The organism is Pseudomonas mandelii (genome assembly GCF_024138395.1).
Lineage (GTDB): Bacteria > Pseudomonadota > Gammaproteobacteria > Pseudomonadales > Pseudomonadaceae > Aquipseudomonas > Aquipseudomonas mandelii_E.
In genome coordinates this window covers 456,809-498,953 of sequence record NZ_JAMYDU010000003.1, presented here as the reverse complement: position 1 = coordinate 498,953, position 42,145 = coordinate 456,809, and the positions used below count along the sequence as shown (strand labels likewise).

The window sequence follows — 42,145 nt, the reverse complement described above, 5'->3', positions numbered from 1 at the left end:
CGAAGTGGCACTCAGCGAAACGGTGCTGGTGTCGAGGGTGTCGTTGACGGTGGTCACCGCCGGTGTATCACTGGCGACCAGATTCTCGAAATTACCGCCGGTCGCATCTTGGATGGTTGCTTCGACGGTGCCGGCGTCTTTGTAGACGTCGTCCTTCGGCGCATCGATGGTCACGGAACCGGTGGATTTACCCGCTTCGATGGTGATGACGGCGCCGTTCGACAAGGTCACGGTGACCGGAGTGCCGGCGGCGTTGGTCAGGGTCGCGGTGTAGGTGATCTGGCCACCCTCATCCACGGCACCGGTCGCAGTCAGCGATAGGTTGGTGGTGTCCGCAGTGTCAGTGATAGAGGTATCCGCTGACTTGCCGTCGACGTCCAGCTTCTCGTAGTTGCCGCCCTTCGCATCGTCGATCTTGACGCTCAGCGTGCTGCCACCGGCCAGTGCATCATTTGGCGCAACGAAGTCGACAGAACCGCTGCTCGATCCGACTGGAATGGTGATGGTCTGGCCATTGGACAGGGTCACAACCACGGGCGAACCGGTGACCGGTGCCGACACGGACGCGGTATAAACCACGGTGCCGCCTTCGGCGACGTTCGAAGTGGCACTCAGCGAAACGGTGCTGGTGTCGAGGGTGTCGTTGACGGTGGTCACCGCCGGTGTATCACTGGCGAACAGCTTCTCGAAATTACCGCCGGTCGCGTCTTGGATGGTCGCTTCAACGGTGCCGGCGTCTTTGTAGACATCGTCCTTCGGCGCATCGACGGTCACGGAACCGGTGGTTTTGCCTGCTTCGATGGTGATGACGGCGCCGTTCGACAAGGTCACGGTGACCGGCGTGCCGGCGGCGTTGGTCAGGGTCGCGGTGTAGGTGATCTGGCCACCCTCATCCACGGCACCGGTCGCAGTCAGCGACAGGTTGGTGGTGTCCGCAGTGTCAGTGATAGAGGTATCCGCCGACTTGCCGTCGACGTCCAGCTTCTCGTAGTTACCGCCCTTGGCATCGTCGATCTTCACGCTCAAGGAACCACCGCCCGCGAGGGCATCATTTGGCGCAACGAAGTTGACAGAACCGCTGCTTGAGCCGACCGGAATGGTGATGGTCTGGCCGTTCGACAGGGTCACAACCACCGGCGAACCGGTGACAGGCGAAGATACGGACGCGGTGTAAACCACAGTCCCGCCTTCAGCCACAGTGCTGCTCGCGGTGAGGTTGACCGTCGAAGTGTCGATGGTGTCGTTGACGGTGGTCACCGCCGGTGTATCGCTGGCGACCAGATTCTCGAAATTGCCGCCGGTCGCATCTTTGATGGTTGCTTCGACGGTGCCGGTGTCTTTGTAGACGTCGTCCTTTGGCGCGTCGACGGTCACGCTGCCCGTAGTCGCGCCAGCGGCGATGGTGATCACCGCACCGTTCGACAAGGTCACGGTGACCGGCGTGCCGGCGGCGTTGGTCAGGGTCGCGGTGTAGACGATGGAACCGCCTTCCGCGACCGAATCGGTAGCGCTCAGGCTGAGGGTGGTGGTTTCAGCGGTGTCGGTAACCGAGGTATCCGCCGACTTGCCGTCGATTTCCAATTTTTCGTAGTTACCGCCCTTCGCATCGTCGATCTTGACGCTCAGGGAGGTGCCACCGGTCAGGGCATCATTTGGCGCAACGAAGTTAACAGAACCGCTGCTTGAGCCAACCGGGATAGTGATGATCTGGCCATTCGACAGGGTCACAACGACTGGCGAACCGGTGACCGGTGCGCTGACAGACGCGGTGTAAACCACGGTGCCGCCTTCAGCCACAGTGCTGGTCGCGGTGAGGTTGACGGTCGAAGTATCGAGGGTATCGGTCACCTCGGTGACCGCTGCCGCCGGATTGGTGGCCAGGTTTTCGAAGTTGCCGCCCGCAGAGTCCTTGATCGTGACTTCAACCTGGCCGGCGTCTTTGTAGACGTCGTCTTTTGGTGCGTCGACGGTCACGGAGCCGGTAGTCGCACCGGCCGCGATGGTGATGATCGCGCCGTTGCTCAGCGTGACGGTGACCGGAGTCCCGGCGGTGTTGGTCAGGGTCGCGGTATAAACAATGGAACCACCTTCAGCGACTGAGTCAGTCGCCGAGAGGCTAAGGGTAGTGGTGTCCTGGGTATCGGTGATCGAGGTATCGGCCGACTTGCCGTCGACGTCCAGCTTCTCGTAATTACCACCTTTAGCATCGTCGATCTTGACGCTCAGCGAGCTGCCACCGGCCAGTGCATCATTTGGCGCAACGAAGTTGACAGAGCCGCTGCTCGATCCGACCGGAATGGTGATGGTCTGACCGTTCGACAGGGTGACAATCACCGGCGAGCCGGTCACTGGCGAAGTCACGGACGCGGTGTAAACCACGGTGCCGCCCTCGGCGACATTCGCGGTGGCACTCAGCGAAACGGTGCTGGTGTCGAGGGTGTCGTTAACGGTGGTCACCGCCGGTGTATTGCTGGCAACCAAATTCTCGAAATTGCCGCCGGTCGCGTCTTTGATCGTCGCTTCAACGGTGCCAGTGTCTTTATAGACGTCATCCTTCGGCGCATCGACAGTCACGGAGCCAGTGGTTTTGCCCTCTTCGATGGTGATTACGGCGCCGTTGCTCAGCGTCACGGTGACCGGAGTCCCGGCGGCATTGGTTAGGGTTGCGGTGTAGGTGATCTGGCCACCTTCATCCACCGAACCGCTGGCGGTCAGCGACAGGTTAGTGGTGTCCTGGGTATCAGTCACCGAGGTGTCGGCTGATTTGCCGTCAACTTCCAGCTTCTCGTAATTACCACCTTTTGCATCGTCGATCTTGACGCTCAACGAGCCGCCACCAGCCAACGCATCATTTGGTGCAACGAAGTTGACAGAACCGCTGCTCGAGCCAACCGGAATGGTGATGGTCTGGCCATTCGACAGGGTCACAAGCACCGGCGAACCGGTGACTGGCGCGGACACGGAAGCCGTGTAAACCACGGTGCCGCCCTCGACAACGTCTGCGGTAGCCGTCAGCGAAACGGTGCTGGTATCGAGGGTGTCAGTCACGTCAGTGACCGCTGGCGTCGGGTCCGTCACCAGGTTCTCAAAGTTGCCCCCAGCGGCGTCCGCGATGGTGACTTCAGCCTTGCCGGCATCTTTATAAACATCATCGGCAGGCGCATCGACGCTCACGCTGCCGGTGGTCGCGCCGGCAGCGATGGTGATCACCGCACCGTTCGACAAGGTCACGGTAACCGGTGTCCCGGCCGGATTGGTCAGGGTCGCGGTGTACAGAATCTGACCACCTTCGGCCACTTCGGTGGACGCCGACAGGCTCAGGCCGGTGTCGTCTTTCGAATCGGTAATGGTGGTGAGCGCCGGTTCGGTGCTCGGGGTCAGTTGCTCGAAATTGCCGCCGGTGGTACCGGTGATCGTCGTGCTGACGATGCTGCCATTGTTGTAGACGTCGTTGGTCGCGGTATCGACAGTCACGCTGCCGGTAGTCTTGCCCGCTTCGATGGTAATGACCGAGCCATTGCTCAAGGTCACGGTCATCGGCGTGCCGGCTGGGTTGGTCAGGGTGGCGGTGTAGGTGATCTGGCCGCCTTCGACGACGGTGCCGGTGGCACTGAGGCTCAGGCCGGTGTTGTCGATCGAGTCGGTGATGGTGGTGACTGCCGGCGTGGTGCTCGGTACGAGGTTCTCGAAGTTGCCGCCGGTAGCGCCGGTGATTGTGGTGCTGACGGTGCTGCCGTTGTTGTAGACGTCATTGGCCGAGGTGTCGACGTTCACGGAACCGGTGGTGTTGCCGGCTTCGATGGTGATGGTCGAACCGTTGGACAGGGTGACGGTGACCGGCGTTTGCGCCGGGTTGGTCAGCGTCGCGGTGTAGGTGATCTGGCCACCTTCAGTGACGCTGCCGGTGGCGGTCAGGCTCAGGCCAGTATCGTCGACCGAATCGGTGATGGTGGTAACCGCCGGAGTTGGGTTCGGCACCAGATTTTCGAAATTGCCGCTGGTAGTCCCGGTAATTGTGGTGCTGACGGTACTGCCGTTGTTGTAGACATCGTTCGTCGGTGTCGGAACGTTCACGCTGCCGGTGGTGTTCCCAGCGGCGATGGTGATGGTCGAGCCGTTGGACAGGGTGACGGTGACCGGCGTTTGCGCCGGGTTGGTCAGGGTCGCGGTGTAGGTGATCTGACCGCCTTCAGTGACGGTCGAGCCGGCCGTCAGTGTGACGGTAGTGGTGTCGGCGGAATCGGTAATGGTGGTGACCGCCGGAGTCGGGTTCGGCACCAGGTTCTCGAAGTTGCCACCGGTAGCGCCCGTGATCGTGGTGCTGACGGTATTGCCGTTGTTGTAGACGTCATTGGCAGGCGTCGGAACATTGACGCTGCCAGTGGTGTTGCCGGCGGCGATGGTGATGGTCGAACCGTTGGATAAGGTGACGGTGACCGGCGTCTGCGCCGGGTTGGTCAACGTCGCGGTGTAGGTGATCTGCCCGCCTTCGGTAACGGTCGAGCCCGCTGACAGCGTGACGGTGGAGGTGTCGACGGTGTCGGTGACCTGGGTCACGGCTGGAACGGTCGGCGGGGTGACCACGATACCGCTGCCGCCCGTGGTGCCGGTGACGGTCACGTTGACCTGGGTCGGATCGTTATAAACCGTGTCGTTCGGTGCCAGCGGGACGTTGACGGTTCCGGTGGTTTGGCCGGCTGCGATCACAATCACCGAGCCGTTGGACAGGGTGATGGTCAGGTCGGTCAGTGGCGCCTGGGTCAGGGTCGCGGTGTAAACCAGCACGCCCCCGGCCTCGGTGATGGTCGGCGTTGCACTCAGGCTCAGGGTCGATTCGCGCAGGGCATTGGTGCTGGTATCAGCAGTCTGGCCGCCGGTGGTGTCTTGTGTTGCCAACGCGGCCGTGGCGAGACCCTCAGTCGGGAAGCCGATAGTCGGGTCGACCCGGGCAGCGGTTGCCTCCAGGGCCACGAAGCTGTGGCCACCGCCGGTAGAGCCGCCCCCGCTCGCAGCCGTAGGGCCGGCGGCGGTGGCTTCAAGGGCGGTGGTCGGGTCGACACCGGCGGCGATGGCTTGCTGCAATTCGTCAACCGATGGCGCGGCTTGTGCAGTGGCTTGCGCAAGGTCGGCGCTGGAATCCGGATCGCTGCCGCTCCACTGAGTGTCGCGGCCCAGGTCCAGGGTGCGGCCATCAGCCAGTTCGAGCGTAATGGCACCGGCGGCACCAGTGTCTACCTGATCGCCGACCAACAACCGGTCGCCTTCAACGAGTACGCGGCGGATGCCTTCTGGCGACACCGCGAAAACCTGACCAACAATGCTTTTGACGATGGCAACAACACTGCTCATTGAAGACTCTCCGGGTGTCACGTTCAGTTGACTTCCATGAACCGGGCAGCGTATTCGCCGATCGGGGCTGGACGTACTTTCAAAATGTTTAGTTCATAACTTTGACGCGATAATCGTCAATAAATTGGCTATATTTTTTCGAAATTAACTTTATGCCAAACTATTGACCTTAGGAGAGCCATCCTAAACAATCGTCCTAGTAATGTCACATTGATATTTAAGCGGCGACCTGTCCTGCAGCGTGTGATCCAGTTCCGATTTTGAACTTTCCGACATACGGTCATTCCGGTTGCCATCATCCGATGCAGCGCCACGTTCTGCAGTGATTCAAGATAAGAAGTCCCGGGAAATTCCAACTATGCGTTTGCACCTGTTCAAGGTTCTACCCTTCGCCCTTGCCACCAGTTTTGTTCAGGCGCAAAGCCTTCCTCAGGCCATGCAGCAGGCGCTGGATGTCCATCCGGAAATTCAGGCAGGGGTCAACAGTCGATTGGCCGCGGATTATCAGTTAAAGGCAGCCAAAGGTGGATACCTGCCAAGGGTCGATCTGCTCGGTGGTTATGGTCGCGAAGGCACCGACAGCGTCACCACCCGTGCCGCCGGCAACAACAATCACTGGGAAACGCTGAACCGCAGCGAGTCAAGTTTACGTCTGTCGCAGATGGTATTTGACGGTTTTGCGACGTCCAGCGAAGTAGGGCGTCAACAAGCCACCGTTAATTCCCGCGCTTATTCCTTGCTGGGCACATCGGAACGTACCGGCCTGACCGTCGCTCAGGTCTATCTCGATGTATTGACTCGCCGCGAATTCGTGCGCCTGGCCGAAGACAATCTGAAGAACCACGAACGGATTCTTGACCAGATCAAATTGCGCACCCAGCGCGGCGTGGGCAGCGGCGCCGACCTTGATCAGGCAGACGCGCGCATGGCCCAGGCGCGCAACAACCTGATCACTGAACAGACCAACCTGGCGGATGCCGAAACCAACTTCCTCAGCGCCGTCGGCCAAATGCCCGATCAGCTGGAGCGGCCTGCCGATTTTATGGCACTGTTGCCGGCCAACCTGAATGAAGCGCGGGCGCAGATGCTGGAAAACAGCCCGATCCTGCGCTCCGCCGAATCCGATATCGCCGCCGCCGAGAAGCAGTACGAAGCCGCCAAGTCGAGCTTCTACCCGCGCTTCGATGCCGAATTGGGTCGCAGCGCCGATAACGATCTCGACGGTCAGAACGGTCACAGCAACGAATGGCAGGCCATGCTGCGCATGCGCTTCAATTTGTATGCCGGTGGTAGCAATAAGGCTGATCTGGAATCCAAGTCCTACCTGTCGAACCAGGCGCTGGACATTCGCAACAATGCCCTGCGCGTGTTGAACGAAGAACTGGGCCTGGCCTGGAATGCCCTGAATAACGCCAACGCCCAAGTGCCGATCGCCCAGCAATATGTCGATCGCAGCGCCAGCGTGCGCAGCGCGTATCAGAAGCAGTTCAGCCTCGGCGAACGGACATTGCTCGACTTGCTCGACAGTGAAAACGAGCTGTTCAGCGCTTCCCGTCGGTTGGCCGAGATCAAAAACATTCAGTTATTTACTCAGTACCGAATCAAGGCGACCATGGGCGAATTGCTCAAAAGTCAGGGCGTAGTCGCACCGTTGGCATCCGTTGTGCAAAACGACGTGAAGCCCAAGGTTCAGTTGCCCGGGATGAATTGAGTCCTGCCCCATTTCAATCGTTAGCCAAGAGTGTCGAGCGTGGAATCAGAAGTCAGTGGAGTTCAACTCATTCATGATCCGCGCGCGCTGCATGACGATCCGTTACTGGACGGCCTGCTAGCCCTTTGCACTTTGCACCAGAAACCGGCCAGCGCCGCGATGCTGACCACCGGCCTGCCGTTACCCAAGCAACGCCTGAGCGTCGAACTGCTGCCCCGAGCGGCCGCTCGCGCCGGGCTGCAAGGGCGGGTATTGCAGCGCAAGCTGGAACAGATTCCAGCGATTGCCATGCCGGCGCTGTTGCTGCTCAAGGACGGTCGCAGCGCGGTGCTGCTCGGCTGGCAAGGTGAAGACCAGGCCCGCCTGCTGCTTAGCGAAAGTGACGGTGGCGAGGTTTGCGTCAGCCGTGAACTGCTGGCCGACGATTACAGCGGCAAAGTCTTCTTCGCCCAACCCCAACATAAATTCGACGTCAACCACGGCACGCTGATCCCGCGCGCGCGTTCATGGTTTCGCGACACCCTCAAGCGTTCGCGCTGGCTGTACGCCGACGCCATCGCCGCCAGCTTTCTGATCAACATCATTGCCATGGCCGCGCCGCTGTTCGTGATGAACGTCTACGACCGCGTGGTGCCGAACCAGGCCGAGTCGACTCTTTGGGTGCTGGCCATCGGCATCACCGGCGCTTACGTGTTCGACCTGATCCTTAAGAGCCTGCGCAGCCTGTGCCTGGACCTGGCCGGCAAGAAAACCGACCTGATCATCTCCGCGACGCTGTTCGAGCGCATCGTCGGCATGGCCATGAAGTACCGCCCGGCCCGTGTCGGCAGCTTCGCCCAGAACATCCATGAATTTCAGAGCCTGCGCGACTTCCTTGCGTCGCTGACTCTTACCAGCCTGATCGACCTGCCGTTTACGCTGCTGATCTTCATGGTCATCGCGATCCTGGGCGGGCATCTGGTGTGGATTCCGGTGCTGGCGTTCCCGATTGCCTTGCTGATCGGTTATGCCTTGCAGAAGCCGCTGGTGGCGACCATGGAACGAACCATGGCCCTGGGCGCCGAGCGCCAGTCGAGCCTGATCGAAACCCTCGCCGGCCTCGATGCGGTGAAGGTCAACAACGCTGAAAGCGAACGCCAGTATCAGTGGGAGCAAACCATCGGCACCCTCAGCCGCCTTGAGCTGCGGGTGAAAATGCTGTCCGGTCTGGCGATGAACATCACCTTGCTGATTCAGCAACTGGCCGGGGTGATCATGATCGTCTTCGGTGTGTACCAGATCATCGACGGCCACCTGAGCATGGGCGGCTTGATCGCGTGCTACATGCTCAGCGGTCGTGCCCTCAGCCCACTGGCTTCGTTGTCCGGCCTGCTGACCCGCTACCAACAGGCCCGCGTGACCATGACCTCGGTCGATCAGATGATGGAGCTGCCGCAGGAGCGCAATTTCGACGAGCGCCCGCTGAGCCGCAAAGTGCTGCAAGGCGCCATTGAATGCCGTCAGCTGAGCTTCACTTACCCGGATCAGCAGAACCCCGCGCTGAAGAACATCAACCTGATCATCAAGCCCGGCGAGAAGATCGGCATCATCGGCCGCAGCGGCTCGGGTAAAAGCTCCCTTGCAAAACTGCTGGTGGGCCTCTATCAGCCGGACGACGGCGCGCTGCTCGTGGATGGTGTGGATATCCGTCAGATCGACGTCAGTGAATTGCGCCACAACATCGGCTACGTGCCCCAGGATATCCAATTGCTCGCTGGTACTCTGCGCGACAATCTGGTCTCGGGCGCGCGCTATGTCGAAGACGAATTGGTGCTGCAAGCCGCGGAACTGGCCGGCGTTCACGAATTCGCCCGTCTGCACCCGCAAGGTTATGAGCTGCAAGTCGGTGAGCGTGGGCAGAACCTATCCGGCGGTCAGCGCCAGAACGTCGCCCTGGCCCGAGCGCTGCTGCTCAACCCACCGATCCTGCTGCTGGACGAACCGACCAGTGCCATGGACAACACCGGTGAAGAACGCCTCAAGCAACGCCTCGCTGCGGTGGTTGAAAACAAGACTGTGGTGCTAGTGACGCACCGGGCTTCGCTGTTGTCGCTGGTTGATCGTTTGCTGGTGATCGACCGTGGGCAGATACTCGCCGATGGCCCGAAAGCCGCCGTGATGGAAGCGTTGAAGAAGGGGCAGATCAGTGTTGCTTAAGTCCGGGATCAAAGATTCCATCCGCCGCTACTTCAAAGGCTCTGCATCGCTGCAAGGCCAGCCCCTTCCCGAGGTCAACAAAGCGCTGATCGAAGACGCCCCGCGCGTGGTGCGATTGACGATCTGGGCGATCATCGGCTTCTTCGTGTTCCTGATGCTTTGGGCTAACTTCGCGGTGGTCGATGAAGTCACCAAGGGCGACGGCAAGGCGATTCCGTCGTCGAAGATTCAGAAGATCCAGAACCTTGAGGGCGGCATCGTCTCCGAGCTGTTCGTCACCGAAGGCCAGATCGTCGAGGCCGGCGCGCCGCTGATTCGTCTCGACGACACGCGGTTTGCCTCCAACGTCGGTGAAACCGAGGCCGATCGGCTGTCGATGTTGCTGCGTGTGGAGCGCTTGAGCGCCGAGGTCGACGACCGTGCGCTGAACTTCCCCGCCGATGTGCTCAAGGCTGTTCCCGTCCAGGCTGCCAGTGAAGAATCTCTGTACATCAGCCGTCGTCAGCAACTGCACGATGAAATCGGTGGCCTGAAGGAGCAGTTGATCCAGCGTCAGCAAGAGCTGCGCGAGTTCACCTCCAAACAGTCTCAGTATCGCAACGCGTTGTCGCTGCAACGTCAGGAAATCAACATGTCCGAGCCGTTGGTGGCTCAGGGCGCGGTGTCACCGGTGGAAGTTTTGCGACTCAAGCGCGCCGAGGTGGAAACTCGCGGGCAACTGGACGCCACGACCTTGGCGATTCCTCGCGCCGAATCGGCGATCAAGGAAGTGCAGCGCAAGATTGACGAGACTCGTGGCAAATTCCGCAGCGAAGCCCTGACCCAACTCAACGAAGCACGCACCGATCTGAACAAGGCCCAGGCCACCGGCAAGGCCCTGGAAGACCGGGTCAGCCGGACGCTGGTGACATCGCCGGTGCGCGGCATCGTCAATAAGTTGCTGGTGAACACCATCGGCGGCGTGATCCAGCCGGGCAGCGATCTGGTGGAGATTGTGCCACTGGATGACACCTTGCTGGTAGAAGCCAAAATTCGCCCGCAAGACATCGCGTTCCTGCATCCGGGGCAAGATGCCACGGTGAAATTCACAGCTTACGACTACACCATTTACGGTGGGCTGAAGGCCAAGCTGGAGCAGATCGGTGCCGACACCATCACCGACGAAGACAAGAAGACCACGTACTACATCATCAAACTGCGCACCGAGCGCAGCCACCTCGGGACGGATGAAAAGCCGTTGCTGATCATCCCCGGGATGGTGGCGTCGGTGGACATCATTACCGGCAAGAAGACCGTGCTCAGTTATTTGCTCAAGCCGATTATTCGGGCTCGGGCCGAGGCGTTGCACGAGCGGTAGTTTTTCGGTTGGGGCTGATGGCCTCTTCGCGGGCAAGCCTCGCTCCTACCGGGCGAGGCTTGCCCGCGAAGGCGGCCTCAAGAACACCACATCTCAAATGCCATATCGTTATTCATTAACGGTATTTAAATTTCAATTCTTATACCTATAAAGTCACTCCCCTGCGTACCTGCCGACCAATCGGCGCGCCGCACGACACGAACCAACACGGGACCTCCGTGAGTTTCTGATCGACGCGCGCCCTTGAGCGTGCCGTGCGTGGGAGTGATTTTTATGTCAGCCGTCTCTTTTTCTCCAAAACCTGCATCAACCAGCGCCGCCACCATCGCGTCGCAAGTCTTCGAAGTCCGTCCGTTCAGCGGTGCCGTCGGTGCCGAAATCATCGGCCTGGACCTGTCCCGCCCGATCAACGATCAAGACTTCGCCCGCATCCATCGTGCGCACCTGGATCATCACGTGGTGGTGTTCCGCGACCAGCGCATTACCCCCGAACAGCAGATCGCCTTCAGCCGCCGTTTCGGCGTGTTGCAGATCCACGTACTCAAGCAGTTCCTGCTGGCCGGGCATCCGGAAATCCTCATCGTTTCCAATATCATCGAAAACGGCCAGTCCATCGGCCTCGGTGACGCCGGCAAGTTCTGGCACTCGGACCTGTCCTATAAAGAACTGCCAAGCCTGGGCTCGATGCTGCATGCCCAAGAGCTGCCGTCCGAAGGCGGCGACACGCTGTTTGCCGACATGCACAAAGCCCGGGACAACTTGCCCGATGCGCTGCGTAAAGCCGTCGAAGGTCGCTCGGCCGCGCATTCCTACACGGCGCGCTACAGCGAGACAAAATTTGAAGGCAACTGGCGCCCGACCCTGACGCCGGAGCAGCTCGCTCAGGTCGCCGAAGTGGTTCACCCCATCGTCCGCACCCATCCGGAAAATGGCCGCAAGGCGTTGTTCGTCAGCGAGGGCTTCACCACCCGCATCGTCGGTTTGCCGGAAGACGAGAGCAAACAAGTGCTCGACGAGCTCTACGCCCACAGCGTGCTGCCGCAAAACATTTACCGCCATCAATGGCAGGCCCACGACCTGGTGTTCTGGGACAACCGTTCGCTGATTCACCTCGCCGTCGGATGCCCCAGCCATCTGCGCCGCAAGTTGTATCGCACCACCATCCAGGGCGACGCGCCTTTCTGATTTCGGAGAACTCCCATGTCCAAACGTCTTCCATTTGCACCGTTGGCTGCGGCCATTGGCCTGGGTTTCAGCCTGCTCGCCGGCAGCCTGGTGGCGCCGACCGTGGCTCACGCCGAAGGTGAAATCCGTATCGCCGAACAGTTCGGCATTGTTTATCTGCTGCTCAACGTGGTGCGTGATCAGAATTTGATCGAGAAGTATGGCAAGCAGGAAGGGATCGACATCAAGGTCGACTGGACCCAGCTCTCCGGCGGTTCGGCGGTCAATGATGCGTTGCTTTCCGGCTCCATCGACATTGCCGGTGCCGGCGTCGGTCCACTGCTGACCATCTGGGACCGCACCCACGGCAAGCAGAACGTCAAAGCCGTGGCTTCCCTGGGCAACTTCCCTTACTACTTGGTGAGCAATAATCCGAAGGTCAAAACCATCGCCGACTTCACCGAAAAGGACCGCATTGCGGTGCCGGCGGTCGGGGTCTCGGTGCAGTCGCGCTTCCTGCAATACGCAGCGGCCAAGCAATGGGGCGACAAGGAATTCAATCGACTCGACAAGTACACCATCGCCGTTCCGCACCCGGATGCCACCGCGGCACTGATCGCTGGCGGCACCGAGTTGAGTGGGCACTTCTCCAACCCGCCGTTCCAGAATCAAGCGCTGGAAAACCCCAGCGTGCATGTGGTGCTGAACACTTATGACTTGCTGGGTCCGAACTCGCCGACCGTGTTGTTCGCCACCGAGAAATTCCGCAACGACAACCCGAAAACCTACAAAGCCTTCATCGCCGCGCTGACTGAAGCGGCCGAGTTTGCGCAGAACGATAAAGGTGCGGCAGCCGACACTTACATCCGTGTCACCAAGGCCAAAATCGACCGCGCGGCGCTGCTGAAAATTATCGACAACCCGCAGTTCGAATTCAGCATCACACCGAAAAACACCTACCCGCTGGCCGAGTTCCTCTACCGCGTCGGCGCGATAAAAAACAAACCGGATTCGTGGAAGGATTACTTCTTCCAGGACGCCCAACCGCTGCAAGGGAGCTGACCGACATGAACGCCCCTTTGCAAGGCCACACGGTCAGCAAATCGATCGCGACAGCTCAAGCGCTGCTGTCGGTCGACCAGGTCAGCCTGGAATACCGCACGCCTGCGCGTGTGGTTCGAGCGACGCATCAGGTCAGTTTCGAGATCGATCCGGCGGATCGTTTTGTGCTGCTTGGTCCTTCCGGCTGCGGTAAATCGACATTGCTCAAAGCCGTTGCCGGGTTCATTCAGCCCTGTGAGGGTGAGATTCGCTTGCAAGGCCAGCGGGTCGATGCGCCGGGACCGGACCGGATCGTGGTGTTCCAGGAGTTCGATCAGCTGCCGCCGTGGAAAACCGTCAAACAGAACGTGATGTTTCCGCTGCTCGCTTCCAAAACCCTCAAACGCCGCGAGGCTGAAGAGCGGGCGCTGCACTATCTGGACAAGGTCGGTCTGGCTGCGTTTGCCGATGCCTATCCGCATACCTTGTCTGGCGGCATGAAAGCTCGCGTGGCCATTGCTCGTGCCTTGGCGATGCAGCCGAAGATCCTGTTGATGGACGAGCCCTTCGCCGCCCTCGACGCGCTGACCCGACGCAAGATGCAGGAAGAGTTGCTGCTGCTCTGGGAAGAGGTGCGATTCACGCTGCTGTTCGTCACTCACTCCATCGAAGAAGCGTTAGTGGTGGGCAATCGGATTTTGCTGCTGTCGCCGCATCCGGGTCGGGTGCGAGCGGAAGTCCATAGCCATCAATACGACTTGCACAGCTTGGGTGGCGTGTCGTTCCAGGAATCGGCGCGGCGCATTCATCGGCTGTTGTTCGACGAAGGTCAGTCGCCGGAAACCGAGCGTGAGCTGGATTTCGCCGATATTCGCATCGCTTATTGAGGTGCCCGATGAGCCATTCATCATCTGCGCGTAAAGAGTACGAAACTGTTTTGCAGCCGCTGACTAGCGTACCGCTGGAGCGTGAATTACCGCTCGGCCAGCGTCTCTGGCAGCAAGGCTGGCTGCGCAAAAGCCTGATCCTGATGTTGCTCGCGGTGCTATGGGAAGCCGTCGCCCGATATCAGAACAACGACCTGTTGCTGCCGAGTTTTTTGCAAACCGCCAATGCGCTGCAAGATGGCCTGCTCAGCGGCGAACTGCTGAGCAAGGTGTGGATTTCGCTGGTTGTTTTGCTCAAGGGTTACCTGATTGGCATCGTTCTGGCGTTTGTCCTGACGACGCTGGCGGTATCGACCCGGTTCGGTCGTGATCTGCTGAGTACGTTGACCTCGATGTTCAATCCATTGCCGGCCATTGCCCTGTTGCCACTGGCGCTGCTGTGGTTTGGCCTGGGGCAGAACAGCCTGATTTTTGTACTGGTGCATTCGGTGCTTTGGGCGTTGGCCTTGAACACCTATGCCGGGTTTCTTGGCGTTTCGGAAACCTTGCGCATGGCCGGACGCAATTACGGCCTCAAGGGCATGCGTTTCGTGCTGTTCATCCTGATCCCGGCAGCGTTGCCGTCGATTCTCGCTGGGCTGAAAATCGGCTGGGCCTTCGCCTGGCGTACGCTGATCGCTGCTGAATTGGTGTTTGGCGCTACCAGCGGCAAGGGCGGTTTGGGTTGGTACATCTTCCAGAATCGTAATGAGCTGTATACCGACAAGGTGTTTGCCGGGTTAGCGGTGGTGATCCTGATCGGCTTGCTGGTGGAGAATCTGGTGTTTGATACGTTGGAGCGGGTGACGGTGAAGCGGTGGGGGATGCAGCGCTGAGTTTTGCGGTGTCTGATCTGGCGCCATCGCGAGCAAGCCCGCTCCCACATGGGTTCTTTGTCGTACACAAAATCTGCAACCACGGAAGATCAACTGTGGGAGCGGGCTTGCTCGCGAAGGGGCCAGCCCTATCACCACCGCATCTAAAGATGTTTGCTAGCATTGCGTCTGAATCAATCCAGATCAGACATGAGTGCTCAGCATGCAACTCCCGGACATGAACCTGTTGGTCGCCCTCGATACCTTGCTCGACGAGGGCAGCGTAGTGGGCGCTGCGCGGCGGATGAATCTCAGCCCGGCGGCGATGAGCCGGACGCTGACGCGGATTCGCGAGGCTATTGGCGATCCGATTCTAGTGCGCGCCGGCCGTGGCCTGGTGCCGACGCCCAAGGCGCTGGAGTTACGCGAGCAGGTGCGGGACCTGGTGGAGCAGGCCGCTTTGCTGTTCCGCTCAGCCGATGATGTGGATCTGGGCAGTTTGCGCCGGCGGTTCAGCATTCGCGCCAATGATTTCTTTGTGGGCGTCTACGGCGGCAAGCTATTCGACACGATGGAACGTCAGGCCCCGCATTGTGAATTGCGCTTTGTCCCCGAGGGTGATGGGGACGACGAAGCGTTGCGCGAAGGGCGTATCGACTTAAGCGTCAGCAACAACCGACCACTGATGCCGGAAGTGAAGGTGCAGAACCTGTTTTCCACTCACTTTGTCGGGCTGGTGCGTGAAGACCACCCGTTGTTCGATGAAGAGATCACCGCCGAACGGTTTGCCGGTTTTTGCCATATCAGCATGTCGCGCCGGGGGATCTCCCGTGGGCCGATCGACACGGCGCTCAACGCCTTGGGGCTGGAGCGGCGGGTGGCGGTGATTGCGCCGAGTTTCCATGCGGCGATGTTCGCCTTGCCGGATTCCGATCTGATTCTGCCGGTGCCCAAGGAGGCATTGCTGAGCGTGCGACGCCTGGGGTTGAAATTGCGCTCGTTTACCCTGCCGATTCCATTGCCGACCATTATGCTGACCCAGGCTTGGCATCCGCGTTTCGACAAGGACCCGGCTCACCGCTGGATGCGCGAAACCCTCAAGACCTGTTGCGATGAGACGTGGCTGGCCGCACAGCCGGTTTAAAGATCAAAAGATCGCAGCCTTCGGCAGCTCCTACCGGGGATATGTGTTCGCCATGCTTTTGTAGGAGCTGCCGAAGGCTGCGATCTTTTGATTTAACGATTGCGTATGGCGCACTTATAAGCTGCCAATAAGTCAATTTTCGTAAGCTCCCACCCTCCCTAAAATGCTTCGGTATTCCCCTTCCGGAGCTTGCAGTACATGACTTCCCTCACGGTCACGGCGCCTCTCGCTGCGGCCAAACCAGCGACCGCCATCACGCCTCCGGTCTTCGGCCCGCGAATCATCATCGGCCTGGTAGGCGTGTTGCTGGCGGTGCTGGTGTCGGGCCTGAACGAGATGGTGACCAAAGTCGCGCTGGCCGATATCCGTGGCGCGTTGGCCATCGGTTACGACGAAGGCACCTGGCTGGTCGCCAGTTACACCGCGACCTCGGTGGCCGCCATGGCGTTTGCCCCTTGGTGTTCGGTGACGTTTTCGTTGCGACGCTTCACCCTGTACGCGATCAGTGCATTCACCTTGCTGGGTGTGTTGTGCCCGTTCGCCCCGAATTACGAAAGTCTGCTGGTCGTGCGCACCTTGCAAGGTCTTGCTGGCGGCGCGCTGCCGCCGATGCTGATGACCGTTGCCCTGCGGTTCTTGCCGGCCAACGTGAAACTCTATGGCCTGGCCGGTTATGCCCTGACAGCGACCTTCGGCCCCGGTCTCGGTACACCGCTGGCCGGGTTGTGGACCGAGTACGTCGGCTGGCAATGGACCTTCTGGCAAATCGTCGTGCCGTGCCTGATTGCCATGGCAGCGGTGGCTTATGGTTTGCCTCAGGATCCGCTGCGGCTGGAACGCTTCAAACAGTTCAATTGGCGTGGCTTGCTGCTGGGGTTTGCGGCGATCTGCATGTTGGTGATCGGCATTCTGCAAGGCAATCGGCTGGACTGGTTCGAGTCGAGCCTGATTTGCGGACTGCTCGGCGGCGGGTTGCTGTTGCTGGTGCTGTTTCTGATCAATGAGTGGTCGCAACCGATTCCGTTCTTCAAGTTACAGATGCTCGGTATCCGTAACCTGTCGTTCGCCCTGTTGACCCTGGCCGGCGTGCTGGTGGTGTTGCTCGCGGTGGTCCTCATTCCTTCCAGTTACCTGGCTCAGGTCCAGGGTTATCGCCCGGTGCAGACCGCGCCGATCATGCTGCTGGCGGCGCTGCCTCAGTTGATAGCGCTGCCGTTGGTGGCGGCGCTGTGCAACCTGCGTTGGGTCGATTGCCGCTGGGTGCTGGGGATCGGCCTGAGCATGCTGGCGCTGTCTTGCCTCGGTGGTTCGCAACTGACGTCGGTATGGATTCGCGATGGTTTCTACGTCCTGCAATGGCTGCAGATTTTCGGTCAGCCCATGGCCGTGCTGCCGCTGTTGATGCTTTCCACCGGCAGCATCACACCGATGGAAGGGCCGTACGCCTCGACCTGGTTCAACACCGTGAAAGGCTTGGCGGCGGTGATTGCCACGGGTGTGATCGAGACATTGACCACCGCAAGGCTGCATTTCCACTCGACCATGCTGGTGGACAACCTGGGTAATTCGCCTCTGGTTGACGGCACTAGCGTTGGTCTCGCTCACCGACTGCATCAACAGGCCTTAGTGCTGACCTCTTCCGATCTTTATCTGTGCATGGCCGGTGTCGCCGTGGCGCTGATCCTGCTGATTTTCTGGCTGCCAACGCGGATCTATCCACCGCGCGCGCCGACTTGAATGCTTCACTGAAACAGAAGGTTTTTATGACGACTCAATCAAAGCAAAAAGTCGCTGTCGGCATTGCCGCAGTGATGGCGGTCAGCGTGTTGATTTATCTGCTGGCGCCGGGCTTGTTCGGTAAGCGTACACAGCAGAGCACCAACGATGCCTTCGTCTCGGCGGACTTCACCTTGGTGGCACCGCGCGTGGCGGGGTTCATCAAGGACGTGTTGGTGGAAGACAACCAGCAGGTCAAGGCCGGGCAGCTACTGGCATTGATCGACGACCGCGATCTGCGCGCCGCCGCTGAGGCCGCCGATGCTGAAACCCTGGTGGCCAGGGCGCAGTTGCAGAACGCTCGGGCCACGCTGGAGCGCCAGACATCGGTGATCGCTCAGGCCCAGGCCACAGTGGTTTCGGCGAAGGCTGAAATGGCTTTCGCCGAGCATGAACTGAACCGCTACAACCACCTCGCCGGGGTCGGCGCCGGCACGGTGCAAAATGCTCAGCAAGCGCGTACGCGCATCGATCAGGCCTCTGCTCGCTTGGCCAATGCCACGGCAGTGCTCGCGGCGGAACGCAAGCAGGTAGAGATCCTGACCGCCCAGCGTGATGCGGCCGAAGGTGGGCTGAAACGTGCGCAAGCGGCGCTGGAAATGGCCAGCTATGAGCTGTCCTATACGCGCATCGTTGCGCCCCAGGACGGCATGGTCGGCGAGCGCGCCGTACGGGTCGGCGCCTATGTCACTCCGGGCAGCATGATTCTCGCTGTGGTGCCGTTGGAGCGGGCTTATGTGGTCGCCAATTTTCAGGAAACCCAACTGACTGACGTACAGCCGGGGCAGAGCGTGCAAGTACATGTCGACAGCCTCGGCGGCGAAGCCCTGCGCGGACGTGTCGAGAGCATCGCACCGGCTACGGGCGTGACCTTCGCCTCGGTCAAACCGGACAACGCCACCGGCAACTTCACCAAGGTTGTGCAACGGATTCCGGTGAAAATCATCCTCGATCCGGGGCAGCCATTGGCCGAGCGGTTGCGGGTGGGGATGTCGGTGGAGGCGAGGATTGATACTGCAAGCGCCAGCGAGCATGAGGTCGCGCAACGATGAAGATTTTTGTTGATAGGGCTGACGTCTTCGCTAGCAAGCCCGCTCCCACATTCGATCTGCTGGGTGCCCAAGCTTTATGCTCAAAAGGAGATCCAGTGTGGGAGCGGGCTTGCTCGCGAAGAGGCCAGTGGCCTTGCATTCCCCTTTATGCCTTGCTGGTCATGAGCCTTTCGGCTTGCACTGTCGGCCCGGACTTCCAGAAACCTCAGCCGCAACAAGTGGCCGAATGGTCCAAACCAATTAAAGCCGCCGCCAGTCAGATCATTCCCAGCGAAATGGACGAACGCTGGTGGGAAGTATTCCACGACCCGAAACTCTCTGCCCTGACTCAACGCGCCCTGACCGACAACCTCGACCTGAAGCTCGCCAGCAGCCGCTTGCAACAAAGCCGCGCCGCGCGCCAGGTGATCACCGCCAACCGCTATCCCAATACCGCCGCCAGCGGTAGCTACGGGCGCAAACGCAACAGCGGTGAAGGCCTGAGCGATCCGTCGGGCAACAACGGCGACTCGGCGTTCAATCTGTGGGACGCAGGCTTTTTCGCTTCTTGGGAGCTGGATTTCTGGGGTCGTGTGCGCCGCGAAACCGAAGCCGCCGATGCCACCCTGGAAGTGGCGGAAAACGATCGTCGCGGCGTGCTGCTGTCGGTGCTCGCCGAAGCCGCTCAGGACTACATTCAACTGCGCGGTGTGCAAAGCACGCGGGCCGTCACCGAGCAGAACCTCGACGTCGCCCGACATAGTTTGAAACTCTCGCAACTGCGCCTGGCTGATGGTGTGGCGACGGATCTGGACGTTGCCGAAGCCGCTGCGCAAGTCGCGGCCATTGAATCACGGTTACCGGCGCTGGAGCAGCGTCAGTCGCAACTGATCAACGCCCTGAGCCTGTTGATGGGCGAACCGCCGCAAGCGCTGTCCGCTGAGTTATCCACAGACGCCCCGGTGCTGCAAACCCCGCGTCAGGTCGCCATCGGCTTGCCCTCGCAATTGGCTGAGCGGCGCCCCGATATCCGTCAGGCCGAAGCCCGTCTGCACGCCGCTACCGCCAGCATCGGCGTAGCCAAGGGTGACTTTTATCCGCGGATCACCCTGTCGGGCAACATCGGTTCGCAAGCCATGCAATTAAGCGATTTCGGTTCCTGGGGCTCGCGCTCGTTCGGCATCGGTCCGCAGTTCAGCCTGCCGCTGTTCGACGGCGGTCGCCTGCGCGGCATGTTGCACCTGCGCGAAGCCCAGCAACAGGAAGCGGCGCTGGCCTACCAGCAAACCGTACTGCGGGCTTGGCATGAAATCGACGATCAACTCACCGCTTACAATGCCAGCCAACTGCGCCGCGACAGCCTTGCCGAAGCCGTGCGCCAAAACCAGATCGCCCTGCACACCGCGCAACAGCAATACGTCGAAGGTGTGGTGGATTTCGTCAACGTCCTCACCGTGCAAGGCGAATTGCTGGCGACCCAGCAGCAGTGGGTTGAAAGCTCGACCGGGGTGTCGTTGGCAATGGTTGGTTTGTACAAGGCGTTGGGTGGGGGATGGGAGTCGGTGTATCCGGTGGGAGAGATGGCGCAGCGCTGATCTGCTCGCAGAAAAACGAAAAAACCGGCCGGAGCCGGTTTCTTCACCCTGACTGCCAGCGAACTTAATCGCTGCGTACAAGGTTTAGTTCGGCCAGATTAAGGTGTCAGGTCTACGTCTGCAATCTGTGGCTGTCCGGCTATGGTGTAGGAACCTTCTGGATGATTTGTAAGGCAATTAATACTGATCGGCGAGCACGCCCTTTCAACCAATGATGGCCATCCGGCTTGACGCTCACCCCCGCTGTCATAGACTCCGCTCATCCGTCAGGGAGTTACGGTTATGCGGCGTGTTCGTGTTTGGGTTATTGGATTGACCTTTGTAACGTGCGTAGTACAGGCGCAAACGCCTGCGCCAGACGATCCGCTACTGGAAAACAGTGCGGTCGGTGGTAACGCGTCGGCCAGCAGTGAAGCCCGTGGTGTGCTGCGAGCCCGGGATCAGGCGGTGCTGGCCAGCGAGTTGTCGGGGCGGATTGTCGAGTTGCCATTCAGTGAGGGCGAGTCGTTCAAAAAGGGCGACACCCTGGCGCGATTTGACTGTTCGGCTTATCAGGCTCAGCTCAATGCAGCTCAGGCCGCCAGCCGTGGTGCCGGTGAAGAACTGGCGCACAACAAGCAACTGGCGGCGTTGAATTCAGTCGGGCGCTTTGAAGTGGCGCGGGCCGAGGCTAAGGTCAGCGAGATTCATGCGCAGTCTCAGGTCTATCAGGTTCAGGTCAAACGCTGCAGCGTGGTGGCGCCGTTCGATGGTCAGGTCGTCGAGCGCAAGGTCAAGCGCTACGAAAGCGTTGCCGCTGGCGCACCGTTGCTGGACGTGGTCGATAACCGCACCCTGGAAATTCACCTGTTGGTGCCGTCGCGCTGGATGGGCAAACTCAAGCCCGGCCAGACGTTCAGTTTTGTCCCCGATGAAACCGGTCAGCCGCTGGATGCCACGGTCAAGCGACTCGGTGCGCGGATCGACGAAGGCAGCCAGACCTTGCTGCTGGTGGCGGCGCTACCCAACGCCAATGGTCTGTTGGCCGGCATGAGCGGAACGGCGCATTTTGCGGAGTTCAAATGAACGCCCCGGTGACAGGTGGCGCCGAGCAGGTGTTCGCAAGGTTTCTCGACCTAGAACGCCAGACCCGCGCCGCGCGCACGCCTTCGCAACTGGCTTACAGCTTGGTCAATGACGGCCAGGCACTGTTCGGTTTTCGCCATGCTGCGCTGTTGATCGCCGGTAAGGTGCAGGCGGTCACCGGTGTCAGTGCCGTGGAACCGAATGCGCCGTTCGTGGCGTTTGTCGAGCAAGCAGTCGCGCAGCTGTTCAAGCTTGAGGTGTTGAAACAGGCGCGGGTGATCACACCCGATCTTCTCAGTGAATCGATTCTGGCCGATTGGCAAAGTCTGTCAGCCGCTCAGGTGTTCTGGCTGCCGCTGATCGATCATCAGGGTGAGGTGTTCGGCGGTCTGTGGCTGGCGAGGGATGTGCCGTGGAACCCTTCCGAACAAGTGCTGCTGTCGCAACTGGGCGACACCTACAGCCATGCCTGGCTGGCGCTGCAGCCGCGTAAACCCTGGCGATTGCGCTGGACGCGCAAGCGTCAGGTGGCGCTGGTCGCCGTGTTGTTGCTCGGGTTGCTGATCCCGGTGCGCCAATCGGTGCTGGCCCCGGCCGAAGTCGTCCCGTTGGGCGGTCGGGTGGTCGCGGCGCCGCTGGACGGGGTGATCGCCGACTTTCTGGTCAAACCCAACCAGACGGTGAAAACCGGCGACCTGCTGCTGCGCTTCGAAAGCACCACGCTCAAGGCTCAGGCCGATGTGGCAGAGCGCGCCCTGGGCGTTGCCGAAGCGGAACTCAAGGCCAATTCCCAACGCTCCTTCGCCGATGCCGAATCCAGTTCGAAAATCGATCTGCTGGCGGCTCGCGTCGAGCAGAAACGTGCCGAACGGGATTACGCCCGTGAACTGCTCAAACGCAGCGAAGTGCGCGCCGAGCGGGACGGTATCGCGGTGTTCGCCGACGCCGAGCGCTGGACCGGAAAACCGGTGCAGACCGGCGAGCGGCTGATGGAAATCGCCGACCCGAACCAGGCCGAGTTGCGCATCGAATTGGCCATGGGCGATGCGATCTCCCTGGAGCCGGGTGCGCAAGTTGCGCTGTTTCTCGACAGCGATCCGCTGCAGCGGCATCTGGCCAAACTCGAACGTTCGGCCTACGAGGCGCAACCTACCGCTGCCGGGCAACTGGCTTATCGACTGGATGCGACGTTCGACGCCGCGCCGCCGCGTATTGGCCTGCGCGGCACCGCGAAAGTCTTCGGCGACCGTGCGCCACTGGCGTTGTATCTGTTGCGTCGACCGCTCGCCGGTTTGCGTCAGAGCGTAGGCCTGTAGATGAGCCTGCCGAGCCTGCGGGCAGACCTGCAATTGTCGGCGGCGGCCCCGGCCCTTGACGGGTCGCCGCGCTGGACCCTGGCCGACCCGGTGCGTGGGCGTTATTTCAAACTCGGTGCGGCGGCGATGCGCCTGCTGCGCCATTGGTCTCTGGGTGATTCGGACCAAGTGCTGCGTGCCGCCAACCGCGAACCGGGGCTGCCACTGGATAGCGTGGCGCTTGAGCAATTGCTGGAGTTTTTGCGTGGCCACGACCTGATTAGCGCCCTCGACCCGTCGCAGCGCGCCAGTTACAGCCTGAAGGCCGCGGCTCAGCGCCAGAGCCTGTGGCAAATCCTGCTGCATCAATACCTGTTTTTCCGGATTCCGCTGTGGCGCCCGGACGCCTTTCTCAATCGAGCCTGGCCGTGGCTGGAGCGTTTCGGCCCGCGCGCATTGCGCTACGGATTACCCGCGACGCTGGGGCTCGGGGTGTTTCTGGTGTCGCGGGACTGGCAGCGGTTTATCGCGACCTTTCCGCACCTGTTCAGCCTCGGCGGTGCGCTGGCGTTTGCTGTGGCGCTGTTTTTCGCCAAGCTTTGCCACGAGTTCGGCCATGCCTTTATGGCCAAGCGCGCCGGTTGTCGGGTGCAGAGCATGGGCGTGGCGTTCATGGTGCTGCTGCCGATGTTTTACACGGACGTCAGCGATGCCTGGCGCGTCAATGATCGCCGGGCGCGGTTGCTGATCGGTGCCGGCGGGGTGCTGGCGGAACTGGTGTTGGCGTGTATCGCACTGCTCGCCTGGTCACTGCTGCCTGACGGCCCCGGGCGCACGGCGGCGTTCATGCTCGCCAGTGCGACCTGGATCACCACGCTGGTGATTAACCTCAACCCGTTCATGCGTTTCGATGGCTACTTCTTGCTCAGCGATTTCTGGGAAGTGGACAACCTTCAGGGGCGGGCCTTCGCCTTATGCCGCTGGCGACTGCGCGAGTTTTTATTCGGCTACGCAGCCCCGGCGCCAGAGCCATGGTCGCCGAAGATGCAGCGACGTTTGCTGATCTGGGGGTATGGCGCGTGGCTGTGGCGCGCAGCGTTGTTTTTCGGGATTGCGCTGGCGGTGTATCACCTGTTCTTCAAGGTGTTGGGGATTATCCTGATGCTGGTGGAACTGGTGTGGTTCATCTTTCTGCCGATCCTGAGCGAGTGGCGGCAATGGTGGAACCGTCGCGAACAGGCGCATGCGCCTCGAGTATTGCTCAGCGGCCTGGCGTTGCTTGGGCTGTTGCTGCTGCTGGCGTTGCCTTGGCGCAGCGCGGTGGAGTTGCCGACGATGCTAGAGGCCGGACGCGCCAGCGCCCTGCACGCGCCGGTGGCGGCGCGGGTCAAAACGGTGAATGTGCATGACGGCCAGATCGTCGCTCAAGGTGAGGTGCTGATTGAGCTGGAATCACCGGATCTGGACTCTCGCCAGGCCATCGTCCGCCGCGAAATCCAGATCCAGCAATTACAGATGCGTCGTCAGGCCGGCCGCAGCGAAACCGCCGCCGATGCCGGTATCGTCGAACAGCGCCTGGCCGAAGCCGTGGCCGAATATCGCGGCTTGGCCGCCCAGCGTGAGCGTCTACTGCTGCGCGCGCCCCACGGCGGCAAGGTGCGCGATCTGTTGCCGCAGCTCACGGTCGGCCGCTGGCTTTCCACCGAGGATCCTTTGGCACGGGTGGTCGAAGACGGCGCGCGGTTGCGTGGTTATCTGGCCGAAGCCGAACTCTGGCGTGTCGCCCCAGGTGCCAGCGGACGGTTCATCGCCGATGACCCCATGCACCCGGCAATTAAGGTGCAATTGAGCGAAATCGACACCAACGGCGTGGCTTATATCGATCAGGAAGCGCTGACCTCCGATCACCACGGGCCAATTGCCGTGCGACGCGATCAGCATCAGCGCGCCGAGCCGGTGCAGGCGCAGTACGGCGCGCGGTTGAGCATCCTCGAAAATACCCCGACACCGGTGCAGCCGTTGCGCGGCATTGTGGTGTTGCAAGGCCGAGGCGAGTCGTTGCTGGGCGTTGCCTGGCGGCGCTTGGCGGCTTTGGGGGTCAGGGAAAGCGGCTTCTAAGGGAGAACAGCTAAGGGAGAACAACGATGGCGAAAACCGATTCAGTGGCAGCGGACGGCTTGGTGGTCAGGCCTTCGCGGACCAGCGATGGACCTTTTCTGCACAGCCTTTACCAAGCGGCGCGGCCGGATCTGCAATGGATCGACGGTGAGCAGGAGGTGGTCGAGCAGGTGGTTGCCCAGCAGTTCAAGGTGCAGGAACAAGGGCTGGGGGAGAACTTCCCCAACGCCATGCATTACGTGATCGAGAAACTCGACACGGCCATTGGCGCGCTGACCACGGACTTCGGCCCCAATGAAATTCGCGTGCTGTATCTGGCGTTTATCCCACAGGCCCGCGGCAAGGGTTACGGTCGGACGGTGCTGCAAGGCGTGCAAAAAGCCGCACAACAAATCCGCTGCCCGGTGGCGACGGTGGTCTGGGCCAACAACCCCCATGCGCGCCAGCATTACCTGGCGCTGGGGTTTCAGGTTGAAGAGCGCAACCCGGCGGCGGAACGGTTGGTGTGGTATCCGCAGGGTTAAGAGCTATACAAAAAACTGTGGGAGCGGGCTTGCCCGCGATGACGGACAGACAGGCAACATCGATGTTTGATCAGCCGACCCCATCGCGGGCAAGCCCGCTCCCACAAAGTGATCTGCACCCCAAAATTAGGATTGGTGTCCAGCTTTTGGGGTGCAGATCAAAGTTTTCAGTTGAACGCGATGTAGAAGTACCCCAGTTGCGGATCACGCCCCATGGCTGGCACTCGGGAGACAAAGATATCTTCTACCTGGCCCAGCCCCGGCAACTCCAGCCCGCACAACCCATCGACAAAATCGGTGGGTTGCAGGCTGTTGAGCTCGACGCTGAACGGCATGCGTTCGCTGTTCGGCATTTGTGAGCGGGGCGTTTCTGCAAGGGTGTCGATATGGATCGGCAATTCACTGCCATCGGGCAGTCGCAGCGTCCCCGTCTTGCCCAGCAGTGCCTGAAAGTGTTGGCTTTGAACCTGTTGCAGCATGGCATCACTCCATCAAGCAAAAGTGGCCGGGGGATTTGAACCCCCGGCCAGACCCTCAGTTACGTGAAGGGAAAAGACCGTTCAGAGCGATGCTGAAGTTGAGCACCAGAAACGGGTTCATCACCTCCATGGGCAAGCCATTGCCGGTGGAAGAAATTTCCCCTGTCACCGTGCTGGTCACACCCTTGAGCGGCACAGCCGCGGCGCCTTGCTGATCGGAGTAAATGCTCGCCGAGCCGGGCCCGCCGCCAGAGGCGCCGATGTACGAGTTGGTCGCGGTCGGGTTGGTGACCGGGTTGCTCGCCGGGCTGGCCAGTTGCAGGGTGGTGCTGGCCGTGAGCCCGGACAAGGCGTGGGTGTGGTTGGGCAGGTTGGTGATAGTCGCGGTGACGTTCTCGGTCCCGGAGACTTCGCCAATGACGCGCGGGGTCAGGCCCAAGCCGTTGCCCATGGCAACCGGCATGCGACCTTGCAGGTTGGGTAGCATGAAACTGGTGGTGCCATTGCCTCCGAAGTTGACACCCAGCAGTGCGAAAACCGTGTTGTATTGCGAGATGCTCAGCGTCTGGCCGTTGCATAGGGCCCAGCCGTTGGGCGCGAAGTTAAAGGCGAAAGGCTGGATAGTGCCGATGAATACTTCCATGGTTCCTCATCCCTCAGGTTAGTGTCTGATACGTCACGTTGCAGACCCGGTTGTCCGGGTAGTTCGCGCTGATCAGCCGACTCCTTTCATCTCCGTGGCTGGGTCACGCCACGCCAAAGCGTAGACGCTGATCGGAATGATTGCCGGACGTCGTTCGTCGCAAGGCCAGCATCGACGTCGGGCTCGCGCCTGTCCTACAGTGCTTGGGAAGCTTCGGTCTTCAGTTGGCCGTTGCAAGGGGAGGTAATGGAGGCGCGCAGAGAAACACCGTTGGGCGACACCCAAGACCCGCATGCGATGCCGGGCTCGTGGGCTACTGCCCGTCGCTTGCTTCGATGGGCGCGGGAGCATTGGCTATTGTCGATCCTGGTATTGGCCACGCTGGTGCGCTTCTACCACCTGACCGCGGCAGCGATCCGGGGCGACGAAGGGTCCAGCCTGTTGCTGAGCCAGTATTCCCTGGTCGGGATCTGGGAGCACGCGGCTCATGATGTGCATCCACCCCTGTATTTCATGCTGCTGCACGGCTGGATCGGCCTGTTCGGCGACGGCATTTTTTCGATTCGCAGCCTGAGTGCGCTGCCGGGGATTGCCACGGTGGGGCTCGGCGTCTGGCTGGTGGACTTGCTCGCTACCCGCCGCGCCGCGTTGCTGACCGGGGTCCTGCTGGCGCTGCTGCCCACGGCGGTGCGTTACAGCCAGGAAGTGCGGATGTATTCCCTGCTGGGGCTGTGGCTGATCGGTGCCACGATCGCCTTGATGTATTGGATCAGGCGGCCGCAACGCACACGCTATCTGGTGATTTACACCCTGCTGATGAGTGCGGCGTTCTACACCCATTACTTCACGGCACTGTGCGTGCTCTGCCACTGGCTGTATCTGGGGCTGATCCGCGTGCAGCCAGGGTATCGATTACGGCACATTCAGCGCTCTGGCTGGTGGCTGGCCAACATAGCGATTGTGGCGTTGTACCTGCCGTGGCTGCCCAATCTGCTCGATCTTGTGCAGCACATGGACCAATTCAAAGCCAATGGCGATGTGGGGTGGGAGGCGCCCGTCACGCTTGGCTCATTGCCTTCGATGATCTGGTCGTTCCTGATCCAGGACGATGGCAAGAACTTGCCGCTGCTGGTTTTTATCGCGCTGCCACTGGCGCTGCTGGCCCTGGCGGGCGTGGCGCTGGCGCGAGACCGCAGTGTGTTCCGTGGCAGTGCACTGGCGGTGATCTACACCGCTCTCCCGTTGTCGCTGGTGTTTGCGGTGTCGTTCATATCGCCGGTGTTTATCGAGCGTTATCTGACCGCTTATGCCCTGGGCTTGCCGATGCTGTTGGCGCTGGCCATCGATCGCTTGTACGCGGGCTCCAAGGTTTTGGCGCTGGCCGTGCTGATGCTGTTTGTCGGCATCGAACTCGTGGGCCTGAAAAACAATGCCACGGTGGATACCGACAATCAGATCAGCGTCATGGTCCACGACGTGAACCAGCACTTCGCTCCCGGCGACCGGATCGATGTACTGAAATAACTCATGGTGTGAGGCTTAAACGATTCATCTTCCGAGTGTTATATAAGTTGTATTTTCCAGTCGATTTAGCTCCGATTTGATATCAAAGCACCACTAGTCGTATGGCCATTCGTGGTCTACGCTCCGTCGTACAAAGGACTGAATGACGGGTGAATGGATTGCAGCAGTTCCACTTTATCTCCGGCTTGCCGCGCTCAGGCTCGACCCTGCTTTCTGCCATTCTTTTGCAGAACCCGCGCTTTCATGCCGGCATGACCAGCCCCGTAGGTGCGCTCTTTTCCGGTGTTCTGGAACAATGCAGCGCCGGCAGCGAATTCGGTGCGGTAATTGATACCGACCTGCGTCGCCGTCTGTTGCGCGGTCTGTTCGATTCTTTCTACGCCGACAAGGCTGACAAACCGGTGGTGTTCGACACGAACCGCCTGTGGAGTTCGCGCCTGCCGGCGATCAGCGATCTGTTCCCTCAAGCCAAGATCATTGCCTGCGTGCGCAATGTCGCCTGGGTCATGGACAGCATCGAGCGCCTGTACCGCGCCAACCCCTTCGAAAACACCAAGCTGTTCGGCGATGCGGTCGAGCGCAACACGGTCTATAGCCGCTGCGAAACCCTGGCCCAGCGCAATCGGCTGGTGGGGTTTTCCTGGGCCGCCCTCAAGGAAGCCTATTACGGCGAACACGCCGACTCGTTGCTGATCATCGATTACGACCTGCTAAGCCAGGCGCCGGAGCGGGTGATGCGGCTGGTCTACGACTTTATCGGCGAACCCTGGTTCGAACATGACTTCGACCATTTGGCCTACGACGCGCCGGAATTCGATCAGGCGCTCGGCCTCTCGGGGCTGCACAAGGTGAAGGCCAAGGTCCAACTGCAATCCAGGCGCACGATCCTGCCGCCGGACTTGTTCAAGCAGTACGCCGAGTTGTCCTTTTGGCTCGATGGCTCAGCCAGCGCCGCCAATGTCATTCGTATGAAAGCCGACGCCGCGATCAGTTGATCGCGGCGTTTTCATTGATGCCTCAGAAAGTTCGAGTCCGGGTGAGCAGCATGTGGTGGAGCAAAGGCAAGTCGCGGGTTACCGAAGGCGCACGTGCGCTGGCCTCGCCAATGATCATGTCCCTGGAGCCACGCATGCTATTCGACGGCGCGGTGGCCGCCACGGTTGCCGATTCCGCCCAGGCTGACAGCCAGACCACTGCCGACGCGGTCAAGGCACCGACTGCCGACCAGCCGGTCGCCAGCCAGGACACCCATGGCCAAGCCGATACCACACCGGCGCCCGCTGCGGTGCCGGGGCAGAGCGTGGTGTTCGTAGATTCGCGGGTCAAGGACGCAGGCAGCCTGCTTCAGGGCGTTGCGCCCGGTACTCAGGTGGTTCAGCTGGATGCCAGCAAAGATGGCCTGCAGCAAATCGCGGATTATCTGGACGGCCATCAGGGCGTCAGCTCGGTGCAGATTATCGCCCACGGCAACGCGGGCGATCTGTGGCTGGGCGATAGTTATTTGTCGGCCGACAACGTCGCGGCCCGCAGCGCGGTGCTGGCGGAAATCGGCAAGGACCTGAACGTCGGCGGCGACATCATGATCTACGGCTGCTACACCGCCGAAGGTGAGCGTGGCTTGAGTTTTATCGACTCGCTGGCTCAGTTGACCGGCCGCGATGTGGCCGCTTCCAGCAATCGCACCGGGGTCGGTGGCGACTGGAATCTGGAGATTGCCACCGGCAACATCGAAAGCGCCAACGTCCTCTCGACCACGGCTATGAGCGAGTATCAATGGGGCCTGGCCACCTGGACCGCCACCAACAACGCCAACACGGGCGTTGGCTCACTGCGTGCCGCCATCGCCTCGGCGCAGAACGGTGACATCGTCACCTTTAACAGCAGCATGACGGTGCAGCTGACGTCCGAACTACTGGTCAACAAGAACATCACCGTTGATGGCGACTTGAACAACGACGGCGCGGCTGATGTGATTCTCGATGGTCAGTACAGGACCCGAGTGATTGAAGTGACGTCTGGCAGCATTGTGACGCTCGATGGCCTGGTGATCACCCGAGGCCTGGTGTCGGGCACGGGCGGCAACGGTGGCTACGGTGCCACCGGCGCGATGGCCGGGGGCATTTTCAACGCAGGGATTCTGACCCTGAACAACATTACCGTGACTTCCAACGGCGCTTCTGGTGGCGGTGGCGGCGGCGGTGTCACCGGCGCTTTTTACGGCGGTGGCGGTGGTGGTGGCGGCGGTTTGGGCGGCCAGGGCGGCGGGCATGGCGGTTCGGCAGGGCCGGGCACCGGCACCTTGGGCGGTGGGGCGGGCGGTGGCGGTGCTGGCGGTTATGGCGGCGGTTATGACGCGACCCACATGGGCGGTCGCGGCGGTACTACCACTGGCGGAGCTGGCGGGGAGGGCGTTTCCTATTACAGCAACGGCGGTAACGGTGCGACGGCCACCAATGGCACGATTTCCATTGGCGGTGGCGGCGGCGGGGCCGGTTGGGACAAGGTGGGTGGCGTCGGCGGCAATGCGGTGGGCGGCATTTACAACGCCAGCAGCGGCACCATCACCATCGTCGGCACGTCGACCATCAGCAACAACATCGGCGCCGGTGGCGGCGGTGGCGGTGGCGGCGGCCAGGGCAGCAATGCCAGCAATGGCGGCGAGGGCGGCCGGGGCGTCGGTGCGATCTGGAACAAAGGCACATTGTTGATCACGGCAGCCAACTTCGCCGCCCTGGCCGGTAATGCCGCGGCCAGTGGTGCCGGTGGCACTGCGCAGGGCGGGGGGGCAACCGGCACCTCGCCAACCTCCGTCGCGACAATCTATAACGATGGCGGTGTACTCAACACCGCATATTCGCCGCCGCCGACCGCGACCATTGTGGTCGCTGACAGCACACTGAGCATCGGCGAAACGTCCTTGGTGACGATCACGTTCTCCGAGGCTGTGACCGGTTTCACCAATGCGGATCTCACCATTGCCAACGGCACGTTGACGGCAGTGAGCAGCGGCGATGGCGGCATCACCTGGACGGCAACGTTCACCCCGACCGCCAGTCTTTCCGATACGACCAACGTCATCACCCTGGACAACACCGGGGTGATCAACGGTCTGGGCACCGCCGGCGTCGGTACCACCAACTCCAATAACTACGTCGTCGATACGGCGCGGCCAACCGCCAGCATCGTGTTCACCGACACGGCGCTCAGGGCCGGCGAAACCTCGCTGGTGACCATCACCTTCAACGAAGCGGTCACCGGTCTCACCAACGCCGACCTGACAATTGCCAACGGCACGTTGACCGCGGTGAGCAGCAGCGACGGCGGCATCACCTGGACGGGGACCTTCACCCCGACCGCCAGCATCACCGATGCGACCAACCTGATCACCCTGGACAACACCGGGGTCAGCGACCTGGCGGGCAACGCCGGGAGCGGCACCACCGATTCAAACAATTACGCCATCGATACCGTGCGGCCAACGGCGACCATCGTGGTGACGGACACGGCGCTGAGAATTGGCGAAACCTCTCTGGTGACCATCACCTTCTCCGAGGCGGTAAGCGGTTTCACCAACGCCGACCTGACCATCGCCAACGGCACGTTGACCTCGGTGAGCAGCAGCGACGGCGGCATCACCTGGACCGCCACGTTCACCCCGAACGCGAGCATCAATGACACGACCAACCTGATCACCCTGAACAACACCGGGGTCAGCGATCTGGCGGGCAACGCGGGCAGCGGCACTACCGATTCCAACAACTATGCCATCGATACACTCCGTCCAACCGCGACCATCGTGGTGACGGACACTGCGTTGAGAATTGGTGAAACCTCTCTGGTGACCATCACCTTCTCCGAAGCGGTCAGCGGTTTCACCAATGCGGACCTGACCATCACCAACGGCACGTTGACGGCGGTGAGCAGCAGCGACGGCGGTATCACCTGGACCACCACCTTCACCCCGACTGCCAGCGTCACCGATACGACCAACCTGATCACCCTGGACAACACCGGGGTCAGTGACCTGGCGGGCAATGCCGGCAGCGGCACTACCGACTCTAACAACTACGCCATCGACACCGTGCGCCCAACGGCCACCATCGTGGTCGCGGACACGGCGCTGAGAATTGGCGAAACCTCGCTGGTGACGATCACGTTCTCCGAGGCGGTGAGCGGTTTCACCAACGCGGACCTGACCATTACCAACGGCACGTTGACCGCGGTGAGCAGCAGCAACGGCGGCATCACCTGGACCGCCACCTTCACGCCTTCGGCGAGCATCAATGACACGACCAACCTGATCACCCTGGACAACACCGGCGTGGCGGATCTGGGGGGTAACGCCGGTAGCGGCACCACCGATTCCAACAACTACGCCATCGACACGCTGCGCCCAACCGCGACCATCGTGCTGGCCGATACGGCGCTGACCGCGGGCGAAACCTCGCTGGTGACCATCACCTTCTCCGAGGCGGTGACCGGTTTCACCAACGCCGACCTGAGCATCGCCAACGGTACATTGACCTCGGTGAGCAGCAGCGACGGCGGCATCACCTGGACCGCCACGTTTACCCCGACGGCAGGCATTGTCAGCGCGACCAACGTCATCAACCTGGCCAACACCGGCGTGGCGGATCTGGCAGGCAACACCGGCAGCGGGATCAGTTCCTCGGGCAACTACGCCATCAACACCGCCCCGCCGACCGCGACGATTGTCGTGACCGACACTGCGTTGAGAATCGGTGAAACGTCACTGGTGACCATCACCTTCAACCAGGCCGTGACCGGTTTCACCAACGCTGACCTGACGATTGCCAACGGCACGTTGACCGCGGTGAGCAGCAGTGACGGCGGCATCACCTGGACGGCGACTTTCACCCCGACTACCAGCATTACTGATACGACCAACCTGATCACCTTGGACAACACCGGCGTGCAGGCTGCCGCCACCGGTAACGTGGGCAGCGGCACGACCAGTTCCAACAACTACGCCATCGACACCGTGCGCCCGACGGCCACCATCGTGGTCGCGGACACCGCGCTAAGAATCGGCGAAACCTCGCTGGTGACGATAACGTTCTCCGAAGCGGTCAGCGGTTTCACCAACGCCGACCTGACCATTACCAACGGCACGTTGACCGCGGTAAGCAGCAGCGACGGTGGCATCACCTGGACCGCCACCTTCACGCCCTCCGCGAGCATCAACGACACGACCAACCTGATCACCCTGGACAACACTGGCGTGGCGGATCTGGGGGGTAACGCCGGCAGTGGCACTACCGATTCCAACAACTACGCCATCGACACGTTGCGCCCGACCGCCACGATTGTGCTGGCCGATACGGCACTGACCGCGGGCGAAACTTCGCTGGTGACCATCACCTTCTCCGAGGCAGTAACGGGTTTCACCAACGCTGACCTGAGCATCGCCAACGGTACATTGACCTCGGTGAGCAGCAGCGACGGCGGCATCACCTGGACCGCCACGTTTACCCCGACGGCAGGCATCATCAGCGCGACCAACGTCATCAGTCTGGCCAACACCGGCGTGGCGGATCTGGCGGGCAACACCGGCAGCGGGATCAGTTCCTCGGGCAACTACGCCATCGACACCGCCCCGCCGACCGCGACGATTGTCGTGACCGACACTGCGTTGAGAATCGGTGAAACGTCACTGGTGACCATCACCTTCAGCCAGGCCGTGACCGGTTTCACCAACGCTGACCTGACGATTGCCAACGGTACGTTGACCGCGGTCAGCAGCAGCGATGGCGGCATCACCTGGACGGCGACTTTTACCCCGACTGCCAGTGTCACCGATACGACCAACCTGATCACATTGGACAACACCGGCGTGCAGGCTGCCGCCACCGGTAACGTGGGCAGCGGCACCACCGACTCCAACAACTACGCCATCGATACCGTGCGCCCAACGGCCACCATTGTGGTGGCAGACACGGCGCTGAGAATCGGCGAAACCTCACTGGTGACGATCACGTTCTCCGAAGCGGTCAGCGGTTTCACCAACGCCGACCTGACCATTACCAACGGCACGTTGACCTCGGTGAGCAGCGGCGACGGCGGGATCACCTGGACCGCCACCTTCACGCCTTCGGCGAGCATCAACGACACCACCAACCTGATCACCCTGGACAACACCGGCGTGGCGGATCTGGGGGGTAACGCCGGCAGCGGCACTACCGATTCCAACAACTACGCCGTCGACACGCTGCGCCCGACCGCGACCATCGTGCTGGCTGATACGGCGCTGACCGCGGGCGAAACCTCGCTGGTGACGATCACTTTCTCAGAGGCGGTGACCGGTTTCACCAACGCTGACCTGAGCATCGCCAACGGCACTTTGACCGCGGTGAGCAGCAGTGACGGCGGCATTACCTGGACCGCGACCTTCACCCCAACCGTCGGCGTGAATGACTCGAGCAACGTCATCAGCCTGGCCAACACCGGCGTGGCGGATCTGGCGGGCAACACCGGCAGCGGCACCACCAACTCGGGTAACTACACCATCGATACGGTGTTGCCGACCGCCACTATCGTCGTCGCCGACAATGCGCTGAGCGTTGGTGAAACGTCGCTGGTGACCATTACGTTCAGTGAAGCGGTCAGCGGTTTCACCAACGCCGACCTGACCATCGCCAACGGCACGTTGAGCGCCGTCAGCAGCAGCGATGGCGGCATCACCTGGACCGCCACCTTTACGCCGACCAATGCCATCACCGACACCAGCAACCTCATCACCCTGGATAACAGCGGTGTACAAAACGGCTCGGGCAACGCCGGTAGTGGCACCACCGATTCCAACAACTACGCCATCGACACCGTGCGCCCCACAGCCACCATCGTGGTCGCGGACGCGGCGCTGGCGGTGGGTCAAACGTCGGTAGTGACCATCACGTTCTCCGAGGCGGTCACCGGTTTTACCACGGCCGATCTGACGGTGAGCAACGGTACCCTGAGCAATCTGAGTACCAGCGATAACATCACCTATACCGCGACCCTGACACCGACGGCGAGCGTCACCGATTCGACCAATCTGATTACTCTGGACAACACCGGAGTGATCGATGGGGCCGGCAACACGGGCGCCGGTACCACCGATTCGAATAACTACGCCATCGACAGCCAGCGTCCGACCGCGACCATCGTGCTGAGCGACACGACCCTGAAACCGGGCGAAACCGCGCTGGTGACCATCACCTTCAGCGAGGCGGTAACGGGTTTCGACAACAGTGACCTGAGCATCGCCAACGGCACGTTGAGCGCGGTGAGCAGCAGCGACGGCGGCCTCACCTGGACCGGGACCTTCACTCCGACCGCAGGGATTACGGACACCAGCAACATCATCATCCTGAGCAACAGCGGCGTCTCGGACGTGGCCGGCAACACCGGGGCGGGCACCACCAACTCGGCCAACTATGTGGTGGAAACCGAGGTGCCGACCGCCACCATCGTGGTTGCCGACAATGCGCTGAAGGTTGGCGAAACCTCGTTGGTCACCATCACGTTCAGCTCGGCGGTCAGTGGTTTTGACAACGCCGACCTGACGGTAGCCAACGGCACCCTCAGCAACGTCTCGTCCATCGATGGTGGCGTGACCTGGACCGCGACCTTCACACCTACGGTCAGCGTGACGGACACCACTAACCTGATCAGCCTGGACAACAGTGGAGTGACCAACGCGTCGGGCAATAGCGGCGTCGGCGTGACCGATTCCAACAACTACGCGATTGATACCGCTCGCCCGACCGCAACCATTGTGGTCGCGGACAATAAACTGGGTATCGGCGAGACCACTACCGTCACCATTACCTTCAGTGAAGCGGTGTCCGGTTTCGACCTGTCGGACCTCAGCGTCGCCAATGGCGTGCTGTCCAACCTGGCCAGCAGCGACGGCGGTGTGACCTGGACCGCCACGCTCACACCGACCGCGAGCCTTAACGATGCGACCAACCTGATCCTGCTCGACACCGGCAATGTGCTCGATGCGGCGGGCAATGCCGGCGCCAGCATCGCCATTTCCAACAACTACGCGCTCGATGCGACCCGCCCGACCGTCACCATCGTGGTTGCCAACCCGAACCTGGGTATTGGCCAGACGACACTGGTGACCTTCACGTTCAGCGAAGCGGTAAGCGACTTCGATTTGTCGGATCTGAGTGTGACTAATGGCGAGTTGACCAACCTGGCCAGCAGCAACGGCGGCAAGACCTGGACCGGAACCTTCACCCCCACCGCGAACATCACCGACCCGAGCAACTTCATTGCGCTGGACACCAGCAATGTGACGGACCTGGCGGGCAACATCGGCGCCAGCGTCGCGGTTTCCAACAACTACGCCATCGACGGCGAACGGCCGGCGGCCACGGTGGTGGTGGCCAACCCGAACCTGGGCGTGGGCCAGACCTCGTTGGTGACCTTCACCTTCAACGAAGCAGTGACTGGCTTCGACCTGTCCGACATCAGCGTGGCGAACGGCAGCTTGTCCAACCTGAGCAGCAGCGATGGTGGTAGAACCTGGACCGCGACCCTGACGCCGAACGCCAATGTCAGCAGTGCCAACAATGCGATCAGCCTGAGCGTCGCGGGCGTCAGCGATTCAGCAGGCAACACGGGCAGCGGTGTCAGCCTGTCGAACAGCTATGCGATCAATACGGTCGTTGCACCATCGTCGCCGACTGTCGTGGTGCCGCCGGAGCCGGAGTTCCGGGTCACGGACCCTGTCACCGTGCCCGATCTGCCCAACGTGCCATTGCAACCGATCATCTTCACCCCGCCCACTGGCGATCTCGGCTCGCCGCTGACCTTTACCCCGCTGTTTGAACAGCGGGTGATCGGCAACGGCATTCGGCCTCTGGGCGACATTTTCATGAGCCATGGGGCGCTGGCGCCTAGCTTTATCGCGCAGGTATTCAGCAGCAGTGAGAACGGTGGCGATGGCTCAGGTCAAGGCTTCCTCGGTTTTGGCGGCGGTGACGGTGGGGTCTTTGGCAGCAGCACGCTGTCGAATCTATTCAATCAGGACACTGGTAGCGAGGGGGACTCGCTGAACGCCTTCGGCAATAACTCAATCAGGATGGGAGATGCTTCCCAAGGGCTGCGCGGCGTGTTTGGCGCACCGAGTCTTGGTCAGCAATTGCAACAACTCAAGGACACCGAGCAGCGGCAGGTAGAAAGCCTGGCCGCGGCTTTGCAACAGGTCGGCATCAGTGAAATGCAGGCCTGAAAAAATTATTAAAGCAGGGCGGCACCTGGGGGCTCCAAGGATGAAGAGAAGTCAGAAGTTATTCGGCGCCAGCTTGCTGGCGCTGGCGATCAGCGGATGTGCAGTCACTAGTGAACCGATCGAACGCAGCGTCAGCCAGCAGCGCGCCAAAAGCGATCTGCAAAACATGTACACGGGGCAGGAGCCTCTCAGCGGCCCACTGACCCTGCACCAGGCCATGGCCCGCGCGGTGAAATACAACCTCGAAGGCCGGCTCAAGATCATGGAAGAGGCCCTGGCCAAGCGCCAACTCGACCTCGCCAGTTTCGACATGTTGCCGCGCATGGCGTTGGACGCCGGGTACGTGGGGCGTAATAACGTCAGCGCTTCCAGCAGTCAGAGCGTGGAAACCGGCGCCCAGTCCCTGGAACCGTCGACCTCCCAGGACCGCGACCGTGAAGTGGCGGACCTGACCATGGTCTGGAACGTGCTCGACTTTGGCGTCAGCTATATCAGCGCCAAACAGCAGGGCGATCAGCGGCTGATCGTGCAGGAGCGGCGGCGCAAGGTAATCAATACCATCGTGCAGGACGTGCGCTCGGCCTATTGGCGAGCGATGGCCGCCGAACGTTTGCTCAAACAGATCGACAGCCTGATGGCCCGGGTCGAAACCGCCCGCAACAATAGTCAGAGCATGAGCGAGCAGCGCATCGGCGATCCGATTCAGTCGCTGGGTTATCAGCGCTCGCTGATCGAGGCCACTCGGCAGCTGGAAGAGCAACGCCGCGCGCTGTCGCTGGCGAAAACTGAACTGGCGACCCTGATCAACCTGCCTCTGAGCACCCATCTGACGCTGGCGACACAGGACGATTACGTCATTCCGGAGCTCAAGGTCGACCTCGCCAGCCTGGAACAGGAAGCCCTGACCAGTCGGCCGGAGTTGCGAGAGCAGGATTACCAGACCCGCATCAGCGCCGCCGAAACCCGTAAAGCCATGCTGCGCCTGCTGCCGGGGCTGGAGTTTTCCGCTGGCGGGCATTACGACAGCAACTCGTTTTTGGTGGAGCAGGGCTGGGCGGACTACGGGGTGAAAGTCACCTGGAACCTGTTCAATGTGATTTCCGCGCCCGCCGCGATTGACGTCGCCAAGGCCGGTGAAGAAGTCGCCACGGCGCGCCGACAGGCGATGTCGATTGCCATACTGGCGCAGCTTTACGTGGCCAACGCCAACTATCGCGAAGCGATGCGGCAGTTCAAAACCAATCAGCAACTGTCAGACATCGACGGGCAAATCGTCGGCCAACTGCGCAATCGCCATCAGGCGGCCGGGTTGGGTGAACTGGATCTGATCCAGGGCGAACTGAACACGTTGCAGGCCGATCTGCGTCGCGACCTGTCCTACGCCGACTTGCGCAATGCTTACGGGCAAATCTTCGCCAGCGCCGGTCTCGATCCGCTGCCGGACGAAGTGCAATCGACCGAAGTCCAGTCCATCGCCACGGCCCTGGCCAATCGCGAAGAGGCGTGGGCGGCGGGCAACATCTCAGTGCCGGTGGCCCATGCCCCGGTCCAATAACCTGCTGGCGCCGACGGCGAGCATCAGCCGCGCCCAAAGGGAGACCCGCAATGGTCATCGTGGCGCGGCGATTCTGCTGACCGGTTTACCGGCCGCGGGCAAGTCGACATTGGCCCAGGCACTGCACGCCGAGTTGTTCGAACACGGCGTGCAAAGTGTGGTGCTCGATGGCGACGGATTGCGGGTCGGGCTCAATCGCGATCTGGGGTTTACCGACAGCGATCGCCTGGAAAACATCCGCCGCGCCAGCGAACTGGCGGCACTGTTGGTCGAGAACGGGCAGATTGTCATCCTCGCGATGATCGCCCCCTTGGTGGAGTTGCGTGAATTGTTCGCCCGACGGTTGGGCGAGGATTACCGCGAAGTCTGGTGCAGCGCCTCGTTGGCGGTGTGTGAACAGCGTGACCCCAAAGGTCATTACGCCCGGGCTCGACGCGGTGAATTGGCGGGGTTTACCGGAGTTTCCGCGCCTTACGAACCACCGCCGTCTGCGTCGCTGGTGCTCGACACCGGCGCGCTGTCGGTCGAGGCCTGCCTCGACCGTTTGCTGACCTGGCTCGGCGAATGCGCGGTGCTGTCGAAACGATGAGTCGGCCGGCCTTTTCCCGCTTGCCGGTAACGGTGGATTTGCCGTTGCTGTTGCAGGCGCTGGCGACGATTGGCGAGGAAGACTGGCACAGTCACTTCAATAGCGATTATTACGCTGGCGACTGGAGCGGCGTGGCGCTGATTTCCGCGGCCGATGCCTTGACTGAACTGTCGCCCGGTCGTGGTGAGACTCTTTTGCGTGCGCCCTGGCTGCAAGATGCTCGATGGCAGCAAGGGCTGCGGGATCTGCCGCTGGAAATCGTCTGCGCGCGCCTGTTGCGGCTCAGCCCGGGCGGGCGCATCCATGAGCATCGCGACTATGACCTGGGCGAGCCAGACGCTGACCTGCGTCTGCACATTCCGCTGCTCAGCCCGCCTCAAGTGGACTTTCTGCTGGACGGCCGGCGCATGCCGATGGCCGCTGGCGAATGCTGGTTTCTCGACCTGTCGCGACCTCATCGTGTGGACAATCGCGATACCCGGGCACGGATTCATCTGGTGCTCGATTGCCGGCCCGGTGCCTGGCTGGAGCAGGCGATTATCGACGGGCTGCCAACTACGCCGTTACCGGCAATCGGTCAGGACGTTTTTGCGCAGTTCAAGGCACTGGTGACCAGCGATCCGCAGCTGCGCAAGTCCTTGCAGGAATTGCAGGACAACGAAACCTTTATCGCCCGCACCCTGGAGCTGGCCGCCGAGTGCGGACTTGCGTTCACCCGTGAAGAACTGCGCGCGGCGATGCGCGACGGTCGTCGTCAATGGAATGAACAATGGAGCGCCTGAACCTCGAAGGCTGGTTGCCGATCCGTGTCTGGCAAGAGGCCGGGCAATGGCAAGTCGACTGGTGCTGGTTCGGTGGCACGCGGCTGCATCAGCCGTTTTTTCGTGATGCGGTGGAAGACGCGCTGCGACTGCCGTTCAATCAGGTGTTTCGCCAAAAAACGGCATTGTCGACCCTCGCTGACTGGCAGGTTTGCAGTCCCGGTTTGACGCCGAGTGCCTTTATCTTTCACGCCTCTCGCTGCGGCTCGACCCTGATCAGCCAGATGCTGGCGCAACTCGACAACCACATCGTCATCAGCGAACCACCGCCGCTGGATGCGTTGCTGCGCAGTGATTTGCCCGCCGTCGAGCGCCGTGCCGCCATCAAAGGGTTGCTGTCTGCCTACGGGCAACGTCGGCTTGGCGTGGAGCAACGGCTGGTGATCAAACTCGACGCCTGGAACATTGGTGAACTGCCGTTATTGCGCGAGTGCTTCCCTGAAACGCCGTGGTTGTTTCTTTATCGCGATCCACTGGAAATCGCCGTCTCGCATCTGCGTCGCCCGGGCATGCACATGGTGCCGGGGATGATCGGGGCGAGTGTGCTGGATGAGGAATGTCCGTTCAGCAGCCGTGAGGATTTCATCGTCCGGCGGTTGGGTCGATTGCTGGCTGAGGGGTTAGCGCAATGCCTGGCGTTTGGCGGTCTGGCGGTGAATTACAGCGAATTGCCGCAGGCGATGGCGGGGCGCTTGGCAGCGTTCTTTGCTTTGGACATCGAGCAGCGCAAGCAAGTGTTTGCGGCGGCGGGACAACATGCCAAGCAGCTGTCGCAGGTGTTTATCGGTGATAGCGATGACAAGCGTCGTGACGCCTCGGTGCTGCTTCGTGAGCGGGTGGAACGTTGGGCGCGGGAGCCTTATGAGGCATTGGAAAAGGATCGCAGCCTTCGGCAGCTCCTACAATGGCCCGGCGTACTCCTGTAGGGGGCTGCCGAAGGCTGCGATCTTTTGGAGGCGAGAGATTCCCTCAAGGCTTCGACGACAAATCCGCCATTCCTTTGAGCAACTCGATCGGCAGCGGGAAGACGATGGTCGAACTCTTGTCCCCGGCAATCGAACTCAGCGTCTGCATATAACGCAACTGCATGGCGCCCGGCTGGCGGCCGAGCATTTCGGCAGCCTGCATGAGTTTTTCCGAGGCCTGCAATTCACCTTCGGCGTGGATCACTTTGGCCCGACGTTCCCGTTCGGCCTCGGCCTGTTTGGCGATGGCGCGAATCATCGATTCGTTGAGGTCCACGTGCTTGATCTCGACGTTGGCCACCTTGATGCCCCAGGCGTCAGTTTGAGCATCGAGCACTTGCTGGATATCGACGTTCAAGCGTTCCCGTTCGGCCAGCAATTCATCGAGTTCATGTTTACCCAGCACCGCCCGCAACGTGGTCTGGGCCAGTTGACTGGTGGCCATGAGAAAGTCTTCGACTTGAATGATCGCCCTTTGCGGATCGAGCACGCGAAAATACAGCACCGCATTGACCTTGACCGAGACGTTGTCGCGGGTGATCACGTCTTGCGGCGGTACGTCGAGCACCACGGTACGCAGGTCGACACGAACCATTTGCTGAACCACCGGAATCAGCAGGATCAGGCCAGGGCCTTTGACCTGCCAGAAGCGTCCGAGCTGGAACACCACGCCGCGCTCATATTCGCGCAGGATGCGGAAGGTCGACCCCGCCAGTGCAATCAGCAATAACAGCAGCGCGGCAAAACCCAGTTGCAGGCCCATGACTATTCTCCGCCATCGTTGTTCATTGCGGGCGCCGCGTCCGCCGCGGCCACTTCCAGCAGCAGCCCCTTGCGTGCCACCACCCGGACCTGTTGACCCGGTTGCAGCGGTGTTTCGCTCAACACCTGCCATTGCTCGCCTTGCAGATGGACCCAGCCGATATACGCATCGCCAGCCTGCAACGACGTTACCTGCGTCACGCTGCCCAGTAATTCGTCATCGCCGCTGACGTTGCGGCGCGGTCGGGTTTTCAAGGCGCGGATCAGCAGGAAAGTCAGCAGCAGTGCACTGATCAGCCCCAGACCGATCATCAAGGGAATAGGGACTTCGGCATTGGTCAGAATCACCGCGCCGATCACGAACATCACAAGGCCGCCCAGACCGACCACGCCGTAATTGGGCAAGGCCGCCTCGGCGATCAAAAACGCAATGCCGAACGTGATCAGCCAGATCCC

General features: G+C 61.2%; 26 protein-coding genes and 1 pseudogene (1 of these 27 only partly in view). 22 read left to right on the top strand and 5 right to left on the bottom strand.

The window, feature by feature from the left end:
• A partial coding sequence (locus NHU87_RS08510) for a retention module-containing protein (RefSeq protein ID WP_253547378.1) occupies window positions 1-5,349 on the bottom strand: 5,349 nt, incomplete at its 3' end.
• Between the two features lie 358 nt (window positions 5,350-5,707).
• On the opposite strand from NHU87_RS08510, the gene NHU87_RS08505 reads away from it, so the two are divergent.
• The 15 genes from NHU87_RS08505 (at window position 5,708) to NHU87_RS08435 (ending at window position 25,107) form a co-directional block, all read left to right on the top strand.
• Complete coding sequence (locus NHU87_RS08505; protein WP_253547376.1) at window positions 5,708-7,060, top strand: TolC family outer membrane protein; 1,353 nt, start codon at window positions 5,708-5,710, stop codon at window positions 7,058-7,060.
• Between the two features lie 39 nt (window positions 7,061-7,099).
• Window positions 7,100-9,256 carry a type I secretion system permease/ATPase gene (locus NHU87_RS08500; protein WP_253547374.1) on the top strand — a complete coding sequence of 719 codons (2,157 nt, stop codon included), beginning with the start codon at window positions 7,100-7,102 and terminating at the stop codon, window positions 9,254-9,256.
• A complete protein-coding gene (locus NHU87_RS08495; protein WP_253547372.1) occupies window positions 9,246-10,613 on the top strand; it encodes an HlyD family type I secretion periplasmic adaptor subunit in 1,368 nt (455 codons plus the stop codon). Before NHU87_RS08500 ends, NHU87_RS08495 begins: the two co-directional genes overlap by 11 nt.
• Window positions 10,614-10,886: 273 nt before the next feature.
• The gene (locus NHU87_RS08490) at window positions 10,887-11,798 is read left to right on the top strand and encodes a TauD/TfdA dioxygenase family protein (RefSeq protein ID WP_253547370.1); all 912 of its coding nucleotides are present in this window, start codon (window positions 10,887-10,889) and stop codon (window positions 11,796-11,798) included.
• Window positions 11,799-11,813: 15 nt separating this feature from the next.
• Complete coding sequence (locus NHU87_RS08485; protein WP_253547368.1) at window positions 11,814-12,839, top strand: ABC transporter substrate-binding protein; 1,026 nt, start codon at window positions 11,814-11,816, stop codon at window positions 12,837-12,839.
• A 5-nt stretch (window positions 12,840-12,844) separates the two neighbouring features.
• Window positions 12,845-13,705 (top strand): ABC transporter ATP-binding protein, encoded by an 861-nt coding sequence (locus tag NHU87_RS08480; protein ID WP_253547366.1) that lies wholly within the window; start codon window positions 12,845-12,847, stop codon window positions 13,703-13,705.
• Window positions 13,706-13,713: 8 nt separating this feature from the next.
• Entirely contained in the window at window positions 13,714-14,580 is an 867-nt protein-coding gene (locus NHU87_RS08475; RefSeq protein ID WP_253547364.1) for an ABC transporter permease, read from the top strand.
• 202 nt (window positions 14,581-14,782) lie between these two features.
• Window positions 14,783-15,703 (top strand): LysR family transcriptional regulator, encoded by a 921-nt coding sequence (locus NHU87_RS08470; protein WP_253547362.1) that lies wholly within the window; start codon window positions 14,783-14,785, stop codon window positions 15,701-15,703.
• 198 nt (window positions 15,704-15,901) lie between these two features.
• Window positions 15,902-17,440: an MFS transporter gene (locus NHU87_RS08465; RefSeq protein WP_253547360.1), complete on the top strand. Its 1,539-nt coding sequence runs from the start codon at window positions 15,902-15,904 to the stop codon at window positions 17,438-17,440.
• A gap of 26 nt (window positions 17,441-17,466) precedes the next feature.
• A complete protein-coding gene (locus NHU87_RS08460; RefSeq protein ID WP_253547358.1) occupies window positions 17,467-18,531 on the top strand; it encodes an HlyD family secretion protein in 1,065 nt (354 codons plus the stop codon).
• Entirely contained in the window at window positions 18,528-20,105 is a 1,578-nt protein-coding gene (locus NHU87_RS08455) for an efflux transporter outer membrane subunit (RefSeq protein ID WP_253547356.1), read from the top strand. Before NHU87_RS08460 ends, NHU87_RS08455 begins: the two co-directional genes overlap by 4 nt.
• Window positions 20,106-20,387: 282 nt before the next feature.
• Window positions 20,388-21,170, top strand: coding sequence for an efflux RND transporter periplasmic adaptor subunit (locus NHU87_RS08450; RefSeq protein ID WP_253547354.1), 783 nt, complete (start codon window positions 20,388-20,390; stop codon window positions 21,168-21,170).
• On the top strand, window positions 21,167-22,486 hold the full coding sequence (locus NHU87_RS08445; RefSeq protein WP_253547352.1) for an efflux RND transporter periplasmic adaptor subunit: 1,320 nt from the start codon (window positions 21,167-21,169) through the stop codon (window positions 22,484-22,486). The genes NHU87_RS08450 and NHU87_RS08445 overlap by 4 nt, the downstream gene beginning before the upstream one ends.
• On the top strand, window positions 22,487-24,583 hold the full coding sequence (locus NHU87_RS08440) for a biotin/lipoyl-binding protein (protein WP_253547350.1): 2,097 nt from the start codon (window positions 22,487-22,489) through the stop codon (window positions 24,581-24,583).
• 26 nt (window positions 24,584-24,609) lie between these two features.
• On the top strand, window positions 24,610-25,107 hold the full coding sequence (locus tag NHU87_RS08435) for a GNAT family N-acetyltransferase (RefSeq protein ID WP_050682093.1): 498 nt from the start codon (window positions 24,610-24,612) through the stop codon (window positions 25,105-25,107).
• A gap of 167 nt (window positions 25,108-25,274) precedes the next feature.
• Here NHU87_RS08435 and NHU87_RS08430 read toward each other — a convergent pair whose 3' ends face one another.
• Both NHU87_RS08430 and NHU87_RS08425 read right to left on the bottom strand, forming a co-directional pair.
• Complete coding sequence (locus NHU87_RS08430) at window positions 25,275-25,586, bottom strand: DUF6916 family protein (RefSeq protein WP_253547348.1); 312 nt, start codon at window positions 25,584-25,586, stop codon at window positions 25,275-25,277.
• A gap of 55 nt (window positions 25,587-25,641) precedes the next feature.
• Entirely contained in the window at window positions 25,642-26,229 is a 588-nt protein-coding gene (locus NHU87_RS08425) for a phage tail protein (RefSeq protein WP_253547346.1), read from the bottom strand.
• A 246-nt stretch (window positions 26,230-26,475) separates the two neighbouring features.
• On the opposite strand from NHU87_RS08425, the pseudogene NHU87_RS08420 reads away from it, so the two are divergent.
• The 7 genes and pseudogenes from NHU87_RS08420 to NHU87_RS08390 form a co-directional block, all read left to right on the top strand.
• Window positions 26,476-27,738 (top strand): annotated as a pseudogene (locus NHU87_RS08420) (glycosyltransferase family 39 protein); the annotation flags it as partial.
• A gap of 164 nt (window positions 27,739-27,902) precedes the next feature.
• Window positions 27,903-28,748, top strand: a complete 846-nt coding sequence (locus NHU87_RS08415; protein ID WP_230174075.1) for a sulfotransferase family protein — start codon at window positions 27,903-27,905, stop codon at window positions 28,746-28,748.
• 50 nt (window positions 28,749-28,798) lie between these two features.
• Entirely contained in the window at window positions 28,799-36,997 is an 8,199-nt protein-coding gene (locus NHU87_RS08410; protein ID WP_253547344.1) for an Ig-like domain-containing protein, read from the top strand.
• Window positions 36,998-37,037: 40 nt separating this feature from the next.
• Window positions 37,038-38,552: a TolC family protein gene (locus NHU87_RS08405; protein ID WP_253547343.1), complete on the top strand. Its 1,515-nt coding sequence runs from the start codon at window positions 37,038-37,040 to the stop codon at window positions 38,550-38,552.
• Window positions 38,536-39,141 carry an adenylyl-sulfate kinase gene (gene cysC, locus NHU87_RS08400; RefSeq protein ID WP_253547341.1) on the top strand — a complete coding sequence of 202 codons (606 nt, stop codon included), beginning with the start codon at window positions 38,536-38,538 and terminating at the stop codon, window positions 39,139-39,141. Before NHU87_RS08405 ends, cysC begins: the two co-directional genes overlap by 17 nt.
• Complete coding sequence (locus NHU87_RS08395; protein WP_253547339.1) at window positions 39,138-39,923, top strand: aspartyl/asparaginyl beta-hydroxylase domain-containing protein; 786 nt, start codon at window positions 39,138-39,140, stop codon at window positions 39,921-39,923. The genes cysC and NHU87_RS08395 overlap by 4 nt, the downstream gene beginning before the upstream one ends.
• Entirely contained in the window at window positions 39,911-40,888 is a 978-nt protein-coding gene (locus NHU87_RS08390; RefSeq protein WP_253547337.1) for a sulfotransferase, read from the top strand. The genes NHU87_RS08395 and NHU87_RS08390 overlap by 13 nt, the downstream gene beginning before the upstream one ends.
• 43 nt (window positions 40,889-40,931) lie before the next feature.
• Here the strand turns inward: NHU87_RS08390 and NHU87_RS08385 are convergent, their stop codons facing one another.
• A complete protein-coding gene (locus NHU87_RS08385) occupies window positions 40,932-41,690 on the bottom strand; it encodes a slipin family protein (protein WP_008009522.1) in 759 nt (252 codons plus the stop codon).
• A 2-nt stretch (window positions 41,691-41,692) separates the two neighbouring features.
• On the bottom strand, window positions 41,693-42,145 hold the 3' portion of the coding sequence (locus NHU87_RS08380) for an NfeD family protein (RefSeq protein WP_253547335.1). Its footprint extends 96 nt past the window's final position; 453 of the gene's 549 nt are visible here — the last part of the coding sequence; the start codon falls outside the window, past its right edge; its stop codon occupies window positions 41,693-41,695.

Excerpts from the sequence above, each read along its gene's own strand:
- NHU87_RS08505 (WP_253547376.1), top strand. The coding sequence starts at position 5,708 with ATGCGTTTGCACCTGTTCAAGGTTCTACCCTTCGCCCTTGCCACCAGT.
- NHU87_RS08490 (WP_253547370.1), top strand. The coding sequence starts at position 10,887 with ATGTCAGCCGTCTCTTTTTCTCCAAAACCTGCATCAACCAGCGCCGCC.
- NHU87_RS08485 (WP_253547368.1), top strand. The coding sequence starts at position 11,814 with ATGTCCAAACGTCTTCCATTTGCACCGTTGGCTGCGGCCATTGGCCTG.
- NHU87_RS08480 (WP_253547366.1), top strand. The coding sequence starts at position 12,845 with ATGAACGCCCCTTTGCAAGGCCACACGGTCAGCAAATCGATCGCGACA.
- NHU87_RS08475 (WP_253547364.1), top strand. The coding sequence starts at position 13,714 with ATGAGCCATTCATCATCTGCGCGTAAAGAGTACGAAACTGTTTTGCAG.
- NHU87_RS08470 (WP_253547362.1), top strand. The coding sequence starts at position 14,783 with ATGCAACTCCCGGACATGAACCTGTTGGTCGCCCTCGATACCTTGCTC.
- NHU87_RS08465 (WP_253547360.1), top strand. The coding sequence starts at position 15,902 with ATGACTTCCCTCACGGTCACGGCGCCTCTCGCTGCGGCCAAACCAGCG.
- NHU87_RS08460 (WP_253547358.1), top strand. The coding sequence starts at position 17,467 with ATGACGACTCAATCAAAGCAAAAAGTCGCTGTCGGCATTGCCGCAGTG.
- NHU87_RS08455 (WP_253547356.1), top strand. The coding sequence starts at position 18,528 with ATGAAGATTTTTGTTGATAGGGCTGACGTCTTCGCTAGCAAGCCCGCT.
- NHU87_RS08450 (WP_253547354.1), top strand. The coding sequence starts at position 20,388 with ATGCGGCGTGTTCGTGTTTGGGTTATTGGATTGACCTTTGTAACGTGC.
- NHU87_RS08445 (WP_253547352.1), top strand. The coding sequence starts at position 21,167 with ATGAACGCCCCGGTGACAGGTGGCGCCGAGCAGGTGTTCGCAAGGTTT.
- NHU87_RS08440 (WP_253547350.1), top strand. The coding sequence starts at position 22,487 with ATGAGCCTGCCGAGCCTGCGGGCAGACCTGCAATTGTCGGCGGCGGCC.
- NHU87_RS08435 (WP_050682093.1), top strand. The coding sequence starts at position 24,610 with ATGGCGAAAACCGATTCAGTGGCAGCGGACGGCTTGGTGGTCAGGCCT.
- NHU87_RS08430 (WP_253547348.1), bottom strand. The coding sequence starts at position 25,586 with ATGCTGCAACAGGTTCAAAGCCAACACTTTCAGGCACTGCTGGGCAAG.
- NHU87_RS08425 (WP_253547346.1), bottom strand. The coding sequence starts at position 26,229 with ATGGAAGTATTCATCGGCACTATCCAGCCTTTCGCCTTTAACTTCGCG.
- NHU87_RS08410 (WP_253547344.1), top strand. The coding sequence starts at position 28,799 with ATGTGGTGGAGCAAAGGCAAGTCGCGGGTTACCGAAGGCGCACGTGCG.
- NHU87_RS08405 (WP_253547343.1), top strand. The coding sequence starts at position 37,038 with ATGAAGAGAAGTCAGAAGTTATTCGGCGCCAGCTTGCTGGCGCTGGCG.
- cysC (WP_253547341.1), top strand. The coding sequence starts at position 38,536 with ATGCCCCGGTCCAATAACCTGCTGGCGCCGACGGCGAGCATCAGCCGC.
- NHU87_RS08395 (WP_253547339.1), top strand. The coding sequence starts at position 39,138 with ATGAGTCGGCCGGCCTTTTCCCGCTTGCCGGTAACGGTGGATTTGCCG.
- NHU87_RS08390 (WP_253547337.1), top strand. The coding sequence starts at position 39,911 with ATGGAGCGCCTGAACCTCGAAGGCTGGTTGCCGATCCGTGTCTGGCAA.
- NHU87_RS08385 (WP_008009522.1), bottom strand. The coding sequence starts at position 41,690 with ATGGGCCTGCAACTGGGTTTTGCCGCGCTGCTGTTATTGCTGATTGCA.